44 protein-coding genes and 3 pseudogenes (1 of these 47 running past the window's edge) are annotated in these 57,671 nt (G+C 41.8%); 26 read left to right on the forward strand and 21 right to left on the reverse strand.

Going from position 1 to position 57,671, the window contains the following annotated elements:
- Positions 1-555: 555 nt before the first annotated feature.
- The 3 genes and pseudogenes from Q4533_RS15640 to Q4533_RS15650 form a co-directional block, all read right to left on the reverse strand.
- The gene (locus Q4533_RS15640; RefSeq protein ID WP_198590883.1) at positions 556-930 is read right to left on the reverse strand and encodes a GGDEF domain-containing protein; all 375 of its coding nucleotides are present in this window, start codon (positions 928-930) and stop codon (positions 556-558) included.
- Positions 910-2,640 (reverse strand): annotated as a pseudogene (locus Q4533_RS15645) (winged helix-turn-helix domain-containing protein); the annotation flags it as partial. The gene Q4533_RS15640 and the pseudogene Q4533_RS15645, both read right to left, overlap by 21 nt.
- 303 nt (positions 2,641-2,943) lie before the next feature.
- A complete protein-coding gene (locus Q4533_RS15650; RefSeq protein ID WP_303503226.1) occupies positions 2,944-4,008 on the reverse strand; it encodes a phosphotransferase in 1,065 nt (354 codons plus the stop codon).
- Positions 4,009-4,231: 223 nt separating this feature from the next.
- Here Q4533_RS15650 and Q4533_RS15655 point away from each other — a divergent pair, with 223 nt between their 5' ends.
- Positions 4,232-4,492 carry a DUF5062 family protein gene (locus Q4533_RS15655; RefSeq protein ID WP_102437611.1) on the forward strand — a complete coding sequence of 87 codons (261 nt, stop codon included), beginning with the start codon at positions 4,232-4,234 and terminating at the stop codon, positions 4,490-4,492.
- Between the two features lie 84 nt (positions 4,493-4,576).
- Here Q4533_RS15655 and Q4533_RS15660 read toward each other — a convergent pair whose 3' ends face one another.
- Positions 4,577-6,403: a mechanosensitive ion channel family protein gene (locus tag Q4533_RS15660; RefSeq protein WP_102437613.1), complete on the reverse strand. Its 1,827-nt coding sequence runs from the start codon at positions 6,401-6,403 to the stop codon at positions 4,577-4,579.
- Between the two features lie 207 nt (positions 6,404-6,610).
- The gene (locus Q4533_RS15665) at positions 6,611-7,048 is read right to left on the reverse strand and encodes a cold-shock protein (protein ID WP_303503278.1); all 438 of its coding nucleotides are present in this window, start codon (positions 7,046-7,048) and stop codon (positions 6,611-6,613) included.
- A gap of 155 nt (positions 7,049-7,203) precedes the next feature.
- Here Q4533_RS15665 and Q4533_RS15670 point away from each other — a divergent pair, with 155 nt between their 5' ends.
- The 6 genes from Q4533_RS15670 (at position 7,204) to Q4533_RS15695 (ending at position 15,140) form a co-directional block, all read left to right on the forward strand.
- Entirely contained in the window at positions 7,204-8,556 is a 1,353-nt protein-coding gene (locus tag Q4533_RS15670) for a M20 family metallopeptidase (RefSeq protein ID WP_102437615.1), read from the forward strand.
- Positions 8,557-8,657: 101 nt separating this feature from the next.
- Complete coding sequence (locus Q4533_RS15675) at positions 8,658-9,152, forward strand: peptidylprolyl isomerase (protein WP_303503229.1); 495 nt, start codon at positions 8,658-8,660, stop codon at positions 9,150-9,152.
- Positions 9,153-9,203: 51 nt separating this feature from the next.
- Positions 9,204-9,983, forward strand: a complete 780-nt coding sequence (locus tag Q4533_RS15680; RefSeq protein WP_303503231.1) for an EcsC family protein — start codon at positions 9,204-9,206, stop codon at positions 9,981-9,983.
- Positions 9,984-10,140: 157 nt separating this feature from the next.
- Positions 10,141-11,814 carry a VCBS repeat-containing protein gene (locus tag Q4533_RS15685; protein ID WP_303446436.1) on the forward strand — a complete coding sequence of 558 codons (1,674 nt, stop codon included), beginning with the start codon at positions 10,141-10,143 and terminating at the stop codon, positions 11,812-11,814.
- 299 nt (positions 11,815-12,113) lie between these two features.
- Positions 12,114-13,775 carry a hydroxylamine reductase gene (hcp, locus tag Q4533_RS15690; RefSeq protein ID WP_102437623.1) on the forward strand — a complete coding sequence of 554 codons (1,662 nt, stop codon included), beginning with the start codon at positions 12,114-12,116 and terminating at the stop codon, positions 13,773-13,775.
- A 102-nt stretch (positions 13,776-13,877) separates the two neighbouring features.
- Positions 13,878-15,140 (forward strand): hybrid-cluster NAD(P)-dependent oxidoreductase, encoded by a 1,263-nt coding sequence (locus Q4533_RS15695; protein WP_102437624.1) that lies wholly within the window; start codon positions 13,878-13,880, stop codon positions 15,138-15,140.
- Positions 15,141-15,246: 106 nt separating this feature from the next.
- Here the strand turns inward: Q4533_RS15695 and Q4533_RS15700 are convergent, their stop codons facing one another.
- Complete coding sequence (locus Q4533_RS15700) at positions 15,247-15,573, reverse strand: DUF2956 domain-containing protein (RefSeq protein ID WP_102437626.1); 327 nt, start codon at positions 15,571-15,573, stop codon at positions 15,247-15,249.
- A 186-nt stretch (positions 15,574-15,759) separates the two neighbouring features.
- Between Q4533_RS15700 and Q4533_RS15705 the strand changes: the two genes are divergently transcribed.
- Positions 15,760-16,026, forward strand: coding sequence for a YecH family protein (locus Q4533_RS15705; protein ID WP_303503235.1), 267 nt, complete (start codon positions 15,760-15,762; stop codon positions 16,024-16,026).
- Positions 16,027-16,140: 114 nt separating this feature from the next.
- Here Q4533_RS15705 and gltS read toward each other — a convergent pair whose 3' ends face one another.
- Positions 16,141-17,364, reverse strand: a complete 1,224-nt coding sequence (gltS, locus tag Q4533_RS15710) for a sodium/glutamate symporter (RefSeq protein WP_076538815.1) — start codon at positions 17,362-17,364, stop codon at positions 16,141-16,143.
- Between the two features lie 567 nt (positions 17,365-17,931).
- Positions 17,932-18,141: a molybdopterin-binding protein gene (locus Q4533_RS15715; protein ID WP_076538818.1), complete on the reverse strand. Its 210-nt coding sequence runs from the start codon at positions 18,139-18,141 to the stop codon at positions 17,932-17,934.
- 462 nt (positions 18,142-18,603) lie between these two features.
- Here Q4533_RS15715 and Q4533_RS15720 point away from each other — a divergent pair, with 462 nt between their 5' ends.
- Entirely contained in the window at positions 18,604-19,812 is a 1,209-nt protein-coding gene (locus Q4533_RS15720; protein ID WP_102530675.1) for a tetratricopeptide repeat protein, read from the forward strand.
- A 74-nt stretch (positions 19,813-19,886) separates the two neighbouring features.
- On the opposite strand, the gene Q4533_RS15725 is transcribed toward Q4533_RS15720, so the two are convergent.
- Positions 19,887-20,894, reverse strand: coding sequence for a class I SAM-dependent rRNA methyltransferase (locus Q4533_RS15725; protein WP_303503237.1), 1,008 nt, complete (start codon positions 20,892-20,894; stop codon positions 19,887-19,889).
- A gap of 430 nt (positions 20,895-21,324) precedes the next feature.
- Between Q4533_RS15725 and Q4533_RS15730 the strand changes: the two genes are divergently transcribed.
- Entirely contained in the window at positions 21,325-23,283 is a 1,959-nt protein-coding gene (locus Q4533_RS15730) for a tetratricopeptide repeat-containing diguanylate cyclase (RefSeq protein WP_303461625.1), read from the forward strand.
- A 1-nt stretch (position 23,284) separates the two neighbouring features.
- Here Q4533_RS15730 and Q4533_RS15735 read toward each other — a convergent pair whose 3' ends face one another.
- The 3 genes from Q4533_RS15735 to arfB all read right to left on the reverse strand — a co-directional run bounded on the left by Q4533_RS15735 (position 23,285) and on the right by arfB (position 24,704).
- On the reverse strand, positions 23,285-23,677 hold the full coding sequence (locus Q4533_RS15735) for a DUF3859 domain-containing protein (protein ID WP_102437633.1): 393 nt from the start codon (positions 23,675-23,677) through the stop codon (positions 23,285-23,287).
- 37 nt (positions 23,678-23,714) lie between these two features.
- Positions 23,715-24,158, reverse strand: a complete 444-nt coding sequence (aroQ, locus tag Q4533_RS15740; RefSeq protein ID WP_076538836.1) for a type II 3-dehydroquinate dehydratase — start codon at positions 24,156-24,158, stop codon at positions 23,715-23,717.
- Positions 24,159-24,287: 129 nt separating this feature from the next.
- The gene (arfB, locus tag Q4533_RS15745; RefSeq protein WP_076538839.1) at positions 24,288-24,704 is read right to left on the reverse strand and encodes an alternative ribosome rescue aminoacyl-tRNA hydrolase ArfB; all 417 of its coding nucleotides are present in this window, start codon (positions 24,702-24,704) and stop codon (positions 24,288-24,290) included.
- 172 nt (positions 24,705-24,876) lie between these two features.
- On the opposite strand from arfB, the gene Q4533_RS15750 reads away from it, so the two are divergent.
- The 3 genes from Q4533_RS15750 to Q4533_RS15760 all read left to right on the forward strand — a co-directional run bounded on the left by Q4533_RS15750 (position 24,877) and on the right by Q4533_RS15760 (position 26,479).
- On the forward strand, positions 24,877-25,230 hold the full coding sequence (locus Q4533_RS15750) for an STAS/SEC14 domain-containing protein (RefSeq protein ID WP_303503240.1): 354 nt from the start codon (positions 24,877-24,879) through the stop codon (positions 25,228-25,230).
- A gap of 34 nt (positions 25,231-25,264) precedes the next feature.
- The gene (locus Q4533_RS15755) at positions 25,265-25,450 is read left to right on the forward strand and encodes a DUF3012 domain-containing protein (RefSeq protein ID WP_102476524.1); all 186 of its coding nucleotides are present in this window, start codon (positions 25,265-25,267) and stop codon (positions 25,448-25,450) included.
- Positions 25,451-25,822: 372 nt separating this feature from the next.
- Positions 25,823-26,479, forward strand: coding sequence for a hypothetical protein (locus Q4533_RS15760; protein WP_303503242.1), 657 nt, complete (start codon positions 25,823-25,825; stop codon positions 26,477-26,479).
- 112 nt (positions 26,480-26,591) lie between these two features.
- Here Q4533_RS15760 and Q4533_RS15765 read toward each other — a convergent pair whose 3' ends face one another.
- Together Q4533_RS15765 and Q4533_RS19700 are read right to left on the reverse strand one after the other, a co-directional pair.
- Complete coding sequence (locus tag Q4533_RS15765) at positions 26,592-30,530, reverse strand: rhombosortase-dependent M36 family metallopeptidase (protein ID WP_303503245.1); 3,939 nt, start codon at positions 30,528-30,530, stop codon at positions 26,592-26,594.
- 356 nt (positions 30,531-30,886) lie between these two features.
- Positions 30,887-31,024 (reverse strand): annotated as a pseudogene (locus Q4533_RS19700) (ISAs1 family transposase); the annotation flags it as partial.
- 875 nt (positions 31,025-31,899) lie between these two features.
- Here Q4533_RS19700 and Q4533_RS15775 point away from each other — a divergent pair.
- The 6 genes from Q4533_RS15775 (at position 31,900) to Q4533_RS15800 (ending at position 41,984) form a co-directional block, all read left to right on the forward strand.
- Complete coding sequence (locus Q4533_RS15775; RefSeq protein WP_303503250.1) at positions 31,900-33,453, forward strand: ammonia-forming cytochrome c nitrite reductase subunit c552; 1,554 nt, start codon at positions 31,900-31,902, stop codon at positions 33,451-33,453.
- A 401-nt stretch (positions 33,454-33,854) separates the two neighbouring features.
- Positions 33,855-34,229: a BlaI/MecI/CopY family transcriptional regulator gene (locus tag Q4533_RS15780; RefSeq protein WP_102436565.1), complete on the forward strand. Its 375-nt coding sequence runs from the start codon at positions 33,855-33,857 to the stop codon at positions 34,227-34,229.
- Entirely contained in the window at positions 34,226-35,452 is a 1,227-nt protein-coding gene (locus Q4533_RS15785) for a TonB family protein (RefSeq protein WP_241903462.1), read from the forward strand. Before Q4533_RS15780 ends, Q4533_RS15785 begins: the two co-directional genes overlap by 4 nt.
- Positions 35,453-35,590: 138 nt before the next feature.
- A complete protein-coding gene (locus Q4533_RS15790; RefSeq protein WP_102436567.1) occupies positions 35,591-35,860 on the forward strand; it encodes a hypothetical protein in 270 nt (89 codons plus the stop codon).
- 455 nt (positions 35,861-36,315) lie between these two features.
- Complete coding sequence (locus Q4533_RS15795; protein ID WP_303503252.1) at positions 36,316-39,150, forward strand: hypothetical protein; 2,835 nt, start codon at positions 36,316-36,318, stop codon at positions 39,148-39,150.
- 161 nt (positions 39,151-39,311) lie between these two features.
- Positions 39,312-41,984, forward strand: coding sequence for a TonB-dependent receptor (locus tag Q4533_RS15800; RefSeq protein ID WP_303503254.1), 2,673 nt, complete (start codon positions 39,312-39,314; stop codon positions 41,982-41,984).
- A 339-nt stretch (positions 41,985-42,323) separates the two neighbouring features.
- Here Q4533_RS15800 and Q4533_RS15805 read toward each other — a convergent pair whose 3' ends face one another.
- Entirely contained in the window at positions 42,324-44,258 is a 1,935-nt protein-coding gene (locus Q4533_RS15805; RefSeq protein WP_303413909.1) for a radical SAM protein, read from the reverse strand.
- 307 nt (positions 44,259-44,565) lie between these two features.
- Here Q4533_RS15805 and Q4533_RS15810 point away from each other — a divergent pair, with 307 nt between their 5' ends.
- The gene (locus Q4533_RS15810) at positions 44,566-45,606 is read left to right on the forward strand and encodes a hypothetical protein (protein WP_303503257.1); all 1,041 of its coding nucleotides are present in this window, start codon (positions 44,566-44,568) and stop codon (positions 45,604-45,606) included.
- Between the two features lie 50 nt (positions 45,607-45,656).
- Here Q4533_RS15810 and Q4533_RS15815 read toward each other — a convergent pair whose 3' ends face one another.
- The 3 genes from Q4533_RS15815 to Q4533_RS15825 form a co-directional block, all read right to left on the reverse strand.
- Positions 45,657-46,280 carry a protein tyrosine phosphatase family protein gene (locus Q4533_RS15815; protein WP_303503259.1) on the reverse strand — a complete coding sequence of 208 codons (624 nt, stop codon included), beginning with the start codon at positions 46,278-46,280 and terminating at the stop codon, positions 45,657-45,659.
- A gap of 23 nt (positions 46,281-46,303) precedes the next feature.
- Positions 46,304-47,317, reverse strand: coding sequence for an aldo/keto reductase (locus tag Q4533_RS15820; protein ID WP_303503262.1), 1,014 nt, complete (start codon positions 47,315-47,317; stop codon positions 46,304-46,306).
- Between the two features lie 80 nt (positions 47,318-47,397).
- A complete protein-coding gene (locus tag Q4533_RS15825) occupies positions 47,398-47,760 on the reverse strand; it encodes a DUF4156 domain-containing protein (RefSeq protein ID WP_102436581.1) in 363 nt (120 codons plus the stop codon).
- 166 nt (positions 47,761-47,926) lie between these two features.
- On the opposite strand from Q4533_RS15825, the gene Q4533_RS15830 reads away from it, so the two are divergent.
- Positions 47,927-48,244 carry a GRAM domain-containing protein gene (locus Q4533_RS15830; RefSeq protein ID WP_102436583.1) on the forward strand — a complete coding sequence of 106 codons (318 nt, stop codon included), beginning with the start codon at positions 47,927-47,929 and terminating at the stop codon, positions 48,242-48,244.
- 115 nt (positions 48,245-48,359) lie between these two features.
- Here Q4533_RS15830 and Q4533_RS15835 read toward each other — a convergent pair whose 3' ends face one another.
- The 3 genes from Q4533_RS15835 to Q4533_RS15845 form a co-directional block, all read right to left on the reverse strand.
- Positions 48,360-49,286, reverse strand: coding sequence for a manganese-dependent inorganic pyrophosphatase (locus Q4533_RS15835; protein WP_102476533.1), 927 nt, complete (start codon positions 49,284-49,286; stop codon positions 48,360-48,362).
- A 178-nt stretch (positions 49,287-49,464) separates the two neighbouring features.
- On the reverse strand, positions 49,465-51,840 hold the full coding sequence (locus Q4533_RS15840) for an aminotransferase class V-fold PLP-dependent enzyme (RefSeq protein ID WP_303503265.1): 2,376 nt from the start codon (positions 51,838-51,840) through the stop codon (positions 49,465-49,467).
- A gap of 367 nt (positions 51,841-52,207) precedes the next feature.
- Positions 52,208-52,669, reverse strand: a complete 462-nt coding sequence (locus Q4533_RS15845) for a YhcH/YjgK/YiaL family protein (RefSeq protein WP_303503267.1) — start codon at positions 52,667-52,669, stop codon at positions 52,208-52,210.
- A gap of 158 nt (positions 52,670-52,827) precedes the next feature.
- Here Q4533_RS15845 and Q4533_RS15850 point away from each other — a divergent pair, with 158 nt between their 5' ends.
- The 5 genes and pseudogenes from Q4533_RS15850 to Q4533_RS15870 form a co-directional block, all read left to right on the forward strand.
- The gene (locus Q4533_RS15850; RefSeq protein WP_303503269.1) at positions 52,828-53,883 is read left to right on the forward strand and encodes an alpha/beta hydrolase; all 1,056 of its coding nucleotides are present in this window, start codon (positions 52,828-52,830) and stop codon (positions 53,881-53,883) included.
- Positions 53,884-54,221: 338 nt separating this feature from the next.
- Positions 54,222-54,824: an LON peptidase substrate-binding domain-containing protein gene (locus Q4533_RS15855; protein ID WP_102476537.1), complete on the forward strand. Its 603-nt coding sequence runs from the start codon at positions 54,222-54,224 to the stop codon at positions 54,822-54,824.
- A gap of 177 nt (positions 54,825-55,001) precedes the next feature.
- The gene (locus Q4533_RS15860; protein WP_303503271.1) at positions 55,002-55,967 is read left to right on the forward strand and encodes a pseudouridine synthase; all 966 of its coding nucleotides are present in this window, start codon (positions 55,002-55,004) and stop codon (positions 55,965-55,967) included.
- 120 nt (positions 55,968-56,087) lie between these two features.
- Positions 56,088-56,315: pseudogene (locus Q4533_RS15865) on the forward strand (pseudouridine synthase); the annotation flags it as partial.
- A 74-nt stretch (positions 56,316-56,389) separates the two neighbouring features.
- Positions 56,390-57,671 carry the 5' portion of an EAL domain-containing protein gene (locus tag Q4533_RS15870; RefSeq protein ID WP_303503273.1) on the forward strand. 224 nt of this gene lie beyond the right edge of the window, so 1,282 of the gene's 1,506 nt are visible here — the first part of the coding sequence; it begins with the start codon at positions 56,390-56,392; its stop codon lies off the right edge, out of view.

A 57,671-nucleotide genomic window follows, 5' to 3' on the forward strand; every position in this document is an offset into this window, starting at 1 on the left:
AATCAGTACGAAAGCATAAAGCTATAACAATTATCCTTTGGTTACCAATGCTTTGAACTGTGCGGCTTGGCCTGCGACTGGCCACTATTAACCAGTACGAAAGCATAACGCTGTAACAGGGTATCCGAATTGACATAAGTACTATAAGACTAGTGGCTTGGCAGCTAACGGCCACTATTAACCAGCACGAAAGCATAACGCTATAACAGGGTATCTGTGTGGCTTGGCAGCGACTGGCCACTATTAACCAGTACGAAAGCATAACGCTATAACAGTTATCCTTTGGTTACCAATGCTTTGAACTGTGAGGCTTGGCCTGCGAATGGCCACAATTAACCAGTACGAAAGCATGAAGCTATAACTGTAAAACAGAGTATCCGAATTGACGTTAAGTACTATGAGACCTGTGACTTGGCAGCGAGTATTGTTAGTTGTACTCGCTGCAACATCCTTAACCCAAGCTAGATAAGATTAAGGTGTGAGTTTGTGCTTACTTACATTTGCTTACCTTTTACTTATTTAGGGGGGGGTCAGTTAGTTAGCTTATTGAAGTGGTTAACAAGACGCATTAATACGATTTCTGCCATTGGCTTTGGCGCGATACAATGCGGTGTCTGCAGCGCATAACAAGGCTTTAGCCGTTCGAAATTGGCTATTGATTTCACATGCATAGCCTTGGCTTACACTAATGCTGACTGATTCATCCAAACCAATATCAATAAAAGTTAGGGCCTTGATATTTTGTTGAACGAGTAAGGCTATTTGCTCCACCTCTACAGTGCTTAAATTTGGCAATATCAGTGCAAACTCTTCGCCGCCATATCTGGCCACGGTGCATTCGTTATTAGGCACAGAGGCTTTAATGGCGTCGGCGACTTTTTGCCAGCGCTGACGTTTTTCATGATTATTGGAGGCGCTGATTAATGCCAACTCTTGTGGTGTTAGATCTTGAGCAAACAACGGGTTATGTTTAAGTGCTTGGGCTTCTTTTAGCGGTTTTCCTTCTGCTAGCAAATAGGCTTTATGCTTATTTTCTGCCAGCCAGCGTTTAGTCAGATGATGTAAGCGACTTTTTATTCGCAGGCTATCATTGTGTTCGTTAATCCAGGCGGTTGCCCGTGGCCAGCGCCTTAATAATGCTTCGTGAGCTATGCTAAAACAGGCTTGACCATTTTGCAGGTGGGACACAAATAAGCGGCTATTGACCATAGCTTGGGTCAATGTGTGCTGTTCTTTGCTTTGCAGTTGTGACCAGGTTGCGGTGCGGCTGGTGATGGAGGTTTCATCCTCTCGCAGTGTTACCAATAGGGACAATACTTGGGGTAAGCAGGCTTGCTGTGAGTCAGTTAATTGCGCCATGGCTTCATCGGCATTTTTACCTATTGCGCCTTCGATACCGCCTAATTGTTGGTAAACACTAAACAATAATTGATTGTCTTTACTGCGTTGCAGGTATAGCGCTTGCAACATGTATTGCAACATAGGTAATGCATCAGGGTTACTGGCGGCCTCTGTACAGAGTATTTCATCTAGCGGCATGGCTGTTTCAGGATCGACACTCCAGCTTAAATTGGCTGCAATTGCTGGCAGGCGGATCATTTGCAGTAATTCATTACGCGAAGGCGGCGCTAAATCAAAATGAGCCCCTTTACCTTTACCCGCCATTAAACTGGGATAAGTCACTAGTAATGGGTAAAACTCATTACGACAAGCACTGATAATCAATACCACAGAAGAGTTGGCCAGTTTTTCTAAGATCTCAATAAATGCATAACGTTGATCATCTGTAAAGATCGGCGATGACAGAAAGACTTCTAAGCGATCAATAAACAATGCTAAGTGAGTTTCGTTAGTGCTGCTGAGTTTGATGGCCTGCTGACATTGCTCAATAATGGTGGGCATATCTGTTATTAGCTTGTGCGACAGGGTTTCGGCGCTGTCACCACTAAATACTGGAATATCGTTGATTTCCCAGTCCAGCATGATACTGGCCAGTTCGGAAAATAATTGTGTTTTAGCCACATTGGCAAAATCTAAATGGCTATAGCTGGCAACCTTTACCCCGTTGTAACCCGTATTAGCCATTAAATTGGGCATGATTCCGGCATTAAAGAGTGATGATTTTCCGCTGCCGCTAGGGCCTAAAACTAAACAAAATCCGCGGCCATATTTAACTTGTACACTGATGCGTTCAAGCAAGGTGGCAATTTGTTTGCTGCGACCAAAAAACACCTCGGCGTAATTGGCGCTATAGGCTTGTAAGCCCGGAAAGGGTGAACCTGCTTGCCACGTTTGGCTGTCGGCCACGGTTTCATGGCCAATGGGGAAATTTACCTTAGCAAGAGTGCGATAGCCGCGCTTGCGAATGGTTTCAATATAGCTGGGTTCAGTGGCTTTATCGCCCAATGCGCGGCGTAATTGGTTAATGACTTTATGCAGTGGATTATCGCCGACATCGGCTTCTGGCCAGCATTGATTGACAATGTCATCACTGCTGAACACCTCGCCTTGCTGTTGACATAACAGCAATAAAACATCCATTGCCTTAGGCTCAAGTTGTTTGGTTTTTTTACCTTGTCTAAGGGAGTTACTATTAGGGTCAACCTGCCAGTCACCAAAGAAAAATATATCTTTGCTCATTATTACAATCCATTGAATATCAGCTATTTTTCAATGTCGTGAGTTAAAAAACGACAAGATTTTGATATGCAAAATTAGTACATTAGACATTAGTTATATCAATAAATGGTTGTTTTTGTGAGCGATCGCCAAGCAAACAGAGTGGATATCTTTGTCAGGCGATTTTGCTTGGCTTTTATTCTGTAGATTTTGCGAGGCTAGTTTTTATCGCTATGTCTTTTGTCGCTATGCTTGTTAATAAAACCGTTGTTATCTAGATAGTCGTTGTCGATATTGTCCTTAAAAAGTCACTAGTAGGTTTGGCTACTTTGATGATGTCGTTAGCTGGCTTAAGGCCTGTGCGGTTAACATTTCTGTATAAGCGTTTATTTTGACATGCTTTGGGCTCCAGCCTTTAATAAAGCGCTGAAAATCGGCCCATGCTATGCAATACAAAGGGCGCCAAGTTTGTTCAACCTCTTTAGGATTAATATCTGGCTGATGGAGATTAATGCTGCTGGCGAGCTGACTAAAATAGTAATCCAAATATTGCTCGATTAGTTTATGTGGTTCAGTAAATGTCAGCGTACTGCTTAGCAGTAAAATCACATCTTTCATGCCGCAACCTTGGCCCACATATTGAAAGTCCACCGCAGCAGCTTTGTCGTGGTGAGTATTAAAACAAAAGTTAGCGAGTTTGGCATCGCCGTGGATTATTGTTTGGTATGGCGTCTGTTTTAAAGTGCGATCGATTGTATTGGCTGCCATTTTTAACGGCTGATCGCTGAGTGCCTGTAATTCATCGGGGCGAGTATCTAAATGCCAGTAGCTGCCTGTGGGCCATAGGTCGGTGGTATTCACGGTTGATGGCTGGCTAGTTGTAAATTGATTAGCCATAAATTGGCCGTGAAAATGCCCCAGCCATTTAAGGCTGGCCAAAATGGCTGTGTGATCTGCATGGGTTAATACTTGATCGAAACCTAAAGTATGTAAGTCTTCAAGGATCAGTAAGGTTTCTAGTTCGCTGCGCTGAATGTATAAACATTGAGGCACGCTGTTTTCGCTTTGACGATCATTATCACTGCCACTGCCACTGCCACTGCCACTGCCACATAGCTGAGCGTAGTGCTGATACCAGTTAGCTTCAACTTGATAAGATTTGAGTTTACGTTGATGTGATAGGGCGCTATTCCAGCCCTTGGGATGCGACTCTGGCTGTGGCAGTTTAATGTGTTTAACGATAACAGATGAATATTGGCTACCAGTAAGCTTAGCGCGAAATAGTTCGCCATAACCGCCCCATAGGGATTGAATTACCTCAATCTCGCTTATACTTTGAGCTTTTAATGCCGTGGTAATCTTGCTAATAACTGCTTTATCTATCGTCATTAAACCCTTACTTTCCCTTTTTGATGTTGTAGCCACTTCATAAAACCATAATCTAGCTATTGTGCCAGAATTTTACTTAATAGCTAAAGTGATAAGCTAATCGATTGATAATTGCTCAACTAAGAATAAAACAAGTTATTGGCTGCTGTTTTTACGCAGCAGTGATTGAATTTTATCCCCAATAGCGTAGTTTTAGCGTAAAGCCCCAAACGAGAGTGGTTATATGAAGCCAGGTAAGAACGATACTAAATTGCTTAAACTCGCAATGGAAATTGGTGAGGGTTATGCAAAACGTCGCGGTTTTGAAAACTTTGGTGTTGGTATATCGCCAAAAGATAAAGTGGAATGTATTTACCGTTTATTGGTGCAAGATGGGCTAATTCAAGCATTAGCTGAAGATAATGATGATGGCCCAAATCGTAAGCATAAATTGATTTTGTGGATCAGTCGCCAACTTCCTGAAGATCATCCCCTTAAAAACTAACCCATGGGTGAGTTGCTTAGTTATTCCGATTACGTAAAAAGCCGAGATGTTCTCGGCTTTTTAATGGCGACTGGAATGTAAAACTTATCCTTTCAGTTCTACTTCAATGTCAGTTTCTTCTGGTGATTTCATCACATCTTTAGGTTTAGTGACACTGCCCACAGGTGGGTAGGGCACTGTGCCTTTAAATTCATCACGGGTAGCTTCGCTGTAATTGGGAAAAGGTAAGGCATCTTCCTCGATTAATTGTTTAATGGTTTGCTCCGCTTGTTGTTGTACCTCGACGTCTGCGCTGCTGGCATTTTGTAGCATGACATTTTGACCAATAGGGGCAATTTTAATGTCTAACTGCTTTAAAATATTCAGTAAGTGAAAGTTTAAATCCTCAGCAATACCAAAATATTCATTGATATCACCGGTATCGATATAGGCATTTACGTTGACGACAAACGCATCACGCTCAATGGCAAGAAAACGCGCCCGCTGAGCAATCTCTAACACTCTGGGGTGTGACAATAATAATTTTCGCAGTTCCATTAACAGCATTTGCAGTTGCTCTTTACTGGTATCAAGGCTAATGCGCAGATCGTGCTTATAGCGGCGACGATCGATAACAGAGAAGTTTTCTAACTCTTGGGATGAAAATACCGAGTTAGGGATATGCACTACGGTGCGATCGAGTTTTCTGATCCGTGTCGAGCGTAAGCCAATTTCTTCAACTACGCCCATAGTGGTGCCAAAGCGGCAAAAATCCCCCGGTTTTATTGGTCTTGCAGCATATAAAGTTAATGCGCCGAAGACATTTTCTAATGGTTTTTGCGCCGCCAAGGCAATGGCTAAACTGCCGACACCTAGGCCGGTTAAAATGGTGGCCATGTTGTATCCTGAGCTTTCAAACCACATTAAGGCAATAACCACCACAATGACGATTTTTAATATTGCTACCATAGGCCTGAGTAAGGCCACGGAGTAGCTTTTATCTTGATCGTTTAATTGCTTGGATTTTATTGCGGAATACAATTCCACTAAACCTAAAATTAGAATGGTGTTGGCGATATACAGCAAGGTGCTGTTATCAAACCATACACGTGCCCTAATCGATAAACCTAATGACAGCGCCACATATTGCAAGCTCGAAAGATATAAAAACCAGCGCAAACTGTTGCCTGAAAAACGGGTTAATCCAGCCAGTTTATGTTCAAATTTAGCGGCAATGGTTTTGGCGGCAATGCTGATTAATCCGGTGGCGATCCAACCAAAGAAAATACACAGAATAAAGATCAGCAGTTGCCAGTTTTCCATATGGAACATGGTGAATTGCGGTAAAACGTTAGCCAGTGCTTCGATTTGCGGGCTGTAGCCATATTCGTCCCATAGCTCAGGAACTTGGGCTATAGTGGCGTTAGAGATCTTCCAAATTTTGCCTTTTTTACCGTCTGGAACTCGCTGTAAATAGACCGGAACAGGGCCTTTACTGGTTTCTAGTACCCCTAACAAATCACGATAGCTTGGCAGTTTATCGTTAAGGTGTCCTTCTGGTTGATCGCTGATCTGCGAAAGGTCGAGGATGTTTTGTTTATTCCATAATATCGCCAGTTTACGCAGTAAATCGGCACCATCTTCGGGATTAATATCTTTGGGCAGGTAACGCAGATCAATAAACTCAGTGGCAGCTTCCCAGTCGTTTTCTTGTACCGCTCGACCGATTTCAATGAGGGCTGATAAAGGAGTTTCGCCATCTCGGGCGAGGGTGAGTCCACCTTGAGCTTCGGCTATGGCTTCACTGCGCTTTTCTGCTTCAGCAACTTTTTTTAAATTGATATCGTCCGCAGCCATGGCGGTTGGCATTAGGCTCGACATCGATAACAACACAAAAGCAGTAAAAAGCGTTCGCCATGTTGTTTGCAGCATGATTTTATCCCTAAAAGCGCAATATCTAGCTCAAATATATGTGTTTTAGCCTCAGACTGCTAGGGCGGCACACTTCTAAGTAAGTAAAAGTTACATAAATGGGTGTCTCAACTTTATCAACTTGCTCAACGTTACAGTAAGACACCCATTTTTTATTGCATATGGCAGGATGATACTGGTTCGTATCGATTGGCTAGCCTTTGCTCATTATTTACTTTTTTGTGGCTGTGTGCTGACCTCTGCCCCTGTTGAATTGGTGATGTCATAGTAAGCTTGATAAGCAAATCGACCGATGGCGATAACAATCAAAATAATAATGATTCGACTCATTGTGCCTGAAGCCGTGGTGGCTTTGTTCATTTTAATCGGCGATCTTTTTTTGCCGATGTTATTTTGTGTTGAGTTTTGGTGGGCATGGCTGTCTGATTTTGTGACAACTCCCACTATGTGCGCTTTGCTTGCTTTGATTTTACCGTCAGCTTGCTGCTCTACGATATACGCAATTTGATCACCTTGAATGGGCTTTCTCGCCATATGTTTAAGGGTTGAAATATGAATAAACACGTCCTTGCCACCTTCATCAGGCTCAATAAAACCGAAGCCTTTACTGCTATTCCAGCGAACTAATCGACCTGTTTCCATCATCACGAGTATGTTTCCTTTTTGAACGGCTAAATGTTTACAACACATTATAAAATTGACCAAGGCTATGCTAGGTTATTAATTCAATATAATAAATAGTAATTATCAGCGACTACGACTTTTAGCAGTCAAGATGAACAGTCAACAAGGAAGACACCATGACATTATCAGCACGCTTAACAGCCATACCAACAGCATTGTCGATATCACTGGCTTTAGCTGCAACGATAACCACCACCTCGTTACGCGCTGTAGATCTTGATGATTCAGTGACCAAAGCATTACCACAACTTGAACAGCTTTATACTCACCTTCATCAACACCCTGAACTGTCCTATCAAGAGAAAAATACCAGTGCCAGAATGGCAAAAGAGTTACGGCAATTAGGTTTTGAAGTCACTGATAATTATGGCGGATACGGCGTGGTGGGCATATTCAAAAATGGCGACGGGCCTACGGTGATGATCCGCGCCGATATTGATGCTTTACCTATTATTGAACAAACGGGCAAAGCTTATGCATCGACAGTGACAACCCAAGATGCACATAACAATACTGTGGGCATTATGCATGGCTGTGGCCATGATATTCATATGACCAGCATGATTGGCGCAGCCGAGCAATTGATGTTGCACAAGTCAGCTTGGCAAGGCACTTTGATGATGGTAGCCCAGCCTGCAGAAGAAATGGGCGGCGGCGCAAAAGCCATGCTCAAGCAAGGTTTATTTAGCGAGTTTCCCACTCCTGATAAGGTGTTAGGTTTGCATGTCAGTGCATCTATTCCTGCTGGTAAAGTCGGCTCTATTAGTGGTTATGCATTGGCCAATGTGGATTCGGTGGATATCAGCATTAAAGGCAAAGGTGGCCATGGTGCTTACCCCCATTTAACCATAGACCCTGTGGTTCTGGCGGCGCGCACAGTATTAGCATTGCAAACCATTCCAAGCCGTGAAGTGTCACCCCTTGAGCCAAACGTGGTCACAGTAGGTTCAATTCATGGCGGCTCAAAACATAATATTATTTCCAATGAAGTGAAGCTGCAATTAACTCTGCGATCATATAACCCTGAAGTACGTGAGCAGCAAATCGCTGCCATAAAACGTATCACTAAGGGCATTGCGATTAGTGCGGGTTTACCTGATGAACTGATGCCTGAAGTGTATGTGCATGAAGATGAAAAAATACCTTCGACTTATAATGACCCAGCATTGGCTGCCCAAGTTAAGGCCAGCATTGAAGCTGAACTAGGAAAAGATAATGTGGTGCTAGCGCCACAGGTTATGGCCGGAGAAGATTTTGGCTTATATGGCCGAACTGAGCAAAATATTCCGATCACTTTATTTTGGTTAGGGGCTGTTGAGCCAAGCGTGTATCAAGCCAGTATTGATAGCGGCGACAGCTTGCCATCATTGCATTCGAGTAAGTTTGCCCCAGATTATCCGTTAACTATCAGCACCGGCGTGCGGGCAATGACACGCGCGGCAATGGATTTGTTTAATAGTAGCAAATAAGCTTACTTTATCTGACTTAAAGCATGACGCTTATTTATAGCCTGAAGCATAGGATAAACGCTATAATTGAGCTTAACTTTTCGTTGTTAAATTGAGATCCCATGACCGTTATTTTTACCACCAATGTTGGCGATATCCATATTGAACTGGATATGGAAAAAGCCCCTGTTAGTTCGAAGAATTTTTTACAGTACTGTCAGGATGGCTTTTATGATTACACTATTTTTCATCGGGTGATAAAAGGCTTTATGATCCAAGGGGGTGGTTTTACTGCCAAGATGAAAGAAAAGCCCACTCGCGATCCTATCGTTAATGAAGCTAATCGTGGCTTGAGTAACACACTTGGCACCATAGCAATGGCAAGAACCGATGCGCCGCATTCGGCCACCGGGCAGTTTTTTATTAATACTGCTGATAATAGCTTTTTAGACCACACAGCGACCACCAACAGCGGTTGGGGTTATGCGGTTTTTGGCAGAGTGGTTGCCGGTATTGAAGTGGTCAAAGAAATTGAAAAAGTTAAAACGGCCACGGTAGCAGGTCATGACGATGTGCCTAAAACGGCGATAGTGATTGAGAAAGTCACCATTATCTAGTGAGCTATTAGCGCTGTTGTTAATCGTGCGGCTGTGAAAGAAGGGAAAGCCATGAGTCTATCTGTAGAAGATAATGCCCAATTAGTGCAGGCTAAGCAGTTACTTGAAAACCCCGGCTTAGCAGCCAAAATCACAGATTTTATTGGCTCGCCCATTGAGCAAGGTTTTGCGCTACTGCCTAAAAGTGTCAGTAATGGTATTGGCAAAGTCACAGAAATGGCGTTGATGAAAGCCTCGGATGCGGCGCTATTTACCATGAAAAACATCCCCCATGAGCAATCTTCTGATCGTTGGCACAAACTCGGTGTTGCAGTGAGTGGTGGTGTGGGGGGCTTTTTCGGCTTAAGCGCATTGGCATTAGAGCTACCGATTTCAACCACCATCATGATGCGATCCATTGCCGATATTGCTCGCAGTGAGGGTGAACAACTCGATGAAGTGGCTACTAAAATGGCCTGCATAGAAGTCTTTGCCCTAGGGGGTGAGTCAAATGATGACGATCAAGCTGAAAAAGGCTACTTTGCGGTGCGCACCGTGTTAGCCAATTCAATTGCTGAAGCCGCTGAATACGTTGCCACTAAAGGCTTTAGTAAAGAAGCTGCGCCAATGATGGTTAAATTAGTGACCGTGGTGGCAGAGCGCTTTGGCGTGCAGGTGACTCAAAAGGTGGCCGCTCAAGCTGTACCTGCCATAGGCGCTGCGGGTGGGGCGATCATTAACACCTTATTTATCGATCATTTTCAAGACATGGCAAGAGGTCACTTTATCGTGCGTAAACTTGAGCGTAAGTACGGTGAAGAACTAGTAAAGCTAACCTATCAGACACTTTGATCTTGGCAAGATAAGTTGTTAGTCAATTCCTATTCCTTTTACAGCTTGAATCGTTCTCGATACGTAAGTGGTAACAATTTCATTGTATGAACTTTATTCAATCAAGGTTATCTTAACTATATAAGTTAAAGATAATGTTTAAGGATATGTTTTCAGGATGAATAAATTAACCCGCGCGCTATTGGTAGCAAGCTGTTGTATTTTACCTTTTATCCATCCAGCTTTTGCTGCAGATACAGAGCTAAAATTCACCACTTTTACAGTTGATACCGAATTTGAACTGACTCATCCAGTATTAAGCGTTAACTTACTCGATAATGAGGGCAATGAGTTACTAGCACTGGGTGTTGATGATGAACATCAGCGCTGGTTTGCTGTATACGGCATTGTCGATAAGCAATTAGTGATGCTAGATAAAGTATTATTAAACAAAGATATTTATAGCTTTGATATTAATGAAATCGACTCTAATACTGATAGCATGCTTGCGCTGCAACAGCTGTATTTCGTCACTGCAGAGCAATTACTACGTTATGCCCCAGTTACGGCTAATAGCGCTATTAACAAGCTAGATGTGAGTATGCTCCCAGCAGATGCGATCTCCGCTGATGACATGCTAGTGCAAGATCCTTCAGCTTCACTTTCACCTAAACAAATTACCAGCCAACAAACAGATACTGCAGCAAAACCGCTTTCTGGTGAGTTAGTTGCCGTTGCTGATATTAATTCATTAGCTGTTACAGGCCATGCTGATTTTATCTCTCGTGGTGATTTTGTCAGTGATATTAATAATGATGATATTGCTGATGTACTGATAAGTGACTTTAGAGAAATGCATGTATTGCTCGGTGCTGGTAATACTCAATTCATCCGACAATCACTGCCGTTACTGCCTCAAGTTGAGCTGACCAATAATGGCGCTGAATATAGCCGCGCTACGCTTTATCACAGTGATATGAACTTTGATGGTCGCGATGATATTGTCAAAGTCGGTGAGGGCTCGCTCGAAGTGTATTATCAAAACGATCAAGGGCAGTTCGCCGCGATCGCAGAATATATTTCGGTGAGTCAACCCATCAGTGGTATTGATTGGTGGAATAAGCGTGATGCCTATGGCAAATCGTTAGATCAAAGTGATTTACTGTACCGTAAAGTTGAGCGTATTGGTGATGTGAATGGCGATGAGATTACTGACTTGGTGGTCAGATATACCAAAAGCTCTGGGGTGTTTGATCGTACCAATGACTATGAAATTTACTTAGGACGTAATAACGATGGCGTGGTGGCTTTTGGCCGCGAACCTGAGACGATTATTAAAGCTGAAGGTACCTTAACAGGGCTACGTTTTGATGATATTGATAATGACAATGTCGATGAGGTGATTGTGTCAGGTTTTGATATTAGTATTTCGCAGATCGTCAGCGCCTTGCTGTCTGGCAGTATTGATCAAGATGTTCATGTGTTTAAAATGAATAGTGCGAATAAATTTGGTGAAAAGGCCAATGCCAGTAAAGAAGTTGAATTAAACTTCAGCCTAAGTTCTGGCCAAAGTGGTGAGCCTGTCGTGGCCTTAGCGGATATCAATGGCGATGGTTATAAAGAGTTATTGTTGTCTGATGATAATGAAACCTTAGATATTTATTTGGGTCAGGCAGGTAGCGCGCCTTTTAGTAAACGATCTCAGCAATGGGATATGATCATTCCAGTTGAAGGTTCGATGCTGTCGGCAACCGATATCAATGCCGATGGTAAAGATGATTTATTAGTTAAATTTGGCAAACAAGATCCTGACAATCTGCAGCGAAGCTTCTCAGTACTATTGGCGCAGTAATCAGTTTTAAGGCTTATAACGCCTCAAAACACACACGAAAAGAACCAGCAATCACTTGCTGGTTTTTTTGTGCTTTCAATTTGGTTTTGGCGATTAAATGAACTACAAAATGACTAATTAAATGATGCCTTTATTGATAAAACCGATGTGAATAGGGCTAAATATTAGTGAATGCTGAAACTGATCTAGATCATAAAATCGATTAAATATTGTAAAAATCAGTTTAGATTTTTGCTGATCTAAGTACACTGCATCTAAACATGTAAATATTATGCATGATTAAATTCAGGAGCAAAGTGATGTTTTGTATTCAATGCGAACAAACAGTTAGAACCCCAGCAGGCAACGGTTGTAGTTATTCTCAAGGTATGTGCGGTAAGTTAGCATCTACGTCAGATCTACAAGATTTATTAATCTACATGTTGCAGGGCGTTTCTGCTTATGCGGTTAAGGCGCGTCAGTTCGATATCATCGATGCCGAGATTGATACCTTTGTTCCTAAGGCATTTTTTGCCACATTAACTAATGTGAACTTTGATGATGGACGTTTAGCTGATTACGCACATCAAGCTCAAACTTACCGTAACAAGTTAAAAGCGGCATACGAACAAGCCTGCGCTGAAAAAGGCGTTGCTGCTGAAGAAGTGATAGCTCAAGCTGAATTTAACTTAGCGGCTTCTCAGCCTGAAATGCTACTACAAGCTCCAGTTGCACTGCCAAACCGTGGTGACGATGTTAATGAAGACATCATGGGCTTACGTTTACTTTGCTTATATGGCCTTAAAGGCGCAGCAGCTTACATGGAGCATGCACGTGTACTTGAGCAAACTGATGCCGATGTGGCCGGTGAATTTCACCAAATCATGTCATTCCTTGGCGAAGACTCAGTTGATGGCGACAAGCTATTTGCTACCGCAATGGAAATCGGTCAATTAAACTATCGCGTAATGGCGATGTTAGATGCGGGTGAAACGACGGCATTTGGCCACCCTGAGCCAACTGAAGTAAACACCAAATCATTTAAAGGTAAGGCGATTTTAGTGTCAGGTCATGACATGAAAGATTTAGAACTTATCTTAGAGCAAACTCAAGGTAAGGGCATTAACGTCTATACCCATGGCGAAATGTTACCGGCATTAGCTTATCCTGCATTTAAAAAGTTCCCACACTTAGTGGGTAACTACGGCAGCGCATGGCAGAACCAACAGCGTGAATTTGGCACTTTCCCAGGCGCTGTTGTGATGACCTCAAACTGTATTATTGACCCTAATGTGGGCGATTATTCAGATCGTATATTCACCCGTAGCATTGTTGGCTGGCCTGGTGTTGCTCACATCGAAGGTGAAGACTTTAGCGCTGTGATTGACAAAGCCCTTGAGCTTGAAGGTTTTAGCTACGATGAAATCCCACATGCGATTACGATTGGTTTTGCACGTAATGCCTTAATGGAAGCGGCACCAACAGTAGTTGAGAACGTGAAAAATGGGTCTATTAAGCACTTTTTCTTAATCGGTGGTTGTGACGGCGATAAATCTGAACGTAGCTACTTTACTGACTTAGCTAAATCAGTGCCTGATGACACCATTATCCTGACCTTAGGGTGTGGTAAGTACAAGTTCAACAAACTTGAGTTTGGCGATATTAATGGTATTCCACGTTTATTAGATGTGGGTCAATGTAACGATGCTTACTCTGCTATACAGTTAGCCTTAGCATTAAAAGATATTTTTGACTGTGATATCAATGAACTGCCTTTAAGCTTGGTACTGTCTTGGTTTGAGCAAAAAGCGATTGTGGTGTTACTGACACTATTATCACTGGGCGTTAAAAACATTCGTACAGGCCCAACTCCGCCAGCGTTTTTGACTGAAAACTTAGCAAAAGTGTTAGAAGACCAATTTGGTTTACGTAACACCACTGATGTTGAGTCAGATCTTAAAGCGATGATTAATGCGGCTTAAATAGTGGTTATTGGGTGATATAGGCTTAGCGCTTATATCACCTTTTTATTGTCTGTTTTTTACTTTCTACTTCTAACACATGGTTTCCCATACAGGTGCAATATGAGTTCATCAGGATTTTCATTTTCAGCAGCGTTATCAGCCGCCCAATCAACAAAAGATGACAACAAAAAGTCAGTTGCTAAGGTCAGCGCTGCGCCGAGTTTTTCAATATCGGGTGCATTGGCTGCCACAGCAAAGAAAACGGCTGAGGTTACAACTACTGCTGAAGCAAAAAAATCCATCAATGCAAATCAGTTATTATTAAATGCTGATGAGTGGCAACGTGGTGAAGTGCAATTGCGCTGTACTGAAAAATGGCATGAAACCCATGATGTAGTGAGCTTTCGTTTTCAAGGTTTAACCCCTGTTAAGTTTAACTACAAACCGGGGCAATTTATTACCTTCAAATTAGAGATAGAAGGCGAAATAGTTTATCGCAGTTATACCATGTCATCGTCTCCATCTAGACCTTATTCAATTGTGGTCACGGTGAAGCGCATTGCTGGTGGCAAAGTGTCAAACTTTTTAGCTGATAAGGTTAATCAAGGCGATATCATCACCTTAGTCGGCCCAGATGGCGCCTTTAACTTAGTGGATATAGCGGCTGAAAAGTATTTATTTTTAAGTGCTGGCAGTGGCATTACCCCAATGTATTCAATGTCACGTTGGCTGCTCGATACCAAAGTAGGCAGTGATATTGCCTTTGTGCACAGTGCTCGAACAGATGAAGATATTATCTTTGCTGATAGCTTAGGTGCGATGGCTTATCGCAGTGCTCAATTTCAATTAAGTTACCTGCTTGAAAATGCAGATGAGCTTGTTGAAGGCGTTAATCATACTGGCAACGACAGCCGTATGTTAGGCCGTATCGATATTGAAAAGCTGCAAGCATTAGTGCCTGATTTTATGACTCGCACCATTTTTGTGTGTGGCCCAGAGCCTTACATGGTGTCAGTTAAATCCTTGATTGAAACCAGTGGTTTCGAGATGAAAAACTTCCATCAAGAAAGCTTTACGGGCGCGGTTAAATCACCCCCAAGCAGCACAAATACTGCGGCTACAACTAGCAACTTCATGCTTTCAATCAAGGATAAAAAAGTTGCATTATCGGCTGAGCAAACCTTACTTGATGGCATAGAGTCTGAAGGGCTACCGATAATCGCAGCGTGCCGAAGTGGTGTGTGCGGCGCCTGTAAGTGCCAGGTGACCTCAGGGACTACTGAATCTAGCAGTACCATGACATTAACAGCTGAAGAAATTGCCGCAGGGTATGTATTAGCGTGCTCGACTAAAATCACTTCAGATGTCAGCTTAAAAATGTAAGCTAATTTGCAGCAAGATTTAATTTAAGAACAGTCAGCTATGCTGACTGTTTTGCTTTGTGGCAAAAATAATAAATGGGGCGCCTTATCCCCTTAGCTAAGAATGATCAGTTTGCTTGCAGGACATGAGATGCAATAAATCCGACCCAACTGGCGATAAGCAACACCCAGGGTAAATATGACTTCTGAGACTGTGGCGGCTGCTGCTGTTCAACTACATCATGGTTGAGCTGGTTTTTAGCTTTAAGATTCTGTTTCCGCTGTTTATCAGCCCCACGAGCTTTGGCTTTCTGCAACTTCTTATATTCAGCTATACCTTTCTCAATACCTTGAGCGATGAGTTTGGTCTGTTCTTTGGTTTGTGAAGGTTTTTGAGTAGCCTTAGCCATTTTCATTGCTTCAGCTTGGGTTTCTTGAGAGATACTTTTTGCCATGTTGCTCTACTTCTTGATTAGATTGCTGCTTAGTTACTACTTTAACAGCCTCGTGGGCGGCTCACTATAGCCAATCAGCGTCTAGATGATAATTCAGTAGGTTAATTTTTGTTAAACCATGAGCTAACGCAATAGTGGAATAGTGATTGTGTCGTAAAATAGCTTTTTAACTGTTGAGGAATTCTAATGTCAAAATCAATTCATGGTCGTAACGTTATCAAATTGATGAAAGATCAAAATACCCCGCAGCCACAACAACAATGGCTGGCGTTGATGGCAGCAGAATTTGGTGAAAATGCAGAGTTTCATACTTGTCGTGCCAGTGATATGAGCGCCGCACAGTTAGTTGAACTGTTTATTAGCAACGGTCGTTTAACTGAAACTGAAGCTGGTTTTGTGATTAATCAATGTGCTCACTGTGCAGGTAAAGAAACCCAAGAGGCAACGGCTTAGTCGCGGATTCGGTTTTCTTTAAGACAAAAATGCCAGTCACTGACTGGCATTTTTGTATCTGTGTTTAGCTTTAACTAAGCCCTAAAGCGAGCGGTTAAACTCGCGTATTAAGCGCTAGCCCATAAAGCTTAAATAGCCTTGCAAGATAATGGCATTCACAATATCAATAAAGAATGCCCCTACAATAGGCACTACCATAAAGGCTTGTGGCGACGGACCTGTACGTGAAACTAATGCGCCCATGTTCATTACCGCAGTTGGGGTTGCGCCCATACCAAAACCACAATGACCACCAGCCATCACTGCAGCGTCATAGTTTGAGCCCATTAATCTAAAGGTAACAAAGTAGGCAAACACCGCTAAAATAGCCGCTTGAGACACTAAGATGATTAATAGCGGTACCGCTAAATCAAATATTTCCCACAGCTTTAGGTTCATCAATGCCATTGCTAAAAACAGTGACAAGGACACAGTACCTAAAATATCAACACATTCACTGTTGATTTTGTAGCCGCGACTCAACTCAGTGGCGTTGGTGATGACCACGCCAAAGAATAAGGCATAAACAAAGTCAGGCATTTTTAACCATGCAATATCCATGGAGCTAACAAATTTGCCGAACCACTTAGCCCCTGCCACACATAGCAGCAGAATGAATAGCACTTCTAAAATTTTCTTACCGGTAACGCGATCAATTTCTAATTGGTCATAGGTTACTAAGTCAGGATGATCTACGTGATGATTACCACCCACACCATATGAAGAAACAAGATTATGTTTATTGATAAGGCGCTGGGCAACTGGACCACCAATAATACCGCCCATGACTAGACCAAAGGTGGCCGCTGCCATGGCAAACTCTAAAGTATTAATACCATAGTTGTCTTGGAAGGTTTGCGCCCAAGCAGCACCCGTGCCGTGACCACCTGATAAGGTAATTGAACCAGCGATTAAGCCCATTATCGGCTCTAGCCCTAAAGCGCTGGCTAAGCTAACGCCCACCGCATTTTGAATAATGATATATAAAGATGCAATGCCTAAAAAGACAATGACCTTAGTACCGCCTTTCATTAATAGCTTATAACTTGCCGCTAACCCCACGGTACTGAAAAACATCAGCATCAAGGTATTTTGCATTGAAAGAGTAAATTCTAAACTGATTTTGTTGAAGTGTAATATGGTGATTACGCCTGCAACGATAAGTCCACCCACGATGGGTTCTGGGATATTATATTTTCTGAAAGAAGGTACGTGTCGATTAATTGTATGGCCAATGAATAGTACCAAAATTGCCACGAGGAAAGATTCAAGCTCTCCAATAGAATAAACAGTATTCATGGAACTCCTTTTGTTTTGCACTGAATGAGTTACACAATGTGATTAGATATCACAATTAGATATGCATAAATATTTTGCTTTAATTTATTAGTTATATTGATTATAGAGGAACTTAGCGGTAAATATCATGGGGATTGCCTTAAAAGGCCAAGTGTCGTTCATTTGTTGAGCTGATTTAACAAGTTATTAAAAGCTAAACCCTTGATGTTAATTGTAAAGGTGGTTTTGTTAGCTTAATTGCACTGCTTATGTTGAGAATTTGCAGGTGGAGAATCTGAGTTTTGAGGAATAAAAAGTCACTTTAGTGACTGTATCTGGCTCTGTTTAAGATAAATAATTGCCGCTAGACTCAATCAAAGCAGATTACATAGTATGTTTTATGGTGTGTGCTATTTATTCTAAAACTGAAAAATTGCTCATTGGAGTGGTTTGCCGATGCTGATGTTTATAGATATATGAGCGAAATAAAAGGAAGTTCATTTCGCTCATATAGCGCTGGCTAAAGCGGGCGAATAGGTACTTTTATGTACTTTAAATAAACCTGTAACAGCCAAATGCTAAAGGGTATTAATCAACAGCAACCATAACATTACTGGCTTTAATAATCGCGTAAGCATTGCCACCCACGGTTAAGCCAAGTTGCTGACAAGATTTTTTAGTGACTACTGATGTGATCTCAACTCCAGGTGCAAGTTCAATGACCACCTCATTGTTTACAGAACCCTCTTCGATTGAGGTGATTTTACCAACCAGTGAATTACGAGCGCTGATTTTCATAATATTTAAATTTCCTATTAATGAGTCAATATGCTGATATTAATTATAAAAATAAGGTATTTATAATTTTTAAAGCGAAATGTATGGCTCGTTCCACTGTGCGTAAAAATGAACCATGGGTCTAAGTTTAATTGATAAATTCAATTTTGCTTGTTCAGAGGTTAACTTTTGCGAGGGATAAGCGCGAAGAAATAGTAAAACTTAATGGGTTAAACGATGAGCGTTATTAAGGGTAAATAATTATGGGGCTTAAGATGAAATGCTTAACTAATCAAGTGTTTACACTTAAGGTGGTAAGTACTAGACGTCATCAAGTATAGGCTTCCTTTATCAGGATTGGGCTAATGAATGTATTTGTCTCATATCAAAATCATGTTAGCTTAATTTTTACACATGTGAGTCGCTACATGTGCTGAGTGATTAAGTTGAGTGAAGATATGCTTAAGGAGAAGGGTTTACAGGATGTTTATCAAACAAGAGATATACCGATTTAGTATCGTTGTCATCAGTCTATTGAGCTTATCTGCGTGCAGTTCAATGTCCCAAAAAAACTTATCAGTTGATGTGAAAATGCCTGCTGCGAGTAGTTTACTCCAACTTCAAGCCAGTAAATATACTGTGCCATCCATTGAGAGTTTGACTCAACTAACACCGATACAAGAGCGGGAGTTATTGGCGTTTATTGCCGATGAAGAAATTGCTGCTTTACCCAATAGAAAAAAAGTGAGTCAATTTATTGGTCAAAAAGTGGTTAATTTTAACTATGAAGGTTCAAACTTTAATGCCAGTGATGCGTGGTTAAATAAATCTGGTAATTGTATGTCTCTAGCTATGTTGACCTATGGCGTCGCAAAATTCTTAAATGTTAAAGCTGTTTTTCAAGTAGTGCATAGTGCGCCCCTTGTGACCGTCATCACCAAGGATTTGATGGTGTCATCGGATCATGTCCGTACCTTTCTTTATGAGGTTGATAGCAGTGATTCAAAATCAAATTTATATCTATATGGCGGAGAGTTCTCTGTGATTGATTACTTTCCTGATCGTAACGACCGCAATGGTGGCGTGGTATCAGACAGTCAATTTTTAGCCATGTTTTACCGTAATTTAGCTGCTGATGCCTTATTGGATGATAAGCTTGAATTAGCTTTTGCGTTAATGCAAAAAGGCCTGTCATTAGCACCGGATTATGTACCCTTGATTAATATGATGGCAGTAGTACACCGCCGTATTGAAGCCTATGATATTGCCGAAGCCTATTATCAGTATGGTTTGCAATTTAAGCCTAACTCACTAAGTCTATTAAGTAATTACAGCTTTGTTCTGAATTCTCAAGGTCGAATAGATGAAGCGCAGAGTATTAGTCAGCAATTATTGGATCTGGAAAATGAAAGCCCTTATGGCTGGTATAGCATGGGAATAGAAGCGTTAGCGTTAAAAGATTACCGAGCAGCAGAGATATTCTTTAGAAAATTCATCAAAAATAGCCCTTATTTCCATCAGGCCTATTATGAGTTAGCCAAGGCGCTCAATGCACAGGGAAAACCCTATGCAGCTAAGCAGAGCTTGAAAGAGGCGTTGACGTTAACATCCCTAGGGGAAAACCAGCAGAAATATTTAGCCAAACTCAATTGGTTAAACTCAGTTGCTAGAAAAGGGCTTGCTGAGCAGTAGGTTATTACGATTTAAAAAGAAAAAGCCAGCTTGCATCATAGAGGTCAGCTGGCTTTTTTATCATTATGAATTAATTAATCAATCGTTAGTGCGACAATCTTAAGGGGATGGTTGTCATCAAATGACGGGAAGTCTTCATGGCAATTTAACCATTCAATTGAGCTGACACTGCGGTCTTGTTTTTCAACACAGCGCACTAAGCTGTTGAGCCAGGCTTGTCGTTCCACTTTGGCGACATTGTTACAGCACACTATGGTGCCACCACTTTTTGTTGTTAGCATTGCAGGCTTAAATAAACCTTGGTAATCATTAATCAGATCAACGGTGCCAAATGGGCTTTTTGCAAAACGTGGCGGGTCCAGAAAGACTAAATCAAATTGAGTCGCGGCTAGCTTGGGATATTTAGGTAATTTTTGCCCGCGGCGGCCACCGACCTTAAGACCAGCTAATTGACGCAGCGCAGGAAAAGCATCGCTTTGAATAAACTCACAAGTATCTGCTACCTCATTGAGCTCAGCATTCTTTTGGCCTGCAGCCAAAGCAAATGATGAGAAATCCACATTAACTGCCCGAGTTGCACCGCCTATGGCTGCTGCAGTGCCAATACCGCAAGTGTATGAAAATAGGTTTAGTACGGTTTTGCCTTGGCTATTGGCTCTGACATATTCTCTACCGATACGCATATCAAGGAACAATAACGGATCTTGGCCTTCATGGCGTAATTTTGAGGTGAACTTGATGCCATTTTCTTGGATAACTTGCTCTGAGCAGGCAAAGTCATTGAAGTCATCAGCAAGATTATTTTCAATGCGTGAATTACGTTTAGCACGGTCATTGTAGATAATAGGTAACTCAATATGTGCGTTAAGGACTTCAGTTATTTGCGCAAGCTGTTGCTCAGTTAAGGTCTGATGGAATGTTTGAATGAGCCATGCATTACCATAACGGTCAATATTAAGACCATTTTCGCCTTCAACTGTGCCATGAAATACCCGAAAACAATCGGTTTGTTGAAGCGCTGCTTGTTTAAAAAATTCAGCGCGTTGATTAATGGCGTGAGTAAGAGAAGACTGCAATGACATAATTGTGCTCGTTAGCATTAAAAAGGCAAAAAGGGATTATATCAAGCTTCGAGTTACTTGTCGGTATGTGTTACCGCTTCTGAAGGAGGATTTATATGCCCTCTGTAACAAGCACTGAAATCAAGCTCTCATATTTATTTTTAAAAGTAACAAATTGTAGCCTTAGCCATATTTTTCATCGAAAATATCCACACTCTTTAACGAAATCTGTTACCTTTTCACATCCTGTAAATATCTGAAAATAATCGAAATAGTTTTTTATATTGTAATTGTCGAGCGAAATAGCAGATGACTCTAAGTTGGGGTTGTAAGACCATTTATGCTCCGTCAACTCAAGAGTATGCCGTAGCGGTTCTCTGCTTTAGTTATTCCAAGTATTCGCTATTTGATTAATTTTTCGATTTAGTTAGTTGTAAACGACGAGGTTCACTTGAATCACCTGCTGCGCCATTCACTATTACCCGTATTATTGCTTTTTTTTTGCGGTATTTTTTCGACCGCAGCAACTGCAGCAAAGCCGCCAGTTTTCGATTTATTAGATGAGATTGCCAGCATTGAACACGGGCCGCAATTAACGGCGTTATATCTTGGGGCTGATAAAGACCCTGAAGGCACCTTAACGGCTTTAGAGCAACTAAAATCCCAAGGTGTTATCGATGGTAATGACTATTTTAAAACCATTTATTATCTGATCCTTTATAACGTTCAATTTGTACTGTCTGATGTTGAGGCGGCAGAAAAAACCACTAAAACCTTATATCAATTTGGCCTAGATAGCGGCCAAGACTGGATTGTGGCCGAAGGCCTAACCATTAAAGGCACCTTGGCGGCGAGAAAAAGTGAAGGTAAAAAAGCGCTGCGACTGATAGAGCAAGCGATCAGCTTAGCCGAACAACTGCATTATGACCGCTTACTGGCTCGTGCACTTAATATACGAGGCATAATTCACTCACGTAGTTTAGCTTATGAATTAGCGATTGAGGATTATCAAAGAGCGATTAAACTGGCTGAAACCACCAATAATAGCGATTTTGTATTTAAGTTATATTCAAATATATCAGTGCTTTATTCTATGGTTGAAGATTGGCCTAGCGCGATTGAATACAATAAAAAAGCCACTGAGTTATATCTTAAAAGTGATAATGTCAGCTTTGAGTACTTAGTGATCCTATACAGTAATGCTAGTAACAATATGCTAGAAATTAATGATATAGAAGCGGCGACCCAATACAGTGAAAAAAGCATTGCCGTGGCACGGGAGTCCAATAATAACCAGCTTATTGTCAACGCCTTAATGACCCAGACCCACTTATTAATTAGTCAGCAACTCTTTGCTGAGGCTGAGCCAGTGGCAATGGAATGTGTTGAGCTCGCGAAGCAAGTGCATGATCAATTACCTTATAACGAATGCTTAATGGGTCTCGGCGAGGTCAGTTTATTTAAGGGTGATAGCGCCACTGCTGGTGATTATGCCAACAATGCCATGGCCGGGCTTAAGGCCATTGATAACCAAGACTCACTATTAAAGTCCTATGAATTATTGGCGCGAGTCTATCAAGCACAGCAGCGATACCCTGAGGCCATTGAGCAATTAACCACTTATTATGAAGGCACCCAAAAGCTGCTTTTCAATCAGCGTGAAGAACAGTTATTTGCCTTAAAAGCCTTGTATGAAGGCCAGCTTCAAGATGAAAAAATTGCCTTATTAACCGCAGAAAATGAACTGAAGGCCGCCACACTTGATAAAAAAGAGCTACAAGAAAGAATATGGTTGTTAGCTTTGGCTATTTTAGCTATTGGCTTAGTGTTATTAATTAGACGTTACTTTTTAAGTGAAAAGAACATCGATAGCCTGCGAACATCAAATAAAAGTTTGTATAAAGCTTCAAATAACGATCAACTCACAGGACTACACAACCGCCGCTATATCGAGCACTTTATTCATCATGAGCTAACCGCATTTCCGAATGCTTATTATTGTATGTTGATGATTGACTGCGATAACTTTAAAAAAGTGAACGATAATTATGGTCATGATACTGGGGATATCGTGCTCACAGAAGTGGCCAAGCGTTTATCGAACAGCATTCGTAAAGGGGATGTATTAGTACGATGGGGCGGTGAAGAGTTTATTATATTATTGCAAGTTGACGAAGCCGACCCCACCTCTCTGGATGAAGTGTTAAGCCGTTTTAATCAGGCTATTAGCACTGAAGCCGTTATAACTCCAGCTGCTGATTTAGTGGTGACAGTATCGATTGGCGCAAGTCGACCGACAACAGCCAAAAGGCTAGTCGAAGAGTGGGATTCAATCCTCAAACTTGCCGATACCGCGTTATACCAAGCTAAACAAGCTGGACGCAATTGCGCGGTTATTGCGGAAAAATAACTTATTCAGGCAAATGCACTTTAAAGGTTTTATCGGCGATAACTTTGCCGTTTAGCTCTAGGGTCATGCGCCAGTTGCCGACTTTGTTGTCAATTGGCGCCCAAATACAGTCTCCAAGGTAAAACTTCCAATCGTTTTCTTTGATGTACACTTCACCATCGAAAGGCGCTTGAATATTGCCTTCTGCATCGGGAATATCGGGGTGATAAATACAGTAACCTAACACTTGATTTTTGGCTTTGCGAATACGGGTGACAAAGCCAAATTCAATGTCTATTTCAGCAGGCACATGTACGGTGGCTTTTAAAAATCTTGGCAGTTCATCACTATCAGAATCCCATTGACTGAAAATCCCCGCTTGAATAATACTGACATCTGCTTTTAATTTACTCATATCTTGTAGATCTCTATAGCTAACGCTAGTCCTTTCTTTAATCCTTGCTCAGCTGGCTAATAGCGGCTTGCATTGCAAACTCATAGCCCTGAATGCCTAAGCCGCAAATTACCCCGACCGCTTTATCTGATAAATAAGAATGATGTCTAAAAGGCTCGCGAGCATGAACATTTGAAATATGGACTTCAATAAACGGAATATTCACCCCAAGCAGTGCATCGCGCAGGGCGACACTGGTGTGGGTAAAGGCGGCAGGATTGATCACAATAAACTTGGCATCAGTGGCATGAATCGCATTGATAAGTGCGTGTTCGGCATTAGACTGGATATGATCAAAGTCTAATTCGGCACCATGGGCTTGAGACTGACACTTTGCCACAATGGTGTCTAAGTTATCGCTGCCATAAAGGCCTGGCTCACGACGGCCTAATAAATTTAAATTAGGGCCATTAACTAGTAAAATCTTGGCTTTGGGCGTCATGCACTTTCCTTAAAATTGCTACTGATGAGTATTGATAATACCGAATAAGGTTAATTTATCATGTAATTATTGCCATAAGTGGATAAATTTTCATGGCTGTATTAAGGCGAGTTTGAAAACGATTGCAGCTTAATAATCAGATTTGTTTTTTCGTAGCGCTTTCGTAGCGCCGCGTTGCTTTTTGGCATCGACTCTGCGGCGTTGACTGCCTTTAGTCGCTTTGGTGGCAATACGTTTTTTTTGCACTATACCGACACTTTTTACTAGCTCAATAAACTGCTCTAATGCCAGCTGACGATTAAAATCTTGGCTGCGGCTTTGTTGGCATTTTATGATCACTTTACCGCTCTTAGTAATGCGATGATCGGCTTTGGCTAATAGCTTTTGCTGATAAAACTCAGGTAGCGATGACTGACGTATGTCAAAAATAATCTGCGCTGCAGTGGAAACTTTATTAATGTGCTGCCCACCAGCGCCGCTTGAACGGATAAATTGCCATTCAATTTCATTATCTTCGATGCTGACGCTGTTGGTTATCTTGATCATTATATGATTCTACTTTTTACCATTTACTTGGGTCTATTTAAGGGGCCTGATTCGAGTTTATTGTTTGTTACCACTTGAGTTTAACAAACTTTTGTTTAGTACTGCGGATAAGATTTGTTACTATCAATAATTATCTAGAAACTAGGCCACATTGACCGTTTGGAGTTGCTTTATGTTGTGCCAAATCCCCGATATCGCTAAAGGCGTTATTAGCTTATTCGTTAGTGGGCGTTTATCTACCCAAGACTATCGCACTCAACTACAACCTTTAATTGCCCAATATCGCGAACAAACTGGTAAGGTTTTCTTATACATAGAGGCGGATGTGTTACTTGAAGGTTGGGATGTCAGCTCCTTGTCTGGGGGCGATAAAGTGCAATTACCCCATTTTGATGCATTAGTGTTTGTCGGTGGCCCTGACTGGGTAGGCAATGCGGTTAATTTACTGGGTCCTTTCATGCAAGGTGAGGTGGCTTGGTTTCCATTAGAGCAAAAACAGCAAGCCATAGCCTGGCTACAACAATAATTTATTTGATTAACCATTCAGGGAATTAGAAAGTATGTCATTAACTCAATCATCTTCAAAAATAGCGGCAGTATTAAGCGCAGGTTTATTAATTATCGGTCTAAGTGCCTGTTCACCAGAAGTAGGCAGTGAGGCGTGGTGTAAGCAAATGAAAGAAAAACCTAGCGGTGATTGGACTGCTAATGAAGCTGCCGATTATGCCAAGCATTGCGTTTTTTAAGTTGAGACTTAAGTCGTTATAGCGATAGATAGCGTTAGCAGGTAGATAATTTTTAAATACACTTGCTGTGCTATCTAGTTTTATTAATTTTCTATTTTTCGCTACTTTTAATTGCCTGCAGGTAACCATAAGTATGCCCTTTACTCCTAAAATAGCGCTGCTAAAAAGGCATTTACATAATACTTTGGCTATTTGGTTGTCCCTCTTTGATTTTCCCTCTGGTTTCTTATCGTTACCCTCATGAACCATTTATCGACTTGATATCTGAGTATTAGGGTTTCATAGAATATAACTGTCAGATGTTGCTTGTTTGTTACTTTTGCTGGGGCAGGGTAAAATATGATTTGATAATCTATTTCGTTAAGGGAAGTGATGAAAAAAATAATTATGCTAGCGTCATTGGTCGCACTTTGTGGTTGCAGTGCTGATAAGCCTCAAGAAGTGGAAATTAACTCAGCAGCTAATTCAACCGCTAATTCAGCAGCTAACTCAGACATCCATTCAGACATCCATTCAGACATTAACTCAGACATTAGCAAGGCTAGTAACAAGAGTACCAGTAAGGAAAGTGAGGCAAACCCCGCGACGTTAAATACTGTCGATACAGTCAGCCTGGTAGAACCCCTGACGGCCAACGTTGACACTAAAAAACAGGATAAGATCAACGCTTTATCTACAGCTCAAACTTCTGCAGCAGGTGAGCCATCTCAGTATTCTGTGGCAATCAATAATGAAAAATTTATTACGGATAATGTGGTTATCAAAACCGGTCAGTCACTGTTTAATATGCAAATGAATGACTACGGCGTTGCGAAGGGCTCTTTTGTTATTATCTCAAAGGTCACTCCACAGTGGCTTGAAAGCGACTTTTCTATAGATAACATAGCTAAAGAAACCTATCGACTTGCTCCCCATTCTGCTGATGAAGATTTGTATGCTTGGTATAAACAGTTAGCCAAAGATGTGCGATTTAGCGTGGTTGAGTTAGAGGTCGACTATAGTGGCAAAGCTCATGTTCCGGAGTTTTAAATGCTAATTTTTAAATACGAGTTTTAAAATGCGACAGTAAATAAGACTTTAAATCAGCGAACAAATAAAAAAGCCACAACAATTTGTTGTGGCTTTTAGCATTTATTAATCCTTATTTACGGCGACGAAGCGCTGCAAATGGTAATAATATCAATCCTAACCAACCCATAGAACCACCACCTGGTGATTTAGCTTTTATAGGTTCAACTACAACTGGAATATCCTTCACCGTCACAGATACAGGGGTGACAACATCAGTCATGCCATCATTGACCGTTAAGGTAAACTCTAACATTTCAGAGCTAGTATCAATTAGGGGGGCAGTAAAGCTTAATTCAGCAGTGGTTTCACCGGTGAATGTTACTGCAGTGCCTGAGGTTTGCTCCCACATATAAGTTAATACGTCAGCAGCATTTGCATCAACTGCAGTAGCGCTTAAGCTAACGGCTTCACCTTCTTGAACTTCTGTGGCATTTGCTTCAATTGACACAATTGGTAAGCGGTTATCACAAGCAAAACTGTCACCTGCAACCACATCTGAGAAAATGCTCGTTTGGATATTGCTAAAGGTTATATCATCAATATACCAACCTGCAGCAAACCCTGAGAATGGGTCTGGGACAACGGCTGAGTCAGTGGCTACGCGGAATCTAAACTGTACTTGGTTACCGTTTAAGCTTTCACCAAAGTTAATCGTTTCAAAGCCATAATTTACACCAGAATACATATCACGGTCAGCAATAGCTGCTTCTGTATATTCAAGGCCAGTATCCGTATAACCGTCGCCTTCAAATGTGGCGCCAGCCTCGATAACATCTACCCAGTCACCACCATTGATACTGACTTCAACTACTGCGCCATCGAAACCTTCTTCTAAATTATATAAATGCCAGAAACTAACGGTGTAATCCCCTGCGAAACCCACAGTCATTGGGCGAGTTTCATAGGCGACATCTGAAGTAAAGCTATTGCCTGTCGCTGAGATGAGCCCATCGAACTCATCCCATTGATCTAAACCGAAAGTGCCACCAGCCATATCACCGCCAGCCATCACATTCTCGCTAAAGTCATTCAACCTAGAAAGGGTGTTAAGATCTTCGTATTGCTCTGTACCCGTTAACTCGCGAGTTTCGAAGTCGACGTTAACCGTTGTTGATAGCATATATTCATCAGCTTCAGCTCCCTCGGCAACATCAGGTACAAATTTCAGTACTAGCTCTTCGCCTGTTCCTGCGTTATCTAGGGTAAATTCTAATGGTGAACTGGTTGCTGAGCCAAATAGCGCAATATCATCAAAGCTAATAACTCCTTCATTGGCGAAGGTGACAGTATGATCACTTTCAACCATAACAGTCCCTGTCAGGCCTGCTAATGCTTCAGTACCATTATTCTGAATAGTGAAGCTAATGGTGCCAGTTTCACCCTTATCAAGAATGTTATCGCTTGAACAATATCCTGACATCAAGCCTTCGTAGTTGGCATTGAGCATGTGTTCACTTACTGCGTAAGTGGCTAACTCAGTTTCATATGACTCAACAACACCTGCGTGGTCGGTGGAGAAACGGCTTGGTGATTTCGCGCCGACACCCATTCCGCGTCTAGCGAAAGCGGCTAAGATCACTTTATAATCTTCAATATCGTTAGCATAGGCTGCAGCAAGGAGTGCATCACGACCTTCGGTAAAGGTTGGCGCCATTGGCATCATTTTATAACCGGCAACTAAGTAGTCTTTCATCAAGCTCTTAGCTTCGTCGAAGGTATGACGTTCATCGTTAACTAAGCCGATAAATGAATCCCACAACATTGCTGCGTAGACAGAGCCCGAACCATGGACTTGTGGATTTCTTTCAACATAAGCAAATGTCGATGGGTTAATGTCCATATTAGTTGAATATGGGAACTCACGGATACCGTTTACAAAGCTTGCTACATAAGTAGTATCGCCATATGCGCCAGCGTAATCCTCGTTACCTGCTACTAAGTTATCTGCAGCATCTGAGCCAAATAATAATGCATGGAAGTCACCAAAACCTTCACCCATAGAACGTGCTTGATTACTGCTTAAACCCGAACCATTACCGACTAAACGGTTACTGATGTAGTGCCCCCACTCATGGGCAACAATGGCGTTATCCCAAGAACTGTCTTTAAAGTTACGGGTTAGGTCATTCTTGAACATTTCAATAGACACAGTTTCATTTGCATCTAAAAGCGCATATATAGCAGCGCCGTCACTGAAGTTAATACCCATGCTTGGAATTGTGACTGTATCGTCAGCTCCGCCCATTGGTGCAGGGGTACCATCATCGATGTTGTTGGCAATAATCACCGCCACTGCGCCAGCGTCTTGGGCATTTTTAACTTTCACGGTGAAGTTACACGCGCCGCGGTCAATAATGGCAATTTTACCAGCAATATCAGCGCCATTCACAGAAGCTTCACAGCCATCTCTAATTGGGTCAACACCATCTTCAATACGAACTAAATCGCCCGAGATCTCATAAACATCGGCACCAAAACTTGAAAATTGGACAATGTCTAATAAACCCAATGCAGCGTGAGAAGTGATGGTTAAACCATAATCAACGCCGTTTTCAGCTTGAGTGGTTTCCCATAAATACATCTGCATGCGTGGTGACGCACCATCAGCAGGGGTCGACATGTTAGCGTTATCAAAGCCTGAGTTATCTTGTACTTCTACATTGAGCGGATCGCCTTCAATACCACCTCGATCATAGTTTACTGCTTGGGCATTACCTGCTGCTTCATCAAAACCATGATCATAATAATCATTGTGTAAGTAGTTGTTCATGTAGAACAAATTAACAATAGCGGCTTTGCGGTTGTTTATTGAGTACTCAGGTTCATTGACATTGTATACATAATCAAATGTGTTAGCGCTGGTGGTTTCTGCTTGGTAATCACCATTGGTGAAGCCTTGAGGTGCTACAGCATCAACATAGGCATTCACATTGTTACCTGAGGTAGTTGTTGCATCATCTGCTAACCAAGGGTCCATTGTGCTAATTGGCCCGTGGCTTAAACCTACTAATGGTGCATCTAAGTAAGGTGCGGTTAGATAAGCGTCAACATCGCTGCCTTCTGGAGCTGGCATCACATTGCCGTGTGGGCTATCCCAAGGCTTGCCGTCAGCATCAGCGTAGATACGGTAATCAAAATCAGCGGCATGACTGGTTAAGTTTTTCGTAAATAGGACTTCACCGGTTTTAGCTGAAATGACGTAGCTGAAATACTCAGACTCACGGCTATCCACAGAGCCTGTTTCAATTTCGACGTAGTGGGCAGCAACTAAGTTGTTTTTATATTCAAAGAATACTTTCTTTGCGCGAGGTTCACCCACCAACACTTTATCATTAGCTGTGTTAGTCACGGCAAATGTTTCATATTTTCCATTCGAAGACTTTGAGGCTAGGGTTATTGCGTTACTGTTGCCACCCATTGCCTTAAATGCAGCGTTTATTGAATTGGCAGCATCACCAAATGCAGAGTCAGTATTCTTTAAAATAGAAGCTGCTGACTTAGTATTGGCTGAAGAACTAAAGTAACCAGAAGAAGCAACAAGGTTTAGTTCTCTGTCTATCATGACATTGAATTCACTGTTAAATACTTCAACACCGGCAATTTCTTGCTTATATTTAGCAATAATCGGGCCGCGACCCATATCATGAGTATTTGCTAGAACCGCTTGAGCCAGTCCTCTTTTAGCTGATGACATACCCGTTAATTGAGCCAAATAAAAATCGGCGGCATAAGCCGTTTTGTTGGTTGTTTTTAGGGCGCCTAAGTTTGGCGTAGACTGATTTTTACCAGCCCATTGGAATGTGGTTTTACCTAGCTGAGCATCAAATTGATTTTTCATACCGCTGACGGTCGCGGCATTTTCAATTTTATTATACTTTTTAACAAGTTGAGCTTTATCAAATGATTTATAGTTTGGTGCCTCGTTCAATTCAGTGCTTAAAGCACTAAATGACATACTTGAAAGAGTTGCACCAATAACGGTGGCTATTGCTGTTTTATTAAAGTTCATGTCTCATCCTTAATCCTTAAAATTTTTACGGCCCCTCTATAAACTGAGGGTGTACAATTTGTAACATAAGATAGGCTTGTGTTAAATAATTGTTTTTTTGCGGATTGTCGGCTATATGTTTTTTGTGGGATTGGTGACTTGATTTAGATTTGTTACGCACGCATAGTGTTGTTTTAGTTGCAAAAAATACTTTAATGCTCACGGGGTAATAAATCATCTAACATAAATTTTTACTAAAATTTATGTTAAAAAATGGTAGGGTCGGGTTAGTGTAAAGTTTCTATTACTGGAACTAATGGAGCGATAAAGGAGCAGGGTGAGAGCATGAGTGTTTGTTTTTTGCTCAAAGCTTTGCAACCAGCCATAAATACCTTCTCAAAATAGTCGATATTCATAGCTGCTATCTTTTGTTTCCGACGAATACTCGCCTTCTTTGTTGTTTCCGCACGCAACATGCTTAACGTTATATGCCTCATGCAGGCCAAATTCTCCGCCGGGATCTTTCAGCTTGCTAAAATGTTGAGAAAATGCGTCGGTACTCATGATTGCTACTCTAGAAAAAGAGAGCATATGATCACAGCTCAACCTTTAGGTCAAATCAGATTTTATTGTTCATAAAACGTTCGCGAACTCCCCATGGATAAAGGAGTCACTTGAAGGTGAATTAACATTGGCAATATTAGCTGGTGTGATGACTAAACTGACTGGCTAACCCAGTTAAGTCGCAAGTATTTTGTTTGTGATACCAATCTCACCGCGGCTAATGAAACTCATCATAAAATTGCTGAAGCAAGGCGCGATTGCCATTAAGTATTAATTTTAAAATTAATATTACCTCCACCTTATAAACTTAATACTAATTAATTATTGAGTTTATTAGTTCTGCTAGCAATTGATTATTAGTTATCTGCTATTTTATTGGTTTGATATATGACGTTCTATTTTTAATGAGTGTATGAATTGCTGTTTTTCTCATTTTTTGATCTGTCAATTAAAATCCTGTCTATTTAAGTTTGAATTAAGCTTTTATTAATGTTTATTTAACACTTGATGGCGTATTTGGTTTCAATGTATTAGTTATTGATTATTTTTTTATTTTTTATTTTTTATTGGCGGCTACTTTTTAAAAGATAGATTCATGATTCATTCAAAGGTTTTTTATATAATAGTATTATCAATACCTCAAAAGTAGTATTGCTTTGATGCAAGGTTATTGTATTGGATTAGAACATTGTCACATTAATTATTTAAATAAATGTGAGTTTATATTTTCTGTGATATTACTTATTAAACTTTAATAAGTAAGTATTAAAGTTATAGCAATTGATGAATGCTAATAAATATAAATAAAGTTCCATTTGGAGTGATGATGAAATTACAAAAGCTAGCGCTAGCGGTGATGGTATCTGCAGTTTTTACAGGTACTGCAGTTGCTAAAGATGTTGATCTATACAAGAGTGAAAACTGGCAGCAAACCTTCCCTGAGCAATATAAAACTTGGGCTGAAACTGAGCAAAGTACCCCAGCCAATGGCGAGCTTGACGATCTTTTAGCGGCTAACCCAAACCTTGTTTCGGCTTGGGCGGGTTATGGTTTTGCTAAAGACTATAACCGTGCTCGTGGTCACCATTATGCATTAACAGATATTATTAAAACTCTGCGGGTAGGCCACCCTGTTGTTGGTCATGACGGCAAAGTGGTTGGTGAAGCAATGGCTGCTAGTTGTTGGTCATGTAAAACCCCTGATGTTGCTCGCATGTATGACGAAGTAGGTGAAGGTAAATTCTCTGACAATGCTTGGTCAACTTGGGGTCATGAAATGTCTAACACAATCGGCTGTGCTGATTGTCATGAGTTAGGTAAAGAAGAGCTTAGATTGAGCCGTCCGTATGCCGATCGTGCGATGAAAACAATTGGTAAAGATTTCGCTAAGCAAGATTCAATCATGCAAGCTAGCCAAACATGTGCTCAGTGTCATGTTGAATACTATTTTGATGGCACTGATAGCAAAAAAGTGAAATACCCAATGGATTACTGGGTACCAGGCGTTGAAACTGATTACAAAAAGTTTGTTAATTACACAGGTACTGACGGTTTATATGTAGGTTTTGCTGCTGAAGCACAACTTGCGTATTTTGACCAACGCGGCTTTAAAGATTGGACCAACGCAGTATCTGGTGCGCCAATGATTAAAGCGCAGCATCCAGAATTTGAAAACATGTTAGATAGAACAGAACATGCAATGGATGACCATTTAGAGTTTGGTTGTACCACTTGTCATATGCCGAAAGCGACTAACGCTAAAGGCGCTGAATTCTCTAACCATAAAGTGACTTTTGAAGCTGATAAATTGCCAGCAGACTGTCAATCTTGTCATGAAGCCGGTGACTTTAAAGAGATCCTTGATGAGCGTAAAGCTGAGATCACTAAGTTACGTTTCGATGCTAATGGCACCGACCCACGGTTAACTGAAGTACACTTTAAAGCACAAGCTATTTGGGCTGCTAATGGCATTAAAGGCCTAGAAGCTGGTCAAACTATTCCACAAGCAAAAGGCAACTATGAAGCTGCACTTAAAGCGAAAACACCATTAGCCGGTGAAATGAATAGCTTACTGACTAAAGTCAGAAATGCGCAATGGTTCTGGGATAGTGCAACAGCATCTCACGGTATTCATGCGCATAACCCGACTGAAGCAGTACGTTTGCTTGAAAAATCTAATAGCATTTTAGATGCAGCATTGACTGAAGCTAATGCATTACTAGCCAAGTACGCACCTAGCTACAAGTATGATGCGACTAAGTACGACACTAAAGCGAAGGTACAACCTTTAGTGGGTCTTGACTTAGAAGCAATGCAAGCGTCTAAAGAAATATTCTTAGATAAGCGCGTTAAAAAAGAATGGCCAGCAGAGCTTAAGTAAGCTCGCTAGTTGATTGAAATGAAATAGACTTTCCATACTGTTTATTTAAATTCAATCACAGTACAGATAGCCATTAAAACCAATGCCAGTCGATGTAAATCGACTGGCATTTTGTTTTGATTTACATCACTTTATTGTCGCTTAAGCTGCATTTTCACTTACTGGCATGTTGGCCATAGTCTCCATTCACGAATATAGCTGTTCAAAAAAAACTGCAAATAAGGTGTTGCTTAATTAGGATTACGATTGTAATCTTAATTGGAGATTACAACCGTAATCCTAATGTTTGAAGCAAACTTTATTGAAAGAAGCAGTATTTCAAACATCTTTTATCCAACACTGCATTGAAAAAACAGTATTGAAAAAATAGCATCGAAAACAAATAGCATTGGAAGTAAACGATGAAAGACATCAGCAATAGCGAACTATTAGTCCTTAAACAACTTTGGCAACGGGCACCTTTAACATCAACTGAAGTGGTTGATGCTCTGGCATTAAGTCATGACATGCATGAAAAAACCGTTAAAACCTTAATTAACCGCTTAGTAAAAAAGCAGGCGATTAGTTTTGAGAAGCAAGGTCGGGTTTACCATTATTCACCATTGATTGTTGAGCATGACTACACAGCTAAAGAGTCCGAATCATTTGTTGAACGTATGTTCTCTGGCAAGTTAACCCCTTTAGTGGCGGGTTTTGCAAAGAACAATAAGTTATCAGCTGAAGATGTTGCTGAATTAAAGTCATTACTTGATGATTGGCAGCAGGAGCAAAAATGATGCTGAATTGGTTTATGGAACAAACCGTAATATTAACGCTATTTTGTTTACCGATGATGGTGTTTCATCGGGTTATTTTGGCAAAAATCGGTGCCCATTATACTTATGTGTTATGGAGTTCAGTGCCGATACTATTGCTAATTTCAGTAGGTCAGCTGTGGTTTCCTGAGGGCTTTATGCACCTAAAGCTTTCATGGTTGTCATTGCCTGAGCCTGCTGCAGTCATGCAGCATTATCAAGTGCTTGCCACTGATACTATCAAGCTATCTTCTATGCTCATTAGCTCACTGTATCTCGACTACTTATACATCGCGATTATGAGCTTGTTATTATTGAGTATGGTGTACCAACAGACTCAATTTAATCCCATTGTGGCCTCAGCGGTTAAAGTCGCTGAAACCAATAAGGGGGTTGATATATTGGCTCATGAATCCGTTCAGTCTCCAATGCTGGTGGGGTTATTGTCACCTTGTATTCTGGTGCCGTTAAATTTCAAATCATTAGATATTAATCAACAGCAAGCAATCATCGCTCATGAAGCGTTCCATCATCAGCGTAAAGACTTATGGTGCAATGTCATTGGTTGTAGCGTGCTATTGATGTTCTGGTTTAATCCGTTGATGTGGTTTGCTTACAGGCGTTTTAGACATGACCAAGAGTTGTCGTGTGATGCTCAAGTAACATCAGAAATGGATAAAAATAATAAAATTGCCTATAGCCATGCGCTATTGGCCTACTCGCAACATGTTCCTTTGAGCATGTTACACACTCACTATGGAGATAAAACCATCTTAAAAGAAAGGATTATACAGATGAAAAAACAGCACGGAAAAAACACACTCGTCATCATGGGGATCACCCTAGCATTAGGTATCAGTGGATTAATAATAAACCAGCAAGTTCATGCCGGTTCACAAGCTAAGCAAGCGGAGACACATGTTGTCCCTACAATGCGTATAGACCCTATTTATCCTGCTAAAGCGGCAACTGCAGGGCTCAATGGCTATGTGCAACTGGAGTTTGATATTAGTCAATCCGGTAAAGTGTCGAATGTTGCAGTGATTAAGTCATCTCCTACAGGTGTATTTGACCAATCAGCTAAAGATGCCTTATCACAATGGGTTTATAACGAATCAGAAAATGGCGTTAAAAATGCACAAGTGCAGCTTGATTTTGTCATCCATGAGCCTGCTGCAGATGTAGAGCGCATTAAAGTGAACTAATGATAAGTGTCAGCAATACTCGTTTTTTTGAGTATTAACTGAGAGGTTTAGCTTGATCACCTAAACCTGAATTGATCCTAAATTAGCATGTGATATATAGGTTGTTGGTTAAGATAAGGCTTATTTATTATCCCCATCATGATGGCTTACACTGATTTACTTAACCCTGATGCCGGTTTAATGGCGTTTACGTTTGCCATAGTGCAAACCGCGACCTTTATTGTCGTGATAGCCATTTCGATAGAAGGTTATCTATTACGACCGCTTAAACCGATTGAGCGAGTGCTGGCAATAGCCGTGGTACCTTGGGTATTGTTTAACCCGTTAAGTACTGGCTTTGTGGGCGTATTAGTGATTTTAGGTCTGATTGGCGTGCAGTGGAAAACACGTGCTGTGGTAGCGGCTTAAATCGAAATAATAGCGAACCAGTTTATTCTAAAATACTGTTATTAAGCAGTATTTTTAGGCTATTTTAATAAATCGGTTTGTTGTGTATCTTGCGTTTAATTTTCATTCCAACCTCAAATCTGCTTAGGGTAGTAACAATTGTCTAATTGAATGATGACTATATTGATAATTCAATTATTAATGATAAAACGTCACTTATTCAACTCAAAAAACAGACTTTTTCAACTCCAAAAAACACACCGCAAGACACCTAGGTAAAGTAATTGTTAATAATGTGACAATAAAAAGTAACTCAAACCGCTCAGTAAGTCTCTGTTTTTATTATCTATTAATATTTATATCATATTAGTGAAATTTCACTGTCATTTTAACGCAGTCTTTTTGTCATTTTTGCGGGTTAGTTTGTCGTCCATTGAAACAACTTAACTCGCTTACACCCGTCTTCGGAGATGACAATGGAACTGAAAAAAATGTTTAAACTTAGTGCTGTATCAGCTGCGCTTTCTGCAACCTTATTACTTGCGGGCTGTGGTGGCGATATCAATATTGATACGGGTTCACAAGAGCCGACTAACCCTACAAATCCAACGGATCCAACCACACCGACTGAAACGGACCAACAACTTGCTTACGGCGGCTTTGCAGAAAAAAGCACTACGATAGCGGCTATCGATGGTAAAGAAGTGTGGGTGTTAACAGGCACACTGGCACCTTCTACTGCAGCTTCAACAGTAAAGGTAGGTGGTCAAGATGGCGCGAACATCATTTTAGGAAACGATGTGGTGTGGATGCTTGATGGTGCAGTTATCGCTGGCGGCGATAAAGCTGACTCGGTTGAATTATCAATTATGGCTGGCACTAAAATTATTGGTGGTAGCGAGTCTTATTTAGTCATTAGCCGTGATTCAAAAATTATGGCCGAAGGCACAGCTGACGCGCCAATCGTATTTACTTCCCTTGAAGCGGCGCTAGGCCAAACTGGCGAAGCGGGTCAATGGGGCGGCTTAGTAGTTTTAGGTAACGCACCTGTTAACTCATGCCCTGATTTAACCAGTTGTGATGCTGCATTTGAAGTGGGTAACCACAACTACGGTGGTGATAACACTGAAGATAACTCAGGTGTTATTCAGTATGTTCGGGTTGAGTTTGGTGGCTTTAAAATCAACGACACCCAAGAAATGAACGGTATTAGTTTCGCGGCAGTTGGCGCAGGTACAACTGTTGATCATATCCAAATTCATAAAAATAACGATGACGGTGTTGAGTTTTGGGGCGGTAACGTTTCGCTTTCACATGTGGTGTTAACTGAAAACTTTGATGACTCTCTAGATTGGACTAACGGTTGGCAAGGTAGTGCCCAGCACGTTTATATCCGTCAAGAGGATAACGGTTCAAACCGTGGTATCGAAGGTGACAGCAACAGCAGCGCTGATGCTGAACCACAGTCTATGCCTACATTAGCTAACTTCACCATTCAAGTGGCTAACGGCACTAACAGTGGTGGTGATGACGCTGAAGGTATTTTACTGCGCAAAGGCACGGCTGTTAACGCATACAACATGCTGGTTAAAGGCGATGTTGATTCTGGCGAATGTTTAGAAATCAATGACGACAATACAGTTGATACCGCTGAAGCTGGCAACTTAAACATGCAAAACAGCTTAATCGATTGTGTTGAGCCGTTTAAGAGTGCCAAGGTTGATGCTGATAAAGGTTACACCAAAGCTTACGACGTTGAAGCTTGGTTTATGGCCCAAGAAGGTAACTTAGCCGGTGCTGCAGATTTATCAGGGTATATGCCTAATTCATCTTCTGTTGCTTTAACTGGCGGCGCAGCTGATTTAGCTAACATGGATGACCGTTTAGATGATGCCCAATATATCGGCGCATTTAATGGCAGCACTGACTGGACGGAAGGCTGGACCACGGCCATTCATGAAGATGCAGCGCCTGCACCAACTGAATTACCAGTTTTAACATCTTGCCCTGTAGGCACAACTTCAGAAGATGTGGTTGCAGGCCTTTATAAAGATGACAGCGTGACTTTAGTCTGTTCAATCGAAGGTAACATCACCACCAATACAACACTGCTTGCTGGTCAAAACGTGATGTACAAAGTAGATGGCGGCGCGGTGATTGTAGGTGGTGATAACGCAGACTCTGCAACACTGGCAATTCAAGCGGGTACGCAATTATTTGCGACCGACAACAGCTACATCGCCATTAGTCGTGGCTCTAAAATCATGGCCCAAGGCAGTGCTGAGCATCCAATCGTTATGACCTCTCAGCAAGATGTAATAGCTGGCGCAGAAGGTGAGCGTGGTCAGTGGGGCGGTTTAGTTATTCTGGGTAATGGCGAAACCAACAAGTGTCCTGATAAAGGCAACTGTGATGTGTCATTTGAAGTGGGCGACTTCCCATACGGCGGTAATGACAATGCTGATAACAGCGGTCAAATCAGCTATGTGGTAGTCAAATACGCCGGCTTTAAAGTCAATGATACCCAAGAAATGAACGGCATCTCATTTGCGGCAGTGGGCAGTGGAACCCAAGTTGACCATATTCAAGTCCATGCAAATGGCGATGATGGTGTTGAGTTTTGGGGCGGTGCAGTCAATCTTAAATATGTTTACCTAACGGATAACTTTGATGACAGCTTAGATTGGACTAACGGCTGGCAGGGTAAAGCACAGTACGTGTATATCACCCATGAAGATGGTCAAGCTAACCGTGGTATTGAAGGCGATAGTCATAAAGGCACTGACGACACGCCGATTTCAAACCCAACTATCTCTAACGTAACAATTCTTCCTGGTGCTGATATTGAAAATGCCAGTGGCGATAAAGGCGAAGGCATCATTCTTCGTGTTGCTACTCGTGCATCAATTCACAACCTATTGATTCAAGGTCGCAAAGGTGCAACTTCTGAGACTGAATCAGGTGAGTGTTTAGAACTAGACGGTACTTACGCAGGTCTTGTTACCAACGTTAACGATGAAACATTAGTGATGTCTCACTCTGTTATCGACTGTAACGAGCCATTCAAATACAGCTCTGACAACACAGATACAACCGATGCGGTAGACACGCAGGCCTGGTTCTTAGCTCAAACAGGTAACTCTGCTCAAGAAGTGACGTTAACTAATGGCATGCCTGCTGGCACTGACACTGTGTTATTGGGTACGGGTCTTGATATGAGTACGACTGACACCTTCTTCGAATCAACTGATTATATCGGTGCATTCGATGGCCAAACTGATTGGCGTGAAGGTTGGGCTTTTATTAAATAAAAGCGAGTAGTAAACCTTAGGCATCGGGGAGTGAGTACTCCTCGATGCTGCTTAAAGTCCGATTAGATAATCAAAATAGTTAGTTAAATTTACATTAATTGTCACCGGTGTATCACATCTTAGTGGCGCGACCTGAACTGTGTACAGGATTGAAAAACGTTATGAAAACCAAGCCGAGTTTTATCGCTAATAAGCTAAGCCTAGCTGTTGTTACTGCTATTTCTGCAGCTTCTCTTTTTGCAACACTACCAGCTTACTCGGAAGAGACACCAGCTTATGATCCTGGTGAAGATTTCCCTATTGAAGTCATTGCGGTAACGGGGCGTTTACGTAGCTCTGCCTCAGAAGCGATGGAAGAGCGCCGTGAGCAACCCGCCGTGGTTGATATTATGGGCGCAGACCAGATTTCTCGCACCGGAGATAGTGATGCCGCCGCCGCGCTTCGACGTGTTACCGGATTAACCCTGAAGGATGGCAAGTTCATTTATGTACGTGGTTTAGGTGAGCGCTATTCTAGTACATCATTAAATGGTGCGGTTGTACCATCGCCAGACCCTACCCGTAATGTGGTACCGCTGGATATGTTCCCAGCCTCTATCATTGAATCTTTATCAGTACAAAAATCCAGTTCAGCCAGCACGCCAGCTGCATTTGGCGGTGGTCATGTTGATATTCGTACTAAATCTATTCCTGCAGACTTTTTCTTTAAAGCGTCAATAGGTGGCCGTTATAACACTAATGATAGCGATGACACTTATACCTATAACGGTGGCGGCGATGATTGGACTGGCCAAGATGATGGCACTCGGGCAATGCCAAACAGCATTAACGAGGTGACCAATCAATATGGCGGAATTAGCCCCATTGATATTGTTACTGGTTCAAATGGCACAATTGATTTTGCCAGTGCTCAAGCCATTAACCGTGGTTTAGCCAATGATATGTATCGCGACATGACGGTATTTACTGAAAGTACGGACCCTGGAGTTCGCGGTAATATCGCCATTGGCGATCGCTGGGACTTAAGCGATGACATCATTTTCGGGATGATGGCAGCAGGCTCATATAAACAACAAGCTGAAAACTACACCAAGCGCGAAGTTGAGCTAGATGGTGATGAGAACAAGGTACAAATCGAAAACTCAAAAGACGTCATGGGCACCGATTCAATTGTACAAATGTCAGGCATGGTTAACTTAGGTTTAGAAATTGGTTACGACCATAAAATTCAAACCTTCTCGACTTATTTACGTGATACATCTGATGATGTTTCAGTGGCCATCGAAGAAACCATTGATACCATCGCCGAGCCTAATGCGTTGCAGGTTTATGATATTGCTTATGAAGAACGTAACCTTATCAGCAATCAAATTCAAGGTGAGCATTTCTTTGAATATCTGTGGGATTTAGAAGCCAACTGGATGTATTCAAACGCCAGTTCAAAGCGCTATGCACCGAGCGAATTATCTTACACTTACAATGTAATACTTGATGATGCTGATAGCATTACTAGCCGTAACTTAAATACCCAAGATGCGCCTAAATATGTTTATAGCCGCCTTGATGATAATACCGAAAACTACAAATTTGATTTAACCCTACCCTTTGAGTTTGGCATGAACGTGCTAAAAATCAGTGGTGGTTATGAGTACTTTGAACGTACCCGTGAAAGCTATGCCACGCGATTGGGCTTTGATGTCGGCTTAAGCCCAACAGACCCCAATGGCGATATTCTAGCGGGTGACTTTGACAATATATTTTCTGATGACAACATTGCCAATGACACGCTTGATTTAGAATTAAAAGACGCCTCAACCGACACCGAAGATTATGTCGCCGCTGAAATGATAGACGCCGGTTTTGTCAATTTTGATGTGGATTTTGATGATGTATGGCGCTTAACCGCAGGTGTGCGTTATGAAGATTTTCGCCGCGTGACATTGCCATTAACCCCAGATGGTGAGGTTTCAGATGAAGGTGGTCGTTACGATATTGAAGATTATGCTATCGCAGAAGACGGCTGGTTTCCTTCATTGGCATTAACCTGGAAATCATCAGATGAAAGCCAATGGCGCTTTGGCGCCAGTAAAACCTTGGTTCGCCCTGATTTACGTGAAGTGGCGCCAGTGCGGTTTCAAGACCCAATTACCGGTTTTGATTTCTTCGGTAACCCAGAACTTGAAAGCTCAGATATCTATAACCTAGATGTACGCTGGGAATACTACTCAGAAGATGGCGCAAACTTAAGTGTTGGTGGCTTTTATAAAGACGTTGCAGCACCCATAGAAGCGATTCAACGTATCTCAGAAGCGGGTCGTCAGCTTAAGTTTTACAACGCTGAGTCAGGTTATATCTACGGTATCGAAACTGAGTTTTTACATGACTTAGGCTTTATTGGCAGCAATGGTAGTGTTTGGGAAGACTTTTTCGTAGCGGGTAACTTAACCCTAAGTGACTCAGAAATTGAAATTGCCAGTAATGGTGAAATTGACCCAACCAATAATAAGCGCCGCATGACAGGCCATTCTGAGTGGGTTGCCAACATGCAGTTAAGCTTTGATTCGTCTAATGAGTCTCACAGTGCAACCTTAGTGTATAACGTGTTTGGTGAGCGTATTGCTTATGGTGGCCGTGGCGGTTTAGATGATGTGTACGAGCAACCCTTTCACAGCTTAGATTTTAGCTATAGCTTTTTACCTACTGAAAGCTTTGGGGTGAAATTTAAAGTGAAAAATATCCTAGGTGAAACCACCGAATACGACCAACAAGATGTGGTGGTATACGCGAAAGAGCCTGGCACAGAATTCACTCTGCAATTTGATTACCAGTATTAATACTGGAGATTAACAAGAGTGACAACAGGTACTGGTTTTTAGCATTTTTACCTCATCCTTTAAATGCTAAAAGCCAAGTGCACAGTGTGATATCTAGGTGTTTGGAACACGCCAATATCGCACGCTTCTTTATCAGTAAGCGTTATTTAAGACTACGTGACTTAACAAAGAAGTTGGCAGCTTTGCAAAAGGCTGTATGCAGTATGTAAAATAAGCTGTAAAAGTAACAGGCCACTTTCTTTTGGAACAAGAAAGTGGCCTTTTTATTGGCTAGCGCTATTAGTTATAAGCGCTGTGAGTTATAAAATTAGCTCGTTAGCTATGAGCCTTAATAGCAGATCATTCTTCACTGCTGTCGATCAGATTGCTAATCGCTTTTGATATCAGATCTTTTTTCATGCTAGTGCGAGCGACACCTTGTTCAAACCAAAAACTCATCGGCTGATCAAACCCAATACCATGCATGTAATTGTAAATCGCTTTACGCAGCCCTTCACCTAACATCTCATGATCAGTACCGGTAGGATCGCTAAAATCGACATCATTTTCAGCGAATAAAACTTCAGGGCGATCGCTAAGAGTAATACCAAATTTTTCTGGATTCATACCAACAGGGCTGTGGATCGTGGCCACAAAACGGTGCCAATAGGCAGACTGGAAACAACCTTGCTGCATCATCTGTCGCACCATTTCCAATGAATCTACCGTTTCTTGCTCGGTTTGAGTCGGAAAGCCATACATCAAATATGCGTGCACCATAATACCGGCATCGCTAAAGGCTTTAGTGACTTGGGCAACGCGCTCAACACTGACGCCTTTTTTCATCAGTTTCAATAAACGATCAGACGCCACTTCTAAGCCGCCACTGACCGCGATACAACCAGAGTCGGCTAGCAATTGACAGCGGGCTTGGCTAAAGGTTCTTTCAAAACGGATATTACCCCACCAACTGATCACCACGTTGCGCTCAATTAAGCGTTTTGCAAAGGCAAATAAGGTTTTTGGTGGCAGCGCTTCATCGACAAAATGGAACCCTGTTTGTCCGGTTTCTTCAATGAGTTGCTCAATGCGATCAACCAGAATATCAGCGCCAGCAGTATCGTAGCGATCGATATAGTCCAAACTGACATCACAAAAGCTACATTTACGCCAGTAACAGCCATGGGCGATGGTGAGCTTATTCCAGCGGCCATCACTCCAAATACGGTGCATTGGGTTGAGCATTTCACACAAAGACAGATATTCGCTCAATGGCAAGCCATCGTATATCGGAGCGCCGACTTCCACCTGCGGGATATCGTGGAGTTCTGGGTTTTCATTAAAGTGAACGTAAGGCTCGCCATTGTCATCTTCGGCAAGGAAGTAAGTTCGCACTAAATCATCGACTTCACGTTGGCCTTGAAAGTATTCCAGCAGGGTGATTAACGGGCGTTCGCCGTCATCAAGACAGATAAAGTCGATAAACTCAAATACCCGAGGATCTTTGAGTGCCCGTAGTTCGGTATTGATAAAACCACCGCCGATGATGATGGGGATCTCTGGATTAATGGCTTTACAGGTTTGGGCAATACGTAACGCGCCGAGCATATTACCGGGAAAAGGCACGGTTAAGGCTACAACGCTAGGTTGGGTTTCTTCTAAATAGTGCTCAACCAATTGCGCTAAAATTTCTGAGCTAAAGGTTGGCTCGTCCATCAAGGTATCGTAAAGGTTATCAAAGCTTGGATTAGCCGCAGCTAACTGCTCGCCATAGCGGCTCACTTCAAAGTAAGGATCAACCCCTTGAGTGATGACGCTGGAGAGATCGTTAATAAATAAGGTCGCGAGATATTTGGCTTTATCTTGAACGCCAAGATTACCAAAAGCGGCTTGCAGTACATCGCCTGATACCGCTTCCATTTGCGCAATGGCTTCAAATGCTGGGCCTTCAGGTAAAAATCGGCGCGAGTTGATCCGCAGTGCAAGACTGGGATCTTTACCCTGTAAAAACCGAATCGCGCTCTCAACAGTCAAATGATAACGATCAAATTCAGCCAGAAAATTATGAATAGCATCAGGTAATTCATCGTCTTCAAAGTGCTCGAAATTAGCTTCCACATGTTGACGAATAATGTCCAGCGCAGGCGCAGTCATCATTTCTAGGAAAAGCTCAATGGCAGGATCACGCTGCACTGCTTCATAGCCTCTCGTACGCAAAAAACCAGTCAAATAGGCTGTTGCCGGATAGGGCGTATTTAACTGGGTCATAGGTGGAGTCATTAGAAGAACGGTCATAGCCTGCCTTTAATAGTAAAACTTGAGTGCACTGAACTAAACTGATTGTCAGCCCGAGCTAGGTACAGAATGTGGCAATAATACAGTTGCCAAAAAATAAGCTGGGATTCTAACAAATGGCCAAGGGAAAAACCCGTAAATTAGCCAATTGAAGATTAATTTATCACTGTCTGTTTGTTTGTTTTTAGATCGAATTTAATCTCTTTCTAGCACAGTCTAGATTTAAATATTAGCAAGGCGGTTAAATATCACGCTAACTGTGTCATTATCAAATTTCGCATCTCAGCTAATGGATTAGGTTTGACACATGGCCGCAAAATGTCTAAATCAGTTTTTACGTCTCTGTTTATATTTAGTATTTGCCCTTGCTATTACGGCGTGTTCGGTCAAAACCGAGCAAGCTAACATTAGCCAAGTGGGCAATATTAGCCATAAAAAAATTGCTGAAGCCAGTGGCTTAGCTTACTCAAATATACACCATGATGTGCTGTGGCTGCACAATGATGGCGGCGATAGCGCCGCAGTGTATGCGATAAATTTATCCGGTGACGTGCTGGCGACGGTGAACATTGAAGGGGTAAAAAATATCGATTGGGAAGATATGAGCTCGTTTATTATCGATGGTAAAGCGTATCTGTTAATCGCCGATGTGGGTGATAATCGTGCCAATCGAAGTCAGTATTTTATTCATATCATTGCAGAGCCAGATGTCAGCAAACTTGAATTGGCCGCATCAATTAAGGTCACCCCGCTTGTGTCACTGGCATTTAATTACCCAGATGGTCCAAAGGATTGTGAGTCTGTTGCTGTTGATGTGGTTAACCAGCAAATTGTATTACTGAGTAAGCGGCACACCCCACAAACCCTATATCAATTGCCGTTACCGTTACAGTTAGCGCAATCACCGGCGTTATTGCCTTCAGAATTTCCTTCGCAATTACCTATGCCATTACCTAAGCAAGAAAGGGACACGCTAGTGGCAACACCTTTAGGGGCACCGCCGGCATTACCAGAATCATTCTCAGATTATTTCGGGAGTATACGCTTAGCACTTTTTGCCGGAAACTCGACAGCAATGAGCTTTTCAAAGGATGGCTTATCTGCGGTGGTGTTAACCTATGGCCATGCTTATTACTTTCAGCAGCAACAGCCTACAGGCGCTTTAACACTGTTATCAACCACGCCTACAATCATTGATTTTCCGACACTATTTCAAGCAGAAGCGGTGAGCTTTAATCACGATGCCAGCCGCTTTTATATCACCTCAGAGGGTAGCCCAGCGCCGATATATGAAGTGAATATCGCCGCTTTGTTGGCTAATTCTGATTACTCACTACTGAAATACTAACGACTGAGTAACTCGCTACTGAAAACTCACAGCTAAAATATCAGTATTTATTACTGATATTTGCCGCGTACTTCATCGATTAAGGTTTTCCACTGCGGGTATTTAGCAAAGCTTTGGGGTAAATCGCCCCAAGGTGATAACGCTTGGTTCATGGCATTTTCTGAGTGATCAGCGCCTTGGCTTAGTTGATATAAATAGTAAAAAGCCGAGGCGCGATAATTTAACGCACAATGGACTAAAATCGATTTATCGTTATTGCGCTCCATGATGCTAATAAACTGCGCTACATCTTCCATGGTGGGTTGCTGCCAGTCGACTTCAATGTTGTGGTAAACCATACCAGCATCTGTGACCAGTCTATCTTCAGCCGCTAAATAGTTTGAGTTGTCTTTGGGGATCAAATTGATCACCACCTCGACCCCTGAATGTTTAAGTGTCTGAAATTGCTCTGCTGTGGGCAAGCCTGCAGTGATCACCTGGCTGTTATTGAGCTTGATCGCTTTGATGTTATCAAGCTGACTAGGGTCAATTTGCGCCGCCGCAGGGTTGACTAAACTAACGCTTAATAAGCTGCTGGTTACTATTGTCATTAACGCTGCTCCGGTCATGCTGTTTTTAAAAGCCATTAGCGATCTTTTATATTGCATAAGCTGGCTGTTGAGGCGGTTTTTCATCAGTAATCCTTTTATTTGAGCAGTTACTTAAGAATGTCATCAATGGCGGCCAACTCTGCAGCACTAAAGTTGAGATTATCTAGCGCTGCCACCGAATCCACAACTTGTGCAGGCCGACTTGCACCAATCAAGCAACTGGTTACCGCATCATTGTTAAGGTTCCATGCGATCGCCATTTGCGCCAATGATTGCTCCCGTGTCAGGGCAAGGGCATTTAATGCCTGCACCTTGGCTATTTTCTCTGGAGTAACATCGTTATCAGCTAAATAAATTTGGTGAGCTTGGGCTGCGCGCGAGTCTTTGGGAATACCATTGAGGTATTTATCAGTGAGCACACCTTGAGCCAATGGGGAGAATACAATTGAGCCAACGCCTTGATCTTTTAATACATCAGTTAAGCCATCTTCAATCCAGCGATCAAACATATTGTAGCGTGGCTGGTGGATTAATAATGGCGTGCCCAGCTGTTTTAAGATACTGATAGCTTGCTGAGTTTCTGCTGGCTGATAGTTTGAAATGCCCACATACATCGCCCGGCCTGAGCGGACAATATAATCCAGCGCTTGCATGGTTTCTTCAATAGGAGTGTCAGGATCCATGCAGTGGTGATAAAAAATATCAAAGTAATCTAACCCAGTACGCTTAAGGCTTTGATCGCAACTGGCGATCAAATATTTTCTTGAGCCGCCAATACCATAAGGCCCTGGCCACATGTCGTAACCGGCTTTACTGGAAACGATCAGCTCATCTCGATATGGCTTAAAGTCTTGTTTGAAAATATCACCAAAGGTGGACTCAGCCGCGCCGTAATGGGGACCATAATTATTGGCTAAATCAAAGTGGGTAATACCGGCATCAAAAGCTGTTTGCAGGATGTTTCTCGCATTCGATTGGGGGTCTGATGCGCCAAAGTTTTGCCATAAGCCCAGAGAAATTTTTGGTAAGCGTATTCCGCTTTTACCACAACGGGCATAAGCCATTTTTTGATAACGATCTGAGTTAACTGTGTACTGAGGGTTTGGCTGGTGGGTAATCATTTATCATCCTACAAATGAGTTGTTACTAAATTGAATTAGCTTTGAATTTAAGGCGTGTTTTAAATATCTGTTTTAAATCTTTACTTCAAATCTACTGTACTAGAACAATTATAAGCATTGCCCAATATCGTCACTGAAGTGGTAAACGACTGCGGCTTAAGCAAATAAACCGTATTTGCCCCTAGCGTTAATGCTTCATTTCTCAGCTGATTAATCGCCCCTTGAGTTAAATCCTTATTCGAAATAAACAAGTAATCATACCAATGCCCTTGGGAGCCAATTATTGGCCCTTTTAGTTGGCAATCATCAAGCTGTTGTCCTTGCCATAAAATTTGCACATGTTCGCTTTGATAATGAGGGACGTTAATACAAGCCGTGAGTCCTATTGGCATGAGTATCATTAATAACCCCATTAATCTGGCACTGCGATTGACTGGATTCATATAGGCCTTAAAAATTTGCTGTTAATTACGCCATGTTCATATAGCAAGTCTATACTTAATCAGCAGCGTAGTAGAGTTAAAGTCAACTTACTTGGTTAAGCTTCGCTATGCAATCAGCATGTTGGCGTTCACTGTTTCATGAAAGAGTAAACATAGGGATATACACATGGGTAGCATCAATTTAGCCAATGAAACCGTGATTAAGTCTACTTTTGCTACTGCGCAAAACGGTGCCTTTAGCGGTGATGGACAACTATATTTGACTGAAACACGGTTATGTTTTGAAGCCTTTAATAAAATCTTTGAAATGGGTCCTTATGAGATAGACCTTGAGGATATTGTTAGTGTTGAAAAATGTTGGGGGACCGGTGGTGGAGTGTTACCCCTTACCGCAGATGCGATTAAAGTGGAACTTAAAAACCATCAGTCCTATAAATTTATGGTGGCTGACTCTGCTGAATGGCTGGAGCGATTGAATCGTTAACTCATTACCTTAAGCTATGTGAGAACCGCTTACTGATGAATTTAGGCTAATAAAAAGCTGAATCATTGATTCAGCTTTTTAGTTGGGCGACTCGCTATATTGCTAAAAACGCATATTAAGCGTTAGCAAATACATCTTGTAGCGATGGCACCACTTGCTTCTTACGGCTTAATACACCGTCTAGCCAGACTCGGCCTTCAACGGTTGCTTTACCGTAGGCTTTTTCAGTTAAGTCAGCGTCATCTGAAACCACTAACATTTCTGAGCCTTCTTTCATGATATCGGTTAGCAATAATAATACGCTGTGACGGTTACCTTCAGCTTTCAGCGCTGCGATATCAGCTTCTAAATCAGCTTTGATATCGTCAAATACTGATAAGTCGATAACTTCTAATTGACCGATACCCACTAGGTTACCGTTCATGTTGAAGTCTTTAAAATCACGCATGACTAAGTCACGTGCTGGCGTACCTTCAACAGCTGATTTAACTTTAAACATTTCCATGCCCACTGCTTTGAAGTCTTCAATACCGGCAATTTCAGCTAATGCTTCAACGCAGCGGATATCAGCAGTAGTACAGGTTGGAGATTTGAAAATCACAGTGTCACTTAAAATAGCGCACATCATGATGCCAGCAATGTTAGCTGGGATTTCTACTTGGTAGAAATCGTACATCATTTTAATCACTGTGTTACTACAACCTACTGGGCGGATCCAACACTCAAGCGGAGTAGAAGTGGTTAAGTCACCTAATTTATGGTGATCAACAATACCTACGATGGTTGCTTCGGCAATATCATCTGGTGCTTGAGTTAATTCAGAGTGATCAACGATATACACTTCTTCGCCAGCGTAGCTTGTTTTGTACTCTGGTGCTTCAAAACCAAATCTATCTAAGATATAGGCAGTCTCAGGTGAAAGTTCACCAAGACGGGCTGCAATAGCAGGCTCTTCAATTTGATTTTTTAAGTAAGCAAGTGCGATTGCACCGCAGATTGAATCTGAATCAGGGATCTTATGACCCACAACATACATTGCCATTTGGTACGCTCCTATAAATTTTCAGCGATTTTAACAAGAAATAACCGCCTGACCAATCTTTACCAATAAAAAAGCCCCAGAGAACGTCCTGAGGCGATTCTAATCAAGCAATATTCATCTTAAGTTGTCAGCTATTGACTAGTTATTTACTCAGTGGTCAATGCATTCACAATGGCTGTTAATTTAAAGCATAACCACCTTTAAGGTGGGCAATATTATCAAAGCCTAAACGCTGCATGGCTTGGGCGGCCACCATGGAGCGGCTACCACTGCGGCACACTAAAACCCACGGCTTGTGCTTTTGGTGTTGATGCTGCTGAATAAACTGCACTAAGCGGGTTAGTGGCACATTCTCACTGGTGCTACTGGTGGGTTGCAGCGCGTATTCATGGGGCTCACGAATATCGATGACGCTAACTTGCTGTGCTGATAAAGCGCTGCTTAAGCTCTCTGTGTTGTATTCGGTAATATTCACTTTAGCTGCAGCGTTAGCTGGCAATGCGCCGCAAAGAATTTCACTGCCAGACTCATCACACAACTGACTATCAAGCTGGGCTTTTAGGCTTTCAAATTGGCTTTGGCTTAATTGGCCATTTAAGGTGTTGGCCAGCAGTGCATTACGGCTAGATTCTGCTGCTAATGAGGTAGTGAACTCATTGTTATAGTCATGGCTGGCACAAATCAGGGTATTGTCACCGATAAGCTGATGCAGTCGCTTAAGGCTGGTAAACATGGCTTTAGCGCAGCTGCTGTCAAAGTTAGTTCTGCCGAGACTGCCCATTAAAATCGTGTCGCCAGCAAAGGCAAAGCGGCATTGCTGGCTAAGTGGTTTAGAGCTTAATACTGCCTTAGGTAATTCATCAGTCGATTTATTAGGTAATTCATTAGATAATTCATTAGATAATTCATTAGAAAATGGGTCACATAACAGCAAGCTAATACTGTCGGCGGTATGGCCTGGGGTGGCAACTTTCAGCAGTGCTTGATTGCCAATAGTGATGTACTCAAACAACTCGCCCGCTTGGGTGACGTTGCTGCAGTTTTGCGGCCAGCCTAAATGATCGCTTAATTGATCCGGCAAATGTTTGTCGGCAAGGTATTGGCGACTAGAGACATGATCGGCATGACCATGGGTGTCGATCACCGCCACTAATTCAAGTTGCTGACACTGCAATAGGGTATCTAAGCGTTCATTTAGTTCTGGCAGTGGATCGATGATGATTGCTTGCTTACTTTGTTGATCGGCATAAATCCAACTACAGCTCGGGCCTGAGCGTAATTGAACCAAACCATTTAATGGCTGTTTTTCGCTTATTTCACCACTGTCTAAAATCATACAGCTATGGGTTAATGCATTGGCGGCAGATTGAATTCTGATGCAGGCTTCATCCACCTGCGTTTGAGTCATGGCTGGGCCAAAAGACATTCTGATGGCTGATTCGCTTTGCCACTTGGGTAATCCCATGGCATCTAATACAAAGCTACGGGTGACTTTTGATGAACAAGCCGAGCCTGAGCTGACGCGAATATTGGCGGCATCAAATAAATCCATAATCTCTTTGCTACTAAAGCCTGCAATAGCAAAGTTGATGGTTGTTGGCACGCTATTGCTAAAACTGTGGTTAAACACTACGGCAGGAAAAGCACTTTTAAGGGTATCAATTAATTGTTGTTGATAAGCCCTTAAGGTGTCGACATCGGCAAACTGGCTTTTATTGGTTGATTGCGAGTTATTTAACAGCATATCGAAAATGACATTTATGGCTGCCATGCCCGGTAAGTTTTCAGTACCCGAGCGCAGGCCGCTTTCTTGGCCGCCGCCAGCAATAATCGGCGTAAATGGAGCACCTTCGCGGATATAAACAAAGCCAATGCCTTTAGGGGCATACAGTTTATGGCCGCTAAAAGGCGCGTAATCGATACTGGTGTTGGCTAAGTTTAATGCCGTTTTACCCAGTGCTTGGACACAATCAACTAACCAATAGATAGCTGGGTTGGCTTGGCGGATGATGCTATCAAGCTGAGTTAAGTCTTGGTAAACCCCTGTTTCGTTATTCACTGCCATGGTGCAAATCATTAATGCATTGGGCGCTTCTTTAGCAATAAATTCTTGATCAAGATTCCCCATATGATCAACGGGGATCGCTTTAATTTCAGCATTGATCTCAAGAATCGCATTCCAATGCTTTAAGGATTCTGGCACCGCTTTATGCTCGGTGGCGCCATATAACAAGCTGTATGTTTGATCTTGCTTGAGGCTAGTTTTAGCGGCTGCTTTAGCCGCGACTAAGGCTGAAATTATTGCGGTTTGGATCCCTTCTGTGGCGCCGCTGGTAAAAATTACGGTACCTGTGTCAGCGCCAATCACTTGTTTAGCTTTTACCCGAGTCTGCTCCATCAGGTTTTTGGCTTTAAGGCCGCTGATATGGCTACTACTTGGATTACCAAATAGGGTTTCCATGGTGGTTAATGCTGCCGTTGCAGCTTGGGGTAGCACAGGAGTTGTGGCATTAGCATCGAGATATATTTGGCTTAGTTCAGTGGCGCTTTTCATAGGGGCAAGACTCGCATGTTGATTAGTTGCTATATAGCTTTTAGTTATAACTAATTTCTTGCGGTTATATTAACAGCTTAATAACCACGATCAAGATCACATTTTTGCTTAGATTAAAAAATACAGCTATAAATTGTCATTTTAGTAAAGAGAGTTTTTAAATTGGTGTGGCGGCAACTTTGTATGGAACCAAAGGTCACTAGAGTGAACTAAGATTTGAAGTTGTTTTGTTATTGATTTTAAGAACGATAAAAAAAAAGGAACAAGGCGGTTAGCGCTTATTCCCTTTTTATTTGTGATGAGCAGACTAGGCTTAAGTTTTGCTTCAGATTTTGAAGCAGACGTAAACTCAACAGCTGACTGAAACTCAAACTCTCACTTTGATGACTACTTTTCTGACATCTTTGGCTGTATCACTGGTGCCGGGCATATGCATATCTTCAGGGAAGAAAATCGCAAACATACCCGCCTTTAAGGGTATAAAAGCCGCATTAGCTTTATTGGCTTCATAATCGTACTTACTGTAATCATGCTCATTGTGATAAGGCGCTAACGGCGCTTGATCTGCAAGTGGTAAATAGCCAAATTCTTCTTCACCGCTAACCACAAATTGCACATCAATATAACGCTGATGACTTTCAAAAGACTCAGTGTGTTTCGGTTTGGTTTGGTAATCATTGACGATAACAAATATATCTTTGCCTTCAATGGGGTAATTACCTAATTCATATTGGCTAAAATCAGTGGCTGCGAGGTGAGCAAGTGCAGTGGCTAATCTTGGGCTAATAGCATGATAAAGCTGATGATTTGCTAGGGTATCGACAATCATGATAAGTCTCTAAAAGTTAAGATAAGTCATTATCGCTTAATTTAGCATGCTGCACCATGACAGATATATTTATACAGGGCTGTGAAAATAATCAGCTTAGACAAAGCGGCGATCAGTTGGTTATGATGATAGTGCGGTTGACATGAATAGGATATCAAGTGGCAGCATTACGATTATTAGCAGGCAAAACGGCATTTGAACAAATTGAACAAAACGGCATACAGCAGTCGATGTTTACTCAATTGTTTGCAGCATCAGGTGGCCCCAAATGGATTGGCGTCGCAGGGCTCGATAAATACTTGTTCAGTGAGTTTTTTAGTGACAGGCAAGCACCACTTTATACCATGGGTGCTTCATCTGGAGCCTGGCGTTTAAGCTGTTTAGCGCAAAAGAATCCGTTAGAGGCCTATCATCGCTTTGAAGACTATTATATCGATCAGCGCTACGAGACTGTGCCTTCTCGTCAAGAGGTGACTGAGCAGGTAGAGCGAATTATTGCTGGCATATTAGGTGCTAATGGCGCCATGGATATAGTCAATAACCGTATTATTCAAAGTCATTTTGTGGTGTGTAAGGCCAAGCATTTAAATGCTGGGCGTTCCAAGGGAAAATTAGCAATGGGGCTGGCTGCTACTGCAGTGTCTAATGCTGTTAGCCGTCGCAGTTTAGCTTGGCACTTTGAAAGACTGGTATTTAGTCATCAGCAAGTTAAATCGCCTTTTTCACAATTATCCGATCTGCCCACCGAGCATGCTCAATTAACTCGCAGTAATATCAATCAAGTGCTGCTAGCCACTGGCTCTATTCCATTACTGCTCTCGCCAGTGACCCAAATCAATGGCGTTAGTGACGGTCATTATTACGATGGCGGCATTACTGATTATCACTTTGATATGCCTTTACCTGCCGCAGAAGGCTTAAGTTTATATCCGCACTTTTATCCTTACATGAGCCCTGGCTGGTTCGATAAATCACTAAAATGGCGCCGTGCTAAAAAGCATTATCATAATGCGCTGATCCTGGCGCCGACCCCAGATTTTATTGCTTCTTTGCCTTACCAGAAAATTCCTGATCGTGAAGACTTTAAAAAGCTTGATAGCGACAGTCGTATCGCTTATTGGCGCGAGTCAGTTAAGCGCAGTGAGCAACTGGCGATTGAGTTTGCCGGCATCATTGAAAACCAGTCGGTGATGAGTCATTTAGAGCGGCTTTAAGCTGCTTTATTGATTGTTCTTAACCTCCTATTTAAGGGTTATCTTAAGCGCTATCTGATCGCTTTTTGAAACTATTTCGTAAAACACCCTGTCTAATAATTAATCGCTTAAGTCTGCGTTATTTGTTAATTACAGCTATCATTAAAAAGAATGATAAGCGGATGGTGACTAGCAAATAAACTATCAAGCACTAAACTTAATTTGCTCATATCTGTGACAACTAGTTGATTATATAGGCTGAAGCGAGCTAGTTGTCATCGGCGATATAAATATGCTGCGCCTTGTGGTGTAAGCCCTAAATGAATATTTATCAGCATTTCTATGGTCTGGAGGCTGCTATGAAAACATTAGAAATGGCCTTGGTTATTCAAGAGGCGGTTATTCTTCCTGGCGGCCGCCAAGAGATCAGAGTGGTATCGCCAAATCAGCTGTTAATGGTTGCTAGTGTGCTGAAAGGAGACTACCGCTTAGCCTTAGCTGCGAGCAAAAGTAGCGGTAAAAGTAGCGGTAAAGGTAATAGCAGTCCGCCATGTTATAGCACAGCAACAGAGTGTGAGATTATCGACTTTCATCAACTCGACGATGACTCATTAAGTATTGTGATTGAAGGTCGCCAAAGGGTAAAAATTCTGTCTGCGGCGCAACTAAGGGATGGAAGTTGGATTGCGCGCACATTAGCCTGTCAAAATTGGCAAGATGAACCCATAGGCGAAAAGTTTGAAATTATTAGTGCCGCTTTAGAGCAATTTTATGAAGTAAACCCAGATTTATTGGAATTATATAATCAGGTGCATTTAGAAGATGCCACCTGGGTGAGCCAGCGTTGGTTAGAAGTGTTACCTATGTATAACAAGGATAAATTACAGCTTGTTGAGCAACCTAATTGCCACAAGACTATGGCTTTTGTGCTGCAGCTATTAAAGTCCCATGTAGATGCCTAAGTTACCGCTTTACAGCAATGACGAGCAAGTCGCTGTGATTGTATTTAACTCGCCAAGTTTGGGCTAACTGTGCTGGATTTTACTTCAAGTGGCTCGTTAACAGGAAAGCTTAGGTTCATTTATATTACTCATGTCCGTTATACTGACGGGATATGTAAGTCACTAATCATTGTAACTATGTCTTCTGATACCTCAGCTAGAGCTGCACAACCTTCTTATGTGGTGTTACCACAACTGACTCATCCTTCGAAAAATGCAGCTGCAAGTTCAACAGCGCCAAAAACCGTGGTGGAATTTTTAGTGTCGCATTTTGCGCAAATCCCACCGCAAGTGTGGTTAAAGCGGATTGAGGACGGCAAAGTGCATTGGGCAGATGGCAGCTTAATTACTGTCGATACTGCCTATAGACCTGCAACAAGGGTGTATTACTACCGAGAAGTGACAGCGGAAACCAAGATCCCTTTTGTGCAGAAAATTTTGCATCAAGATGAGCATTGTATGCTGGTGTTTAAACCACACTTTTTGCCAGTAACCCCCAGCGGAAACTTTGTTAATGAATGCTTAATCCATAGGCTCAGGATTGCCACCGGCATTGACACTATAACTCCTGCCCACCGCCTTGATAGGCCAACTGCAGGCGTCATGCTAATGACAGTTAACCCTGAGTCTAGGCATGCGTATCATGCTCTTTTTAGTGATGGCAAAATTACAAAGCAATATCAAGCGATTGCTAAGTTAACAGCGGCACTATTGGCACAATCCCAAGCGGGTGAATTAACCTTGCCAATACACTGGACGGTTAAAAATAGGATGGTGCGCTCAACCCCAAGCTTTTTAATGAAAGTGACCGAAGGTGAGCCCAATACCCATTCTGAAATTAGCCTTATTGCCATAAAAGGCGATAAAGGTTTATTTGAGCTGAGCCCGATAACCGGGAAAATGCATCAACTTAGGGTACACATGATGTCGTTGGGAATGCCGTTAGAAAACGATACTAATTATCCTACTTTAGCGCCAAAGAGTGCCGATGATTTTTCAAAACCGTTACGGTTAATTGCTAAATCACTGCAGTTTATTGACCCGATTAGCCATATTGAGCGTCAGCTGAGCTGCGAAGGCTATGAAGCTGAATTTGATCTTTAACTTGCTTGATTAAATGCTATATCAGCATGAGTCACGCGCAGCGATAACTGTTTAGTGCGCTGAATATATGAATTTTATGAGCTGTGACGAACGACTGTCGACCAATGACTCACTATTAGTGGTTTGTTTGAGCTTAGTCCGATTACAGGTAAAACTCATCAATTAAGAGTGCATATGCAAAGCATTGGTATGCCATTGCTTAACGACAGGTTTTACCCTGTGCTACAACCGAAAGGACCTGATAACTTTGCTAATCCACTAAAGTTATTGGCACAACGATTACAGTTTATTGATCCTATTACACAGCAAAGTAATGATTGGCGCTGTGATGAATTAAATTTCAATTAATATAGATATTTACACTACCGTAACAAACTCAGTCAGGTTATATTGTGACTAATTTATAGGATTTAGGTGCTGTCATGGAACGAATCACATATTGCCTGATTTTTTTAGTTGCATTACTTATCAGTGTTGGTTTACTGCGTGGTGTCGATCATTTATTGGCCAAGCAAGTCATTGCCCGTGACGCAGCAATTTTAACGGATAAGTTTGAGCACTTAATTAAAACCAGTGCGGCAGAATTAAATGAATTACCCGAAATCACTTTTGATTCGTTTGTGTGTAGCACTGAGGTAGAGGCGCAGTTAAAGCGCGCAGTATTTGATGCAAGCTTTATTCGTTGGATTGGCGTAACGAAAGGGCTAAATATATATTGTGAATCTAACGAGATTATTCGAGAACTTCACGATGTGAAACATCATCAAATTAGTGAAACCTATAGTTTAGGGATACTAGAGTCTGAAAGTGATCAGCATCTGGAATTAGTGCTTATTCGCAATATGGGGGATATTTTTTACGCCGCGAGCATACTCCCGTTAGAGCCGAGTTATTTTGTTCCGATGAGCTGCGAGAAATGTTTAGAATATCGATTATCGTTCGATTCGAGTCCTTTTTTAACATTTGGTTTTGAAAGCTTTGATGGTGATTATTACGTGAGTGAGGCGGTTAACTTAACCACTGACTATTTTGACGCAACCTTTGAATTATCAGGTAATCGTGAGTTTTATGAGCAATATACCTACTTTTCTTGGTGGATTGTTTTAATCATTGCCAGCATTTTGGCTTCTTGGGTCTCGTATATCGCCCGTTTATGGTTTAACCATAGTCAATCTGTTCATAGCCAAATTATTCAAGGGATTAAGCGGTCTGAGTTTATTCCTTTTTATCAGCCTATTGTCGATTCTCGCAGTCAAAAAGTCATTGGTGCAGAAGTGCTCATGCGTTGGCAACGGCAAGATGGCAGTTTAATGCCACCGAATCAGTTTATTCCTTACGCAGAAGCCAATGGCTTAATTGTTGATATGACCAAGGTATTGTTGGCGCATGTTTTTAATGATGTTAAGCAACTTGCGGTTACACGAGAACCATTATTTTTTAGCGTTAATATTGTGCCAGAGCATTTAGATAATGATGATTTGTATCAACTGCTAAAAGGCGTTGTTGAATCAGGCGAGTTGAAACAACATCGTATTTCATTAGAAATCACTGAGCGTCATCCTATTAGTGACTTAGTTGCTGCGCGTAAAATGTTAGATAAGTTTTATGCTATCGGCATAGATTTAAAATTAGATGATGCCGGCACGGGTTATGGGGGTTTTAGCTATGTGCAAAATTTAGGCATTAGTACCCTCAAAATTGACA

Origin of the sequence: Shewanella sp. 6_MG-2023 (genome assembly GCF_030547195.1) — a bacterium.
GTDB lineage: Bacteria > Pseudomonadota > Gammaproteobacteria > Enterobacterales > Shewanellaceae > Shewanella.

Coding starts and splice junctions, on each gene's coding strand:
- Q4533_RS15840 (WP_303503265.1), bottom strand. CDS start 51,840: ATGAAAAGCGCCACTGAACTAAGCCAAATATATCTCGATGCTAATGCC.
- Q4533_RS15760 (WP_303503242.1), top strand. CDS start 25,823: ATGAAAAAAATAATTATGCTAGCGTCATTGGTCGCACTTTGTGGTTGC.
- Q4533_RS15660 (WP_102437613.1), bottom strand. CDS start 6,403: ATGCTGCAAACAACATGGCGAACGCTTTTTACTGCTTTTGTGTTGTTA.
- Q4533_RS15790 (WP_102436567.1), top strand. CDS start 35,591: ATGATGGCTTACACTGATTTACTTAACCCTGATGCCGGTTTAATGGCG.
- Q4533_RS15845 (WP_303503267.1), bottom strand. CDS start 52,669: ATGATTGTCGATACCCTAGCAAATCATCAGCTTTATCATGCTATTAGC.
- Q4533_RS15695 (WP_102437624.1), top strand. CDS start 13,878: ATGAGTTCATCAGGATTTTCATTTTCAGCAGCGTTATCAGCCGCCCAA.
- Q4533_RS15855 (WP_102476537.1), top strand. CDS start 54,222: ATGAAAACATTAGAAATGGCCTTGGTTATTCAAGAGGCGGTTATTCTT.
- Q4533_RS15670 (WP_102437615.1), top strand. CDS start 7,204: ATGACATTATCAGCACGCTTAACAGCCATACCAACAGCATTGTCGATA.
- Q4533_RS15805 (WP_303413909.1), bottom strand. CDS start 44,258: ATGACCGTTCTTCTAATGACTCCACCTATGACCCAGTTAAATACGCCC.
- Q4533_RS15775 (WP_303503250.1), top strand. CDS start 31,900: ATGAAATTACAAAAGCTAGCGCTAGCGGTGATGGTATCTGCAGTTTTT.
- Q4533_RS15750 (WP_303503240.1), top strand. CDS start 24,877: ATGTTGTGCCAAATCCCCGATATCGCTAAAGGCGTTATTAGCTTATTC.
- hcp (WP_102437623.1), top strand. CDS start 12,114: ATGTTTTGTATTCAATGCGAACAAACAGTTAGAACCCCAGCAGGCAAC.
- Q4533_RS15860 (WP_303503271.1), top strand. CDS start 55,002: ATGTCTTCTGATACCTCAGCTAGAGCTGCACAACCTTCTTATGTGGTG.
- Q4533_RS15655 (WP_102437611.1), top strand. CDS start 4,232: ATGAAGCCAGGTAAGAACGATACTAAATTGCTTAAACTCGCAATGGAA.
- Q4533_RS15755 (WP_102476524.1), top strand. CDS start 25,265: ATGTCATTAACTCAATCATCTTCAAAAATAGCGGCAGTATTAAGCGCA.
- Q4533_RS15705 (WP_303503235.1), top strand. CDS start 15,760: ATGTCAAAATCAATTCATGGTCGTAACGTTATCAAATTGATGAAAGAT.
- Q4533_RS15650 (WP_303503226.1), bottom strand. CDS start 4,008: ATGACGATAGATAAAGCAGTTATTAGCAAGATTACCACGGCATTAAAA.
- Q4533_RS15685 (WP_303446436.1), top strand. CDS start 10,141: ATGAATAAATTAACCCGCGCGCTATTGGTAGCAAGCTGTTGTATTTTA.
- gltS (WP_076538815.1), bottom strand. CDS start 17,364: ATGAATACTGTTTATTCTATTGGAGAGCTTGAATCTTTCCTCGTGGCA.
- Q4533_RS15680 (WP_303503231.1), top strand. CDS start 9,204: ATGAGTCTATCTGTAGAAGATAATGCCCAATTAGTGCAGGCTAAGCAG.
- Q4533_RS15675 (WP_303503229.1), top strand. CDS start 8,658: ATGACCGTTATTTTTACCACCAATGTTGGCGATATCCATATTGAACTG.
- Q4533_RS15765 (WP_303503245.1), bottom strand. CDS start 30,530: ATGAACTTTAATAAAACAGCAATAGCCACCGTTATTGGTGCAACTCTT.
- Q4533_RS15725 (WP_303503237.1), bottom strand. CDS start 20,894: ATGTCATTGCAGTCTTCTCTTACTCACGCCATTAATCAACGCGCTGAA.
- Q4533_RS15830 (WP_102436583.1), top strand. CDS start 47,927: ATGGGTAGCATCAATTTAGCCAATGAAACCGTGATTAAGTCTACTTTT.
- Q4533_RS15810 (WP_303503257.1), top strand. CDS start 44,566: ATGGCCGCAAAATGTCTAAATCAGTTTTTACGTCTCTGTTTATATTTA.
- aroQ (WP_076538836.1), bottom strand. CDS start 24,158: ATGACGCCCAAAGCCAAGATTTTACTAGTTAATGGCCCTAATTTAAAT.
- Q4533_RS15785 (WP_241903462.1), top strand. CDS start 34,226: ATGATGCTGAATTGGTTTATGGAACAAACCGTAATATTAACGCTATTT.
- Q4533_RS15795 (WP_303503252.1), top strand. CDS start 36,316: ATGGAACTGAAAAAAATGTTTAAACTTAGTGCTGTATCAGCTGCGCTT.
- Q4533_RS15700 (WP_102437626.1), bottom strand. CDS start 15,573: ATGGCAAAAAGTATCTCTCAAGAAACCCAAGCTGAAGCAATGAAAATG.
- Q4533_RS15820 (WP_303503262.1), bottom strand. CDS start 47,317: ATGATTACCCACCAGCCAAACCCTCAGTACACAGTTAACTCAGATCGT.
- arfB (WP_076538839.1), bottom strand. CDS start 24,704: ATGATCAAGATAACCAACAGCGTCAGCATCGAAGATAATGAAATTGAA.
- Q4533_RS15720 (WP_102530675.1), top strand. CDS start 18,604: ATGTTTATCAAACAAGAGATATACCGATTTAGTATCGTTGTCATCAGT.
- Q4533_RS15815 (WP_303503259.1), bottom strand. CDS start 46,280: ATGAAAAACCGCCTCAACAGCCAGCTTATGCAATATAAAAGATCGCTA.
- Q4533_RS15800 (WP_303503254.1), top strand. CDS start 39,312: ATGAAAACCAAGCCGAGTTTTATCGCTAATAAGCTAAGCCTAGCTGTT.
- Q4533_RS15825 (WP_102436581.1), bottom strand. CDS start 47,760: ATGAATCCAGTCAATCGCAGTGCCAGATTAATGGGGTTATTAATGATA.
- Q4533_RS15835 (WP_102476533.1), bottom strand. CDS start 49,286: ATGGCAATGTATGTTGTGGGTCATAAGATCCCTGATTCAGATTCAATC.
- Q4533_RS15735 (WP_102437633.1), bottom strand. CDS start 23,677: ATGAGTAAATTAAAAGCAGATGTCAGTATTATTCAAGCGGGGATTTTC.
- Q4533_RS15665 (WP_303503278.1), bottom strand. CDS start 7,048: ATGATGGAAACAGGTCGATTAGTTCGCTGGAATAGCAGTAAAGGCTTC.
- Q4533_RS15715 (WP_076538818.1), bottom strand. CDS start 18,141: ATGAAAATCAGCGCTCGTAATTCACTGGTTGGTAAAATCACCTCAATC.
- Q4533_RS15780 (WP_102436565.1), top strand. CDS start 33,855: ATGAAAGACATCAGCAATAGCGAACTATTAGTCCTTAAACAACTTTGG.